Below are 53,248 nucleotides of genomic sequence, written 5' to 3'. Positions count from 1 at the left end.
AGCGTCGGATCAGTCAATGCACTCATTGAATGACACACCGCTTTCGCGAGCAGGCTCGCTCCCACAGGGGATCCATTTTGCATTCAGGATTGGGCAAAAGCGTGCATAGAGTGTTGTTCACTATTGTTCATTGTCAATCACTCCGACTGTTCAAAAGTGTTCAGCTGTGAACGCCGCTTGCCCCCGTGAACACTGCTTCTCAAGACAAATCAAGCACTTGCCATTTCTGGCACGAATGTCGCTCTGTTGCTCCGGTCGCTTGACTCCAAAAATAACAAAGGCCGAGCCATGTCACTCACCCTGGAGCACGTCAGCCGTACCGTCGAGGGCCAGATCTGGATCGACGATGCGTGCCTGAAATTCGAACCCGGATCCTTCAACGTTCTGCTCGGGCGCACCCTGTCCGGCAAGACCAGCCTCATGCGCCTGATGGCCGGCCTCGACAAGCCCGACAGCGGCCGCGTGCTGATGAACGGCGTCGACGTTACCCAGCGCCCGGTGCGGCTGCGCAACGTGTCGATGGTCTATCAGCAGTTCATCAATTACCCGACCATGACCGTGTTCGAGAACATCGCCTCGCCACTGCGCCAGGCCGGTATTTCGAAAGAGATCATCCACAGCAAGGTGCAGGAAACCGCACGCATGCTGCGCATCGAGAAGTTCTTGCAGCGCTATCCGCTGGAGCTGTCCGGCGGGCAGCAACAGCGCACGGCCATGGCCCGCGCGCTGGTCAAGGATGCTGAACTGATCCTCTTCGACGAGCCGCTGGTCAACCTCGACTACAAGCTGCGCGAAGAGCTGCGTCAGGAAATGCGCGAGCTGTTCAAGGCCCGCCACACCATCGCCATCTACGCCACCACCGAGCCCAACGAAGCGCTGGCCCTCGGCGGCACCACCACCATCCTGCACGAAGGTCGGGTGATCCAGAGCGGGCCGTCGACCGAGGTCTATCACCAGCCGCAATCGGTGCTCGCCGCTGAATTGTTCTCCGAGCCGCCGATCAACCTCATGCCGGGACGCATTGCCGGCAACGAAGTCAGCTTTGCCAACTTCGTCCACTTCCCGCTGAACGTCGATCTGCGCCCGGTAGGCGAGGGCGAGTTCCGCTTCGGCGTGCGCCCGAGTCATATCTCGCTGGTGCCGAGCAACGATGATGATCTCGAACTGGCCGTGACCGTCGAGGTCGCCGAAATCAGCGGTTCGGAAACCTTCCTGCATGTGCGCAACGAGCATTTCCTGCTGGTGCTGCACTTGCCCGGGGTTCACGAATACGACGTCGATGCGCCGATCCGCATCTATATCCCGACCCACAAACTGTTCGTTTTCGATGCGCAGGGCCGTCTGGTGCAAGCACCGGGCCGGCGTGTCGCGAGGGTTGCCTGATGGCCGAAATCCGTTTGCAGCACCTCGCCCACAGCTACAGCAAAACCCCGAGCGGCGCGGAGGATTACGCGATCCGCGAGATGGATCACGTCTGGGAGCAGGGCGGCGCCTACGCCTTGCTCGGCCCGTCCGGTTGCGGCAAGTCGACCTTGCTCAACATCATTTCCGGCCTGCTCAGCCCGTCCCAGGGCCACGTGTTGTTTGACGGCAAAGCGGTCAACGACCTCACGCCGGAGAAGCGCAACATCGCCCAGGTTTTCCAGTTTCCGGTGGTCTACGACACCATGACCGTGTTCGACAACCTCGCTTTCCCGCTGCGTAATCAGGGCATGGCCGAGGCGAAAGTGCACAGCAAGGTGCAGGAAATTGCCGAAGTGCTCGATCTGCAGAATCTGCTGAGCAAGAAAGCGCGCAATCTCACCGCCGACGAAAAGCAGAAAGTCTCCATGGGCCGTGGCCTGGTGCGCGACGACGTCTCGGCAATCCTCTTCGATGAGCCGCTGACGGTGATCGACCCGCACCTGAAGTGGAAGCTGCGGCGCAAGCTCAAGCAGATCCACGAGCAGTTCAACATCACCATGGTCTACGTCACCCACGATCAACTGGAAGCCTCGACCTTCGCTGACAAGATCGCGGTGATGTACGGCGGTCAGATCGTCCAGTTCGGTACACCACGGGAATTGTTCGAGCGGCCGAGCCACACCTTTGTCGGCTATTTCATCGGCAGCCCGGGGATGAATCTGATCGAGGTGCAGCCGCAGCCCGGTGGCGTCGGTTTCGCCTCAACGCACCTGCCGTTATCCGACGCCTTGCAGCGCCATATCGAGCACGGCCAGTGGAAAAATCTCAAGGTCGGCATCCGCCCCGAGTTCATTCATGTGTGGGACGAGCCGTTTGACGACGCGATGCAGGCCGAAGTCGTACACGTCGAAGACCTCGGCACCTACAAGATCATGACCCTCAACCTCGACGGCGCACCGTTGAAGGTGCGTCTGGCTGAAGACAAACCGGTGCCTCAGGGCACGGCTTACATCAGCTTCCCGGCGCAATGGCTGATGGTCTATGCCGACGAATTTCTCCTGGAAGTCAGCGACGAGGAGGCGCAGCCATGAACAAAGTGCAGAACAACAAGGCCTGGTGGCTGGTGTTGCCGGTGTTCCTGCTGGTGGCGTTCAGTGCGGTGATCCCGATGATGACCGTGGTCAACTATTCGGTGCAGGACATCTTCGACCAGTCCAGCCGCTACTTCGTTGGTGCTGACTGGTACAAGCAAGTGTTGCTTGATCCGCGTCTGCACGACTCGCTGCTGCGCCAGTTCATCTATTCCGCCTGCGTGCTGCTGATTGAAATCCCGCTGGGCATCGCCGTCGCGCTGACCATGCCGACCAAGGGCCGCTGGTCCTCGGTGGTGCTGATCATTCTGGCGATTCCGCTGCTGATTCCGTGGAACGTGGTCGGCACCATTTGGCAGATCTTCGGCCGCGCCGACATCGGCCTGCTCGGTTCCAGCCTCAACGCGATGGGCATCAGCTACAACTACGCGGCCAACACCATGGACGCCTGGGTGACGGTGCTGGTGATGGACGTCTGGCACTGGACTTCACTGGTCGCGCTGCTGTGTTTCTCCGGTTTGCGAGCAATTCCCGACGTCTATTACCAGGCCGCGCGCATCGACCGCGCCTCGGCCTGGGCGGTGTTCCGCCACATTCAGTTGCCCAAGCTGAAAAGCGTGCTGCTGATCGCGGTGATGCTGCGCTTCATGGACAGTTTCATGATCTACACCGAGCCGTTCGTGCTCACCGGCGGCGGGCCGGGCAATGCCACGACCTTCTTGAGTCAGACGTTGACGCAGATGGCTGTAGGGCAATTCGACCTCGGTCCGGCAGCGGCGTTTTCGCTGGTGTACTTCCTGATCATCCTGTTGGTGTCCTGGCTGTTCTATACCGCCATGACGCACTCCGACGCCAACCGCTGAGGCCCGGCCATGAGCAAGAGAAAGCTTATTCCATTGCTGGTGTACATCCTGTTCCTGCTGGTGCCGATCTACTGGCTGCTGAACATGTCGTTCAAGAGCAACACCGAAATCCTCGGCGGCCTGACGCTTTTCCCACAGGAATTCACGCTGGCGAACTACAAGGTGATCTTCACTGATCCGAGTTGGTACACCGGCTATCTGAACTCGCTGTATTACGTCAGCCTCAACACGGTGATTTCCCTGAGCGTCGCGTTACCGGCGGCTTACGCGTTTTCACGCTATCGTTTCCTCGGCGACAAGCATCTGTTCTTCTGGCTGCTGACCAACCGCATGGCGCCGCCGGCGGTGTTTTTGCTGCCGTTCTTTCAGTTGTATTCGTCGATCGGCCTGTTCGACACGCACATCGCCGTGGCCTTGGCGCACTGCTTGTTCAACGTGCCGCTGGCGGTGTGGATTCTCGAAGGTTTCATGTCCGGCGTGCCCAAGGAGATCGACGAAACGGCCTACATCGACGGCTACAGTTTCCCCAAGTTCTTCGTGAAGATTTTCATCCCGTTGATCGGCTCCGGTATCGGCGTCACGGCGTTTTTCTGCTTCATGTTTTCCTGGGTCGAACTGCTGCTGGCGCGCACGCTGACCTCGGTCAACGCCAAGCCGATTGCGGCTGTGATGACGCGCACGGTGTCGGCATCGGGGATCGATTGGGGCGTGCTGGCAGCAGCGGGGGTGTTGACCATCCTGCCGGGCATGCTGGTGATCTGGTTTGTGCGCAACCACGTGGCCAAGGGCTTTGCCCTCGGTCGAGTCTGAGGAGCTGATGATGGAATGGATGAGCTGGACGACACCGACCGCCGCGTTCTTCATCGGCATCGGTCTGATTCTGGTGGGCATGACCACCTGGGAATTGCGCTCGCCGAGCATTCTGCGGCGCGGGTTTCTGCCGATTGCCACCACCCGTGGCGATCGCTTGTTTATCGGTCTTCTCGGCAGCGCCTACCTGCATTTGCTGGTAATCGGCGTCACCGACTGGAGCATCTGGGTGGCGTCCGCGTTGTCCTTGGTGTGGCTGTTGGCTGTGATGCGTTGGGGCTAGTCGAATCGTTCGGCAACGCGGCTCCACAACTTAAACAGGAGGTCTCTATGTTCGATAAAAACAATAAGCTGCGACATAGCATTTCATTGGCAGCCATGCTGGCACTCAGCGGTTTGAGCGCATCTGCCTGGGCCGACGCCTACGAAGATGCTGCAAAAAAATGGATCGGCAGCGAGTTCAAGCCCTCGACCCTGACGGCCGAACAGCAGCTCGAAGAACTGAAGTGGTTCATCAAGGCCGCCGAGCCGTTTCGCGGCATGGACATCAAGGTCGTTTCCGAGACCCTGACCACCCACGAATACGAGTCCAAGGTGCTGGCCAAGGCCTTCAGCGAAATCACCGGGATCAAACTTACCCACGACCTGCTGCAGGAAGGCGACGTGGTCGAGAAAATGCAGACGGTGATGCAGTCGGACAAGAACATCTACGACGGCTGGGTCAACGACTCTGACCTGATCGGCACGCACTTTCGCTACGGCAAGACCGAATCGATCACCGACCTGATGGCCAACGAAGGCAAGAATTTCACCTCGCCAACTCTCGACATCAAGGACTTCATCGGCATTTCCTTCACTACTGCGCCGGACGGCAAGATCTATCAACTGCCCGACCAGCAATTCGCCAACCTGTACTGGTTCCGTGCCGACTGGTTCGAGCGCGCTGATCTGAAAGCCAAGTTCAAGGAGAAGTACGGTTACGAGTTGGGCGTGCCAGTGAACTGGTCGGCCTATGAAGACATCGCCAAATTCTTCAGCGAAGACGTCAAGGAAATCGACGGCAAACGCGTCTACGGCCACATGGATTACGGCAAAAAAGACCCGTCGCTGGGCTGGCGCTTCACCGACGCCTGGTTCTCCATGGCCGGTGGCGGTGACAAGGGACTGCCCAACGGTTTGCCGGTGGACGAGTGGGGCATCCGCGTCGAGGACTGTCATCCCGTCGGTTCAAGCGTGACCCGTGGCGGCGACACCAACGGCCCGGCGGCCGTGTTTGCCACCACCAAATACGTCGACTGGCTGAAGAAATACGCGCCACCGGAAGCGGCCGGCATGACTTTCTCCGAGTCCGGCCCGGTGCCGTCGCAGGGCAACATTGCCCAGCAGATCTTTTGGTACACCGCGTTCACCGCCGACATGACCAAACCCGGCCTGCCGGTGGTCAACGCCGACGGCACGCCGAAATGGCGCATGGCGCCGTCGCCTAAAGGCCCGTATTGGGAAGAAGGCATGAAGCTCGGCTATCAGGATGTGGGGTCGTGGACGTTCATGAAATCCACGCCTGAGAAACAGAAACTCGCGGCGTGGCTGTACGCGCAGTTCGTCACGTCGAAAACTGTTTCGCTGAAGAAAACCATTGTCGGTCTGACACCTATTCGCGAGTCGGACATCAACTCGCAGGCCATGACCGATCTGGCGCCGAAACTCGGTGGTCTGGTCGAGTTCTATCGCAGCCCGGCCCGTGTGCAATGGTCGCCGACCGGCACCAACGTGCCCGACTATCCACGTCTCGCTCAGCTGTGGTGGAGCCATATCGCCGAAGCGGCCAGCGGCGAGAAAACACCGCAACAAGCGCTTGATGGCCTGGCCAAGGATCAGGACCGCATCATGGAACGCCTCGAGCGCTCCAAGGCCCAGGCCACTTGCGCACCAAAAATGAACCCGGAACGCGATGCGCAATACTGGTTCGATCAACCGGGCGCACCGAAGCCGAAACTGGCCAACGAGAAGCCGAAGGGCGAAACCGTGAGCTATAGCGAACTGCTGAAATCCTGGGCGGATGCGCGCAAGTGATGTTGGAAATGTGAGAAGCGAACGGCACCGGAAGGTGCCGTTTTTTTTGCTGCCTGATCTGCGGCTTTCGCGAGCAGGCTCGCTCTCACAGGACCTAAGGTGTCATCGGATGTTTTGAGCAGACCTATCCATTGTGTGAGCGAGCCTGCTCGCGAAAGCGATGTGCAAAACACAATGATGTCGACTGACTTGCCACCGCCGGGTCAGACCAGAACGGCCAGATCGGTGTACTGAGCCACCAAAGGATCAGCCGTGAGCAGCTTCATCGGCTCGGTCATTGCTGTGGCCACAATAATGCGGTCAAACGGATCCCGGTGATGGTGTTCAAGATCTTTCACCGCAATCGCGTGTTCTGCGCTCACTGGCAATTCAATAAACCCGCTATCAATGCAATATTGACGGATTTCTTCTAGGTCGACATTCAGCTTTCCAAGTCCGACCTTGATCGCCATTTCCCAGAATGTTGCCGCGCTCACGTAGATATCAGCTGCATTTTCAATGATTTTTCTGGCTTTGGTGGTCAGTCTGGCATCATCACTTAGCGTCCAGAGCAGAATATGCGTGTCAAGCAGAAGCCTCATGCCTGCGTGCCTTCAAATGCATCCAATATTTCGTCGGAAAGAGGTGAGTCGAAATCTTGGGGCAGTACGAGTTTGCCCTTCATCGCGCCAATGCGCTGTGCGCTGGATCTCCCTATCGGAACAAGACGAGCCATCGCCCGCCCATGCTTGGCAATCGTGATGACTTGGCCAGCAGCGGCATCATCGACGAGTTTCGATAAATTGTTTTTGGCCTCAGCCAGCGGAACGATGATCATCAGCTCACCTCTGTATTCTGGATAAATATAGCCAGAATATTTCAGCGCTGCAAAGTCGCGCCAATGCTCCGTGCAGCCAAGCGTCCTATCCGTCGACCTGCGCTGATAGTGCAGTTGCGCAACATTGCATTGTCGCTGGGCAGCCAAAGCATCGACACCCTCCATCAACTCACAAAAGATATCTCGTTTCATTACCCGCCTCGATTCAATATCCACCTGCCAGGGCACCTACCTTAGAACTGTTCTCCGGGGTTGGCTGTAGGACGAAACGGAGGTTAAGGAGAGAGCTTTCGGAGTTTGTATAAGGATGCGAGTGGGCCGGTAAAATATCGTACAAAACGCTTTCATGCTGTATCCAGAACCCAGGCAGTACACGAGACTGCAGGAGCGATGCACCCGGATGCTATGAGCCACACACACACCTGTGGGAGCGGGCTTGCCCGCGATGACGCTTGCACAAACGCCGGCGATATCGACTTCTGCTACAAACAAAAAACGGCACCCGAAGGTGCCGTTTTCATTTCCAGCCAGATTAGCCGAGCAATCAGCCCGCCAGACCCGCCTGTTGTACCAGCACCAGCAATGGCTGCGGGTATACGCCCAGGAAGAATGCGACCAGGGCGATGGCCAGCAGCATCACGCCGCCTGCCTTCTGTTCCCAGTGCAGCTGGGCGTCGTGGCGACGCAGGTTAGGCTCGATCAGGTACAGGGTGACCATCACGCGCAGGTAGTAGAAAACGCCGATGGCGCTGCCCAGTACCAGTGCGCCGACCAGCCACCACTGACGCGTTTCGACGCCGCTGGCGATGATGTAGAACTTGCCGATGAAGCCGGCGGTCAGCGGGATGCCGGCCAGGGACAGCATCATCACGGTGAGCACGGCGGTCAGGTACGGACGGCGCCAGAACAGGCCGCGGTACTCGTACAGGGCGTCGGCGTCGCGGCCGTTGTACGGCGACGACATCAGGGTGATCACGCCGAACGCGCCGAGGCTGGTGATGACATAAGTCACCAGATAGACGCCGATGGCTTCCACCGCCAGACCCTTGCTCGCCACCAATGCGATCAGCAGATAGCCGAAGTGCGCAATGGACGAGTAACCGAGCAGACGCTTGAGGTTGCTCTGGGTCAGGGCCAGCAGGTTACCGAACAGGATCGAGGCGACCGCGATAACGCTGAGCACATCGCTCAGCACACCACTGCTGGCAGCAGGGGAGAGCTGGAACAGACGCACCATCACCGCAAACACTGCGACCTTCGAAGCGGTAGCGAGGAACGCCGCCACCGGTGCCGGTGCACCTTCGTAGACGTCCGGCGTCCACAGGTGGAACGGTACCAGCGACAGCTTGAACGCCAGACCGATGAGCATCATGCCCAGGCCCAGTTGCGCCAGCGGGCTTGGCAGGCCAGTCGCGGCCAGGGCCTGACCGATGCCGACGAAGCTCAGCGAACCGGCGTCGGCGTAGAGCAGCGCCATACCGAACAGCAGGAACGCGGAACCGGCGGCCGACAGCACCATGTACTTGATGCCGGCTTCCAGCGAACGCTTGTTGAAGAAGGCGTAAGCCACCAGACCGTAGACCGGTACCGAGAGCAGTTCCAGACCGATAAACAACCCGGCCAGGTGCTGCGCGCTGACCAGGACCAGACCACCGGCGGCGGCCATCAGGATCAGCAGATACAGTTCTTCGCGGTTGCCCGGGTAACCCGAACCGCCATCACCCAGATAGGCGTGGGCAAGGGTGACGCAGGCGAGGGTGGCGACCAGGATCATCGCCATGTACAGGCAGGCGAAGGCATCGATTTGCAGCAATGGGGTCACGGCCAGAGGCGCGACTTTCAACGCAGGCAGGATCGACAGCAGGGCCAGGTTCAGACCCGCCACCGAAATCAGGAAGGTCTGCGAGTGGTTGCGGCGCCAGGCGATTGCCAGCATCACCACGATAATGGTGAGGCTGGTGATCAACAGTGGCGCAAGCGCAATAAAGTGTTGAATCGTGAATTCCATAGCGCTCTTACCGGGCCGAAGCGAGTTGAGAGAAGGCGGTGCCGAGCCACTGCTGCACGCCATGCATGGTGGCGGCAGAGGTGTCGAGGAACGGTTGCGGGTAGACGCCGAGATAAATCAGCAACACCGCCAGACCGAGCACCATGATCAGTTCGCGCGCGTCCATGCCGTGCAGCACCGCGTCGGATTTCGACGGGCCGAAGTAGGCACGGTGGATCATGATCAGCGAGTAGACCGAACCGAACACCAGACCGGACGTGGCAATCGCCGTGACCCATGGAGCGCTGGCGAAGGAGCCAATCAGGATCAGGAATTCGCCGACGAAGTTACCGGTGCCCGGCAAGCCCAGCGACGCCGCAGCGAAGAACAGGCTGATCGCCGGCAGGTAAGCGATACGCGACCACAGACCGCCCATCTCACGCATGTCACGAGTGTGCAGACGCTCGTACAACTGACCGCTGAGGATAAACAGTGCCGCTGCCGACAGACCGTGCGCCAGCATCTGGATCACTGCGCCTTGCAGCGCCAGTTGGCTGCCGGAGTAGATACCGATCAACACGAAGCCCATGTGGGAAACGGAAGAGAAGGCAATCAGACGCTTGATGTCGGTTTGTGCGAACGCGAGGAACGCGCCGTAGAAGATCCCGATCAGACCCAGGGTCATGGCGACCGGCGCGAACTCGGCCGAAGCGTTCGGGAACAGCGGCAGGGCGAAACGCAGCAGACCGTAGGCCGCGGTTTTCAGCAGGATACCGGCGAGGTCGACGGAACCGGCAGTCGGTGCCTGGGCGTGAGCATCAGGCAGCCAGGAGTGGAACGGTACGACGGGCAGCTTGACCGCGAAGGCGATGAAGAAGCCGAGCATCAGAATGTACTCGGTGGTCATCGACATCTTGGTTTTCAACAGGTCGGCGTAGTTGAAGGTGATCACGCCGGTGTTGTTGAAGTTGACCAGCACCAGACCGAGGATCGCCACCAGCATGATCAGGCCGGACGCCTGAGTGAAGATGAAGAACTTGGTCGCTGCATAGATCCGGGTTTTCTTGCCGTCCGAAGAACTGTGACCCCAGAGCGCGATGAGGAAGTACATCGGCACCAGCATCATTTCCCAGAAGAAGAAGAACATGAACAGGTCGAGGGCGAGGAACACGCCGACCACACCGCCCAGGATCCACATCAGGTTGAGGTGGAAGAAGCCAACGTGACGTTGGATTTCTTTCCACGAGCAGAGTACCGAGAGGATACCCAGCAGGCCGGTAAGCAGGATCATCAACAGCGACAGGCCGTCGAGGGCCAGGTGCACGTTGATGCCGAAACGCTGGATCCAGACATGCTTGAACTCAAGCGCCCAGGTCGGATCGGCGCCCGGCGCCGGTGCGAATGAATAGTCACCGTGGGCCCACAGCCAGAGGCCGAGCGCGAGTTCCAGGGTCATGGTCAACAGCGCAATCCAGCGCGGGAGGGTAGCGCCGAAGCGCTCACCCATCCAGCACAGCAGGCCGCCGATGAAGGGGATCAGGATTAGCCAAGGCAGAATCATGACGGGCTCGTTTCCTTTCGCAAATTCGCAAGGTTCATATCAGACCGCTACCAGCACGATGGCGCCGATCACCAGCACGGCACCAGCAGCCATCGAGGCGGCGTACCAACGCAGTTGACCGGTCTCGGTGCGGCTCAGGGCAGTGTGACCACCCTTGGCCATACGCGGGATCAGACCGATGGTCTGGTCGAGCGGGTCTTTGCGCAGTACATGGCTGATCGCAAGGTACGGCTTGACGAACAGTTTGTCGTAGATCCAGTCGAAGCCCCAGGCAGCGAACCACCAGGCCGAAAGGAAACGGCCGATGCCGCTGTTGGCGATCGCCGTGACGAAGCGACGCTTGCCAAGGAACAGCAGCGCTGCCAGCAGGATACCGGCCAGGGCGATGGCGCCCGAGGCGATTTCCAGACTGTGCTTGGCTTCGCCACCGGCATGGCCGACGCTTTGCGGCAGTACGCCGTGCAGCGGTGGCACGATCATCGCGCCGACGAAAGTCGACAGCACGATCAACACCGACAGTGGCAGCCAGTGGGCAATGCCGTGGCCGGCGTGGGCTTCGGTCTTGGCTTCACCGTGGAACGCGATGAAGATCAGGCGGAAGGTGTACAGCGACGTCATGAACGCACCGACCAGACCTGCGTAAAGCAGACCCTGGTTGCCGCTGGCGAACGCTTCCCAGAGGATTTCGTCCTTGGAGTAGAAGCCAGCGGTAACCAGTGGCAGAGCGGCCAGTGCAGCACCGCCGACGATGAAGCTGGCGTAGGCCAGTGGCAATTTCTTCCACAGACCGCCCATCTTGAAGATGTTCTGCTCGTGGTGGCAGGCAACGATCACCGCACCGGAAGCAAGGAACAGCAGGGCCTTGAAGAAGGCGTGGGTCATCAGGTGGAAGATCGCGCCTTCCCAGGCGCCAACGCCCAGCGCCAGGAACATGTAGCCGATCTGGCTCATGGTCGAGTAGGCGAGGATACGTTTGATGTCGGTCTGCACCAGCGCGGCAAAACCGGCCAGTACCAGGGTCACGCCACCGACGATGCCGACGAGGTGCAGGATGTCCGGCGCCAAGGCAAACAGACCATGGGTACGGGCGATCAGGTAGACACCGGCGGTGACCATGGTCGCGGCGTGGATCAGTGCCGAAACCGGGGTAGGGCCGGCCATCGCATCCGCGAGCCAGGTTTGCAGCGGCAGTTGCGCCGATTTACCGACAGCACCACCGAGCAGCATCAGGGTTGCCAGAACGATCCAGAAGTCGCCGACCTTGAAGTGCTCCGGCGCACGTACCAGCAGTTCCTGGACGTTCAGCGTGCCCAGTTGCTGGAACAGGATGAACAGGCCGATGGCCATGAACACGTCGCCGATGCGGGTGACGATGAATGCCTTGAGTGCCGCATTACCGTTGTTGCGGTTGCTGTAGTAGAAACCGATCAACAGGTACGAGCACAGGCCCACGCCTTCCCAGCCGAAGTAGATGAACAGCAGGTTATCGCCGAGGATCAGGAACAGCATGCTGGCGATGAACAGGTTGGTGTACGAGAAGAAGCGCGAGTAACCGTCTTCGCCACGCATGTACCAGGACGCGAACAGGTGGATCAGGAAGCCGACGCCGACGACCACACCGAGCATGGTCACCGACAGGCCATCCAGGTACAGCGCGAAGTTCGGCTGGAAACCTTCCACCGACATCCAGCGCCACAGCACCTGGGTGTACACGCCACCCTCCGGCGGTGCGACGTTGAATTGCCAGATCACGTAAGCGGTGACGATGGCCGACAGGCCGATCGAACCGACACCGATCAGCGCCGAGAGGTTTTCCGAGAAGCGGCCGCGCGAGAACGACAGCAACAGGAACCCGATCAGAGGGAATACGAAAGTCAGAAAGAGTAGGTTCATCCGCGCATCTCACTGGCAGCGTCGATATCGAGCGTGTGGAAGCGGCGATACAGTTGCAGCAGGATCGCCAGGCCAATACTGGCCTCGGCTGCGGCAAGGCTGATCACCAGGATGAACATGATCTGTCCATCCGGCTGCGCCCAGCGGGCGCCCGCAACGATGAAGGCCAGGGCAGAGGCGTTCATCATCACTTCCAGGCTCATCAACACGAACAAAATGTTGCGGCGGACCATCAGGCCGACCAGACCAAGGCAGAACAGGATGCCGGCGACGGCCAGTCCATGTTCGAGAGGGATAGCAGGCATGTCTTACTCCTTCGCCTCGTTACGGCCCAAATGGAACGCCGTGACGGCTGCGGCGAGCAGCAGCATCGAGGCGAGTTCGACCACCAGCAGGTACGGGCCGAACAGGCTGATGCCCACGGCTTTCGCGTCTACGGTGGTGTGGCCGATGGCCTGACCGCTCTGGTGAGCGAACAGCACATACAGCAGTTCGGCCAGCAGCAGTGCGGCAAGAATCACCGGTCCTGCCCAGATGCCGGGCTTGAGCCAGGTGCGTTCCTGCTGCACCGAGGCGGGACCCAGGTTGAGCATCATCACCACGAACACGAACAGCACCATGATGGCGCCGGCGTAGGCGATCACTTCCAGCACACCGGCAAACGGCGCGCCGAGGGCGAAGAAGGTCATGGCCACGGCGATCAACGAGATGATCAGGTAGAGCAGGGCGTGCACAGGGTTGGTGTTGGTGACCACACGCAGCGTGGACACCACAGCAATACCCGATGCGAAATAGAAAGCGAATTCCATCGTTCTTCCTTAAGGCAGCAAGCTCTTCACGTTGATCGGTTCGGCTTCGTTCTGCGCAGCGCCTTTCGGCTTGCCAGCGATTGCCATACCTGCAACACGATAGAAGTTGTAATCAGGGTTTTTGCCGGGGCCGGAGATCAAAAGATCTTCTTTCTCGTACACCAGGTCCTGACGTTTGAACTCGGCCATCTCGAAATCCGGGGTCAGCTGGATCGCGGTGGTCGGGCAGGCTTCCTCGCAGAGACCGCAGAAAATGCAGCGCGAGAAGTTGATCCGGAAGAAGTCCGGGTACCAGCGACCGTCTTCGGTTTCAGCTTTCTGCAGCGAGATGCAACCCACCGGGCAGGCCACGGCGCACAGGTTGCAGGCTACGCAGCGTTCTTCGCCATCGGGGTCGCGGGTCAGGACGATGCGGCCACGGTAACGCGGCGGCAGGTAGACCTGCTCCTCGGGGTATTGCAGGGTGTCGCGCTTGCGAAAGCCATGGCCGAAGACCATGACCAGGCTGCGCAACTGGGTACCGGTACCCTTAACGATGTCGCCAATATATTTGAACATGGGTCAAATCCTCACTGAACCGCAACCGCAGGCGTGTTCATCAACACAACCGCAGCGGTCACCAGCAAATTGATCAGGGTCAGTGGCAGGCAGAATTTCCAGCTGAAATCCATCACCTGGTCATAACGCGGACGCGGGATGGAAGCGCGCAGCAGGATGAACAGCATGATGAAGAACGCGGTCTTCAGTGCGAACCAGACGAAGGACAGTTGCGGCAGGATGCCGAACGGACCGTGCCAGCCACCGAAGAACAGGGTGACCAGCAGCGCCGAGATCAGGATGATGCCGATGTATTCACCGACGAAGAACATGCCCCATTTCATACCGGCGTATTCAATGTGGTAACCGTCGGCCAGTTCCTGTTCCGCTTCCGGCTGGTCGAACGGGTGACGGTGAGTCACGGCGACGCCAGCGATGAAGAAGGTACAGAAGCCGAAGAACTGCGGAATGATGAACCACAGGTTCTGCGCCTGGTACTCAACGATGTCGCGCATGTTGAACGAACCGACCTGCACCACAATGCCCATCAGGGCCAGGCCCATGAACACTTCGTAGGACACGGTCTGTGCCGAGGCACGCAAGCTGCCGAGCAGGGCGAACTTGTTGTTGCTCGACCAGCCGGCGAACAGCACCGCGTACACCGACAGACCGGCCATGGCGAAGAAGAACAGCAGGCCGATGTTCAGATCCGCCACGCCCCAGGTCGGGGTGATCGGGATGATCGCGAAGGCGATCAGCAGGGCGGACATGGCCACCACCGGTGCCAAAGTGAAGATCACCTTGTCGGCAAATGGCGGGGTCCAGTCTTCCTTGAAGAACATCTTCAGCATGTCGGCGGCGATCTGGAACATGCCGAACGGGCCAACGCGGTTCGGACCGTAACGGTCCTGCCACCAGCCCAGCAGGCGACGTTCGACAAAGCTGAGCAAGGCGCCCGCGACCACCACGGCCAGCAGGATCACGATGGCTTTGATGACCGTCAGGATCACATCGATCACTTCAGGGGTGAACCAGGTCATTGCGCTGCCTCCTGCAGACCGTCGACGGACACGCCGGCGAATGCCGGTGGAATGCCGGCGATGCCCGCAGGCAATGCCACCAGACCGGCGCCCAGTTCTTCATTGATGCGCAGCGGCAGACGCAATGTCTGACCGGCCACGTTCAGGCTCAGCAGGGCACCGTCGTTGACGCCGAGGCGATCCGCTTCGGATTTCGCCAGCGCGACGTAAGGTGCCGGAATGCGTTCCTGTACCGGGGCGGCTTTCGAAGAGTTTTCTTCGCTGCCGAACAGGTGGAAGAACGGCACGGCTTGCCATGTACCCGGCGCCGGGTTGAATGCGCGCGGAGCAGCAGCGAACCAGTTCAGCGAGTCGCCAGTGCTTTCGATCAGGCGTGTGCCCGGGTCGCCAGCGCGCAGATGACCACCGACTTCGTCCTGGAACTTGTTCCACGCTTGTGGCGAGTTCCAGCCCGGCGACCATGCGAATGGCACCTGCTGACGCGGTTCGGCGGAGCCCGAGTAACCTTCCATGGAGAAGGCGAACGCGGTGTCCTGGTCTTGCGGGGTGCGTGGTTCGTGAACGCTGATGTCGGCGCGCATGGCGGTGCGACCGGAATAACGCAGTGGCTCACGGGCCAGTTTCAGACCCTTGATGCGGAACGCGGCCGATGGGGCTGCGTCGACGATACGCGCCAGTTGCGCGGTGCTCGAGGCAACGGCAGCGGTGACGTGGTCAAGTTGCGTCCAGTCGATCGGCTGGTTCAGCAGGGTCGAGCGCAGGGCGTGCAGCCAGCGCCAGCCTTCGTGCACCAGAATGCTCGCGTCCAGGTATTGCGGATCGAAAACCTGGAAGAAACGCTGGGCGCGGCCTTCCTGGCTGACCAGCGTGCCGTCGCCCTCGGCGAAGCTTGCCGCTGGCAGAACCAGGTGCGCGCGATCGGTGGTGGCGGTTTTCTGATGGTCGGCAACGATCACTACTTTCGCGGCGTTCAGTGCGGCATCGACCTTGGCTTTGGCGGTGCGGGTGTACAGATCGTTTTCCAGCACGACGATAGCGTCGGCCTTGCCATCGATGACCGCTTGCAGCGCGGCGTCGACCGATTCGCCACCGAGCATGGCCAGACCGAGGCTGTTGGCTTCCGGCACGATCAGGCTGATCGAACCGTTCTTCTCGCGCAGCTTCAGGGCTTTGGCGATGTTCGCGGCAGCTTCGATCAGGGCTTTGGAGCCCAGCGAAGTACCGGCGATGATCAGCGGACGCTTGGCGGCGAGCAGGGCATCGGCGATGCGCTGCGCCAGTTCCAGGGCTTCGGTGTCCAGACCTTCAACGGCCGGGGCACTGGCGTCCAGCGCGTGAGCCACGGCGAAACCGATGCGCGCCAGATCATCCGGAGCTGCGTGTACGCATTCTTCAGCGACGTCGTCGAGCTTGGTTTCGGCGAGGCTGGCGATGAACAGCGGGTTCAGCGCGTGCTGGCCGATGTTCTTCACCGCCGCGTCGAGCCAAGGCTGGACGCGCATGGCTTCGGCCATGTCTTCAGCCTTGCCCTTGACCGACTGACGCAGAGCCAGCGCCATGCGCGCGGCGGTCTGGGTCAGGTCTTCGCCGAGGACGAAGATCGCGTCGTGATCTTCGATCTCGCGCATGTTCGGCACTGGCAGCGGGCTGTCGTTCAGCACCTGCAGGACCAGACGGATGCGCTCCAGCTCGGAGGCTTCGATACCCGAATAGAAGTGCTCGGCACCAACCAGTTCGCGCAACGCGTAGTTGCTTTCGAGGCTGGCACGCGGCGAACCGATGCCGACGATGTTGCGTCCGCGCAGCAGGTCGGCGGCTTTGTCCAGCGCAGCGTCGAGGCTGAGCTTGGTGCCATCGGCCAGCAGCGGCTGACGTGGACGGTCGGTGCGGTTCACGTAGCCATAACCGAAACGGCCACGGTCGCAGAGGAAGTACTGGTTAACCGAACCGTTGAAACGGTTTTCGATGCGACGCAGTTCACCGTAACGCTCGCCCGGGGAAATGTTGCAACCGCTCGAGCAGCCATGGCAGATGCTCGGCGCGAACTGCATGTCCCACTTGCGGTTGTAGCGCTCGGAGTGAGTCTTGTCGGTGAACACACCGGTCGGGCAGACCTCGGTGAGGTTGCCGGAGAACTCGCTTTCGAGGGTGCCGTCCTCAACGCGACCGAAGTACACGTTGTCGTGGGCGCCGAATACACCGAGGTCAGTGCCGCCGGCGTAGTCCTTGTAGAAACGCACGCAGCGGTAGCAAGCAATGCAGCGGTTCATTTCGTGGGAAATGAACGGGCCGAGTTGCTGGTTCTGGTGGGTGCGTTTGCTGAAGCGATAACGGCGCTCGTTGTGGCCGGTCATCACTGTCATGTCTTGCAGGTGGCAGTGACCGCCTTCCTCGCACACCGGGCAGTCGTGCGGGTGGTTGGTCATCAGCCATTCGACAACGCTGGCGCGGAACGCCTTGGATTCTTCATCGTCGATGGAGATCCAGGTGTTGTCGGTGGCGGGGGTCATGCAGGACATGACGATACGACCACGGGTGTCGTTCTCGTCGGTGTACTGCTTGACCGCGCACTGGCGGCAGGCTCCGACGCTACCGAGCGCGGGGTGCCAGCAGAAATATGGAATGTCGAGGCCCAGCGACAGACATGCCTGTAACAGGTTGTCTGCCCCGTCGACTTCGAGCGCTTTGCCGTCTACGTGGATAGTGGCCATGGTTCAAAGGTCTTCGTTGGCCCGGTGTCAGCGGGCGTGGCTAATGGAATCTTGTTATGCGTCCGAATCCAAACAGCCCCGGAGGGCGTCATCGGACGAAAGGCGAAGGGCACGGACCCTTCGCCTTTTTAAGCGTTTACGCGCCGACTACGATCGGCCTTGCCAGAGGCGGGACGGCGGCGCTGACAGGCGCGATACCGGCTTCGAACTCTGGACGGAAGTATTTGATCGCGCTGCCCAGCGGCTCCACGGCACCCGGTGCGTGAGCACAGAAGGTCTTGCCCGGGCCGAGGAAACCGACCAGACCCAGCAGGGTCTCGATGTCGCCCGGCTGGCCCTTGCCCTGTTCGATGGCCATCAGCAGCTTGACGCTCCACGGCAAACCATCGCGGCACGGGGTGCAGAAACCGCAGGATTCGCGAGCGAAGAACTGCTCCATGTTGCGCAGCAGCGAGACCATGTTGACGCTGTCGTCCACCGCCATCGCCAGACCGGTACCCATCCGGGTGCCGACCTTGGCGATACCGCCGGCGTACATTTGTGCGTCGAGGTGCTCAGGCAGAAGGAAACCGGTACCGGCACCCCCTGGTTGCCAGGCCTTGAGCTTGAAGCCGTCGCGCATGCCGCCGGCGTAATCTTCGAACAGTTCACGACCGGTGACGCCGAATGGCAGTTCCCACAGGCCCGGGTTCTTGACCTTGCCGGAGAAGCCCATGAGCTTGGTGCCCATGTCTTCGGAGCCTTCGCGGGCCAACGATTTGTACCAGTCAACGCCGTCGGCAATGATCGCCGGCACGTTGCACAGGGTTTCGACGTTGTTCACGCAGGTCGGCTTGCCCCACACGCCGACGGCGGCAGGGAAGGGCGGCTTGGAGCGCGGGTTGGCGCGGCGGCCTTCGAGGGAGTTGATCAGTGCGGTTTCTTCACCGCAGATGTAACGCCCGGCGCCGGTGTGGACGAACAGCTCGAAATCGAAACCCGAACCGAGAATGTTCTTGCCCAGCAGGCCGGCCGCCTTGGCTTCTTCCACGGCACGGTTGAGGTGCTTGGCGGCGGTGGTGTATTCGCCGCGCAGGAAGATGTAGCCACGGTAGGTTTTCAGCGCGCGGGCACTGATCAGCATGCCTTCGATCAGCAGATGGGGCAGTTGCTCCATCAGCATGCGGTCTTTCCAGGTGTTCGGCTCCATTTCATCCGCGTTGCACAGCAGGTAGCGGATGTTGATGGATTCGTCCTTGGGCATCAGGCCCCACTTCACGCCAGTGGGGAAGCCGGCACCGCCGCGACCTTTGAGGCCAGCGTCTTTGACGGTCTGGACGATGGCGTCCTGATCCATCTCGGCGAAGGCTTTGCGCGCAGCGGCGTAACCGTTCTTGGCCTGGTACTCGTCAAGCCACACGGCTTCGCCGTCATCGCGCAGACGCCAGGTCAGCGGGTGCGTCTCGGCCGAGCGCTGGATGCGGTTGGCTGGACCAAAAGATGTCAGGGTCATACGTAGCCCTCGAGCAGTTTGGCCACGCCAGCAGGCTGCACGTCGCCAAAGGTGTCGTCGTCGATCATCAGCGCCGGTGCCTTGTCGCAGTTGCCGAGGCAGCAGACAGGCAGCAGGGTGAAACGACCGTCGGCGGTGGTCTGACCCAGGCCGATGCCCAGATTGTTCTGGATTTCGCTGACCACCGACTCGTGGCCGCCGATGTAGCAGACCATGCTGTCGCAGACGCGAATGATGTGGCGGCCGACCGGCTGACGGAAGATCTGGCTGTAGAACGTCGCCACGCCTTCAACGTCGCTGGCCGGGATGCCGAGGATCTCGCCGATCGCGTAGAGGGCGCCATCCGGCACCCAGCCGCGTTCCTTCTGCACGATCTTCAGGGCTTCGATCGACGCCGCGCGCGGGTCTTCGTAGTGATGCAGCTCGTGCTCGATGGCCGAGCGCTCGGTTTCACTCAAGGTGAAACGGTCTGTCTGGATAAGCGTGCTGTTCATGCTTAGCGGTCCACGTCGGCCATAACGAAGTCAATACTACCCAGGTACGCAATCAAGTCCGCGACCATGCTGCCTTTGATCACCGAAGGGATCTGTTGCAGATGCGGGAAGCTCGGAGTACGGATCCGGGTACGGTAGCTCATGGTGCCGCCGTCGCTCGTCAGGTAATAACTGTTGATGCCCTTGGTCGCTTCGATCATCTGGAAGGATTCGTTGGCCGGCATGACCGGGCCCCACGAAACCTGGAGGAAGTGCGTGATCAGGGTTTCGATGTGCTGCAGCGTGCGCTCTTTCGGCGGCGGCGTGGTCAGCGGGTGATCCGCCTTGTACGGGCCTTCCGGCATGTTGCGCATGCATTGATCGATGATCTTGATGCTCTGGCGCATCTCTTCGACGCGGACCATGCAGCGGTCATAGGCATCGCCGTTGACGGCCAGCGGCACTTCGAATTCGAAGTTCTCGTAGCCCGAGTACGGACGCGCTTTACGCAGGTCGAAATCGCAACCGGTCGAACGCAGGCCGGCACCGGTGACGCCCCATTCCAGGGCCTCTTTGGTGTTGTAGGCAGCGACGCCGACGGTACGACCCTTGAGGATGCTGTTCTGCAGGGCGGCCTTGGTGTATTCGTCCAGACGCTTGGGCATCCACTCGACGAAATCCTTGACCAGTTTTTCCCAGCCGCGCGGCAGGTCGTGGGCAACGCCGCCGATGCGGTACCAGGCCGGGTGCAGACGGAAACCGGTGATGGCTTCGATCACCGTGTACGCCTTCTGGCGGTCGGTGAAGGTGAAGAACACCGGGGTCATGGCGCCGACATCCTGGATGTAGGTACCGAGGAACAGCAGGTGGCTGGTGATCCGGAAGAACTCGGCCATCATGATGCGGATGACATCGACCTTCTGCGGCACCTTGATACCGGCGAGCTTCTCGACCGAGAGCACGTACGGCAGGTTGTTCATCACGCCGCCGAGGTAGTCGATACGGTCGGTGTACGGAATGTAGCTGTGCCAGGACTGGCGCTCGCCCATCTTCTCGGCGCCACGGTGGTGGTAACCGATGTCCGGGACGCAATCGACGATCTCTTCGCCGTCCAGCTGCAGGATGATGCGGAACGCACCGTGCGCCGAAGGGTGGTTCGGGCCGAGGTTGAGGAACATGTAGTCCTCGTTGGCACCGGAACGCTTCATGCCCCAGTCTTCCGGACGGAAGCGCGCGGCTTCCTCTTCCAGCTGCTGCTTGGCGAGGTTGAGGCTGTATGGGTCGAATTCGGTGGCGCGCGCCGGGAAGTCCTTGCGCAGCGGGTGACCTTCCCAGGTCGGCGGCATCATGATGCGCGACAGGTGCGGGTGGCCTTTGAAGTCGATGCCGAACATGTCCCAGACTTCGCGCTCGTACCAGTTGGCGTTGGGCCAGATGCTGGTGACGGAAGGCATGCTGAGGTCGCCTTCGGACAAGGCCACCTTGATCATCACGTCACTATTACGCTCCAGCGACATGAGGTGATAGAACACGGTGAAATCGGCGCCGGTCGGCAGCCCTTGACGCTTGGTGCGCAGACGCTCGTCCACGCCGTGCAGGTCATAGAGCATGACGTACGGCTTGGGCAGGTTGCGCAGGAAAGTCAGGACTTCGACGAGTCTGGCGCGTGCGACCCACAGCACCGGCATGCCGGTGCGGGTCGACTGAGCGGTGAACGCTTCGGCGCCAAAACGGTTGTTCAATTCAACGACCACATCCTGGTCGTCTGCCTTGTAAGGCGGGATGTACAGAGCACTGCCTGTAGTCATGGTTATTTTTTCGCTTTCGGTCAACGTAAAGAATGAAGCCAGCTTCTCGTTACTTGGAACAGAACTGGATCAGACTTCGTCAGGGCTGCGCAGATTGGTGACTGCGATTCGCTGTTCGCGGCGCTGTTCCTTCTGCGATGGCATGTCGGCGCGATAGACGCCTTGATCACCAACGACCCAGGAAAGCGGACGACGCTCCTGTCCAATCGATTCCTGCAACAGCATCAAGCCTTGCAGAAATGCTTCCGGACGGGGCGGGCAGCCAGGTACGTAGACGTCCACGGGCAGGAACTTGTCCACCCCTTGAACCACGGAGTAGATGTCGTACATGCCGCCGGAGTTGGCGCACGAACCCATGGAGATAACCCATTTCGGCTCGAGCATTTGCTCGTAGAGACGCTGGATGATCGGCGCCATCTTGATGAAGCAGGTGCCGGCGATAACCATGAAGTCGGCTTGACGCGGCGAGGCCCGGATCACTTCGGCGCCAAAGCGCGCGATGTCGTGGGGCGCCGTGAAGGCGGTGGTCATTTCCACGTAGCAGCATGACAGGCCGAAGTTGTACGGCCACAGGGAGTTCTTACGTCCCCAGTTGACCGCGCCACTCAGCACGTCTTCCAGCTTGCCCATGAAAATGTTTTTGTGGACTTGATCTTCTAACGGATCGGCAACGGTTTCCCGCTGGCCAATCGGATACTGCTCGTTAGGAGCATCGGGGTCGATCCTGGTGAGATTGTATTGCATTGCCAAAGCCTCATTGTTTCAGCTTCGCCTGCCGCTTGCGACGAGCTTCCGGAGCCCAGTCAAGGGCGCCCACTCGGAACAGGTAGACAAGACCTGCCAACAGAATTGCTATGAAAACGAGAGCTTCGACGAATCCGGTCCAGCCGCTTTCGCGGACGGACACAGACCATGCAAAGAGAAAGAGGGCTTCGATATCGAAGATCACGAAGAGCATCGCGACCAGATAGAATTTGGCTGAGAGCCGCAAGCGGGCGCCACCGGTAGGTAGCATGCCCGACTCGAACGGTTCGTTTTTGCTGCGACCCCAGGCTTTTGACCCGAGGAGGCTGGAGACGCCAAGCATGAAGGCACACAGGCCGACGACACCCAGAAGGAAAATGGCAAAGCCCCAGTTGTGGGCCATGAGTCCTGTCGCTTCGGGCATGCTGGTAATCCTTAACAGAGAGCAAAGGTCTCTGAGCTTGATAAAGAAATAAGGCAGTGACGATATGTCGCAGCAATCAATCGGGCTGATTTTATGGCTAAACACCCGGCAAGTAAAATTCCAAAGGCGAAATTATTTACCGGATTAAGGACATAGCGCCTCCTGAAGGCGCTGCGGCCCATGCGTTGCGGGCATTAGCCGGGTTTCCATCAATTATGTTTTGTAGAGTTTGTAACGAACATAGTTGCTGCTAAATGATAATTGATATCGTTTGGCGTGGTTTTGTAACTGTTTAACGAGTGAGTGGCTGGGAAGTTGTCTTACTTGCGCGTTACTGCAAGTAGCGAAGCCTACCGTTTTAGCGGAAATTTCTGACGCTTGTAGCGCTTCAGATCAATGTTTCGTCTCGCGGCTGACGGTAGCCCTGTGGGAGCGAGCCTGCTCGCGAAAGCGGTGGATCAGCCTCCAGATGTGCAAGCTGACTTATCGCCTTCGCGAGCAGGCTCGCTCCCACAGGGGATTTGTAGTGTCTTTGAGATTCCAACAGGCAAAAAAACGCCCCGATCCAGTCGGGGCGTCAGTCTTGCGGCTTTGCGGTTAGCTTTTTATTCGATCCGCAAAGGCCGTTTGCTCAGGTGAAGCCGAATCAGTGGAACTGTTCTTCTTCGGTCGAACCGGTCAGCGCGGTTACCGACGACGAGCCACCCTGGATCACGGTGGTCATGTCGTCGAAGTAGCCGGTGCCCACTTCCTGCTGGTGCGCAACGAAGGTGTAACCCTTGGCGGCGTCAGCGAATTCCTGCTCTTGCAGCTTCACGTAGGCAGTCATGTCGTTGCGGGCGTAGTCGTGCGCCAGGTTGAACATGCTGTGCCACATGTTGTGAATGCCGGCCAGGGTGATGAACTGGTGCTTGTAGCCCATGGCGGACAGTTCGCGCTGGAACTTGGCGATGGTTGCGTCGTCCAGGTTCTTCTTCCAGTTGAAGGAAGGCGAGCAGTTGTACGACAGCAGCTGGTCCGGGTATTCCTTCTTGATCGCTTCAGCGAAGCGACGGGCTTCTTCCAGATCCGGCTTGGCGGTTTCGCACCAGATCAGGTCGGCGTACGGTGCGTAAGCCAGGCCACGGGCGATCGCTTGATCCAGGCCGGCACGTACCTTGTAGAAACCTTCCTGAGTACGCTCGCCGGTCACGAATGGCTGATCGTACGGGTCGCAATCGGAGGTCAGCAGGTCGGCCGCGTTGGCGTCGGTGCGGGCCAGAATGATGGTCGGCGTGCCGGCAACGTCAGCGGCCAGACGGGCAGCGGTCAGCTTCTGCACGGCTTCCTGGGTTGGCACCAGAACCTTGCCGCCCATGTGGCCGCATTTCTTCACCGAGGCCAGTTGGTCTTCGAAGTGAACGCCAGCGGCGCCGGCTTCGATCATGCTTTTCATCAGCTCGTAGGCGTTGAGTACACCGCCGAAACCGGCTTCAGCGTCAGCCACAATCGGCGCGAAGTAGTCGATGTAGCCGTCGTCGCCCGGGTTCTTGCCGGCTTTCCACTGGATCTGGTCAGCACGACGGAACGAGTTGTTGATGCGCTTGACCACGGTTGGTACGGAGTCCACCGGGTACAGCGACTGGTCCGGGTACATGGACTCTGCGGAGTTGTTGTCCGCAGCCACCTGCCAGCCGGACAGGTAGATCGCCTGGATACCGGCCTTGACCTGCTGAACAGCCTGGCCGCCGGTCAGGGCGCCCATGCAGTTGACGAAATCTTTCTCTGGACGGAAGGACGGCTTGGCACCCTGGGTGACCAGGTTCCACAGCTTCTCGGCGCCCATCTTCGCGAAGGTGTGCTCTGGCTGAACCGAGCCACGCAGGCGGACCACGTCGGCAGCGGAGTAAGTGCGAGTCACGCCTTTCCAGCGCGGGTTCTCGGCCCAGTCTTTTTCGAGGGCTGCAATTTGCTGTTCGCGTGTCAGTGCCATGGAGATAAACCTCGTCGCGTCTTTTATGAAAAGTTGTTCTGCGGTGGAAAATTCCTGCGCTCGCTGACCAGAAGCTTAGGTGGTCAAGTCGGATTCGGCGGGGTAGGCGACGGGATGAACGATGGGCTCGAGGGGAAGTGAGCAGGTAGTGGCGGACTGCGGGGCGCATGCGGGCGTCGTGGGCCTTTATACGGTCAGCAGCGTGAAGCCGGGTTACCTAAATACGCTTCCGTCCCTCGGGACAACTTCGTTCCAGTCGGCAACCTCGTCAAACACACCTTGTGGGCGGTACAGACACGAAGCGGTTCGCGGGGTAGGAGCGAACGGCGCTTCGAAGGCCCTTGCCAGGGCCTCTGATTAGCGGGAGCGAGGCCATCATGCCTTCGCTTTTTTTTCGCGTCAAACGTTTTGTAGTGCTTTTTTTCAAGCACTACATCTTTCGTCTAATACGACTAATCAGTCAGTTTTCGGTGCTTTAGTCCAGTGTGTCGACTTTCACCCGCAAGGTCATGTCATCACGGCCTTGAGTCGAGTAGCTGCGGGTCAGGCCCTGTTTATCGGCCTGAGTCTGGCTGTTGACGCCCGCCAGAGTGATCCACTCACCGAGGCGCCCGGTGACGGTTGTGTCGGTGCTTTGCACGTTCACTACATCGGGACGTTCCTGGCTCATGCGGTCACGGTTGGTACTGATCGCCAGATGAACGGTCTCGCCGGTGACGCTGGCGGTGACGTAGAAACCCTGGGTGACGTTGCGGTATTGGGTCTCGCTGCTGTAACCGCCGTAGGAATCGCTCTGGGTGTTGGTGATCGGCACGCTCTGGCCGACCTGGATCAGCGCCGGAGTGCCTTCGCTGGTCTGCACTTGCTGAACGCCGCCGTTGCGGCTGGTGGTGCTGCGGCTGATGATCCGGGTCTGGCTCGGCTGGGCGCCATTGACCGCATAACCTTCGTCGCCACGGCCGTTGTTTTCGTTGGTGTCGACGGTGATCAGCAAGCGCTTCGGTGCGGTATCGAGTTGCGCCAGCAGATCCTTCAACTCCTGAATCTTGCCCGGCTCGGCCTTGACGATCAGCTGATTGCCGTAAGCGCTGACCTGACCGTCCTGGCCGATGAAATCCTGCGCCACTGGCAACATGTCAGCGCTGGTGTGGTATTTGAGGGGGACGATTTCTGTGGCTGCCAGCACCGAAAAACTGCAGCCGAGCAGCAGGGTGGTGAGCAGGGTGCGTAGGGACATGTCCGTTATCTCCGCGTTCGAAAGGCTTGATATTGCCAGTTTGTCGGCCCGGGGTGGGGCAAGTTGAATCGTAGACAGCAAAACGCCCCGGCATCCGAAAATGGCGGGGCGTTTTGTGGTGTTCTTGCGGCCTTTTGTGGTGAGGGGATTTATCCCCGCTCGGCTGCGCAGCAGTCGCCGACCCAGCGCGCTCGATTTAACTGACTCACCGAGTTTTCTGGATCTGGGGCTGCTTCGCACCGCAGCGGGGATAAATCCCCTCGCCACAGGGATCTAGAGATCTCGGAGTCAGGCCGAATGCCGAACCATGTCGACATGCGGAATCCCGGCCTCAAGAAACTCTTCGCTGACCAGGCTGAAGCCCAGGCGTTCATAGAACGCCGTGGCTTGCACCTGAGCGCTGAGCTTCTGTTGCTTCAAACCGCGCGCTTCAGCTTCGGCGATGACCGCTTGCATCAGCGCGTCACCGACCTTCATTCCGCGCCAGTCTTTGAGTACCGAAACCCGACCGATATGCCCATCGGGCAACAGTCGCGCCGTGCCGATCGGGAAGTCGCCTTCGAACGCCAGAAAATGCACGGCGGTCGCGTCGTCGGCGTCCCACTCAAGCTCGGGTGGCACCGATTGTTCGGCGATGAACACCGTTTCACGAATGCGCCGGATCTCGGCGATATCCTTCTGCCAGTCTGCGACACGAACGCGAATTTTATTCATCGGCGAACCCCAGGCTTCCTTGCTTGACCAGTTCGCAGAGCAGGCTGCGGCCGTCTTCGTCGCTCAGCCACTCGCCGAGGTTATCGGCGTGCAGGGCGTCAGCGGCGCAGATCAGCTTCAGCAGTTCACGCAGCTTGCCCGGCAGGTAGCGGCTCTGGCCACTGGCGAACAGCAGCAGATCGTCGTCGACTTCCGACCAGGCCAGGCGCGCGCTCGGGTTGCGGATCAGCACGGCGCCGTCCTGCAGGGCGGCGAGGAAGTCTTCTTCTTCGACGTCTTCCGGGCCGACCACCAATTCGGGGTAGCGCGGCTCGGTCATGTACTGGCCGAACCAAGTCAGCAGCAGACGCTCGTCGCTCATGTGTTCGGCGAGCAGGCTTTTCAGACGATCCAGTGCATCGTGTTGAATCTGGTGCGGATCGACCGCCGGCTTGGCGTCGGCATCGGTGTAGCGCTCTTCGTCAGTCAGGAACTGGCTGAGGAAGTCGGTGAAGTGGGTCAGCACTTCAGCGGCGCTCGGCGCGCGGAAACCGACCGAGTAAGTCATGCAGTTGTCGACCGCGACGCCGCAATGGGCCAGACGCGGCGGCAGGTAGAGCATGTCGCCTGGCTCCAGCACCCATTCTTCGGTCTCGTGGAATTCAGCGAGGATGCGCAGGTCGGCGTGTTGCAGCAGCGGGCTCTCGGAATCGCACATCTGGCCGATTTTCCAGTTGCGCTTGCCGTGGCCCTGCAGCAGGAACACATCGTAGTTGTCGAAATGCGGGCCGACGCTGCCACCCGGGGCGGCGAAGCTGATCATAACGTCGTCGACGCGCCAGCTCGGCAGGAAGCGGAAGTTTTCCAGCAGTTCGCTGACTTCCGGCACGAACTGGTCAACCGCCTGCACCAGCAGCGTCCACTCTTTTTCTGGCAATTTGCTGAACTCGTCTTCGGCGAACGGGCCGCGACGCAGTTCCCATGGACGCTCGCCATGTTCGATCACCAGGCGCGATTCGACTTCTTCTTCCAGGGCCAGGCCGGCCAGTTCGTCGGCGTCGATCGGGCTTTCGAAGTCAGGAATCGCCTGACGGATCAGCAGCGGTTTTTTCTGCCAGTAGTCACGCAGGAATTCGCGTGCTGTGAGGCCGCCCAGAAGTTGAAGAGGAATATCGGAATTCATATGTAACCTATTGAAAAAAAGCACTTTTCAGACGGGAATAAAAACGCCCGGCGCGGCCGGGCGTCTCAAACGGGGCAAACGGTCGATCAGATGCGTTTGGCTTGTGCCACTGCGTTGCCGATGTAGTTGGCCGGAGTCAGTTGCTTGAGCTCGGCTTTGGCTTCGGCTGGCATGTCCAGGCCATCGATGAAAGTCTGCAGCGCTTCAGGGCTGATGCCCTTGCCACGGGTCAGTTCTTTCAGCTTTTCGTACGGGTTTTCGATGTTGTAGCGACGCATCACGGTCTGGATCGGCTCGGCCAGGACTTCCCAGCAAGCGTCGAGGTCAGCGGCAATCTTCTGCTCGTTGAGCTCCAGTTTGCTGATGCCTTTGAGGCTGGCTTCGTATGCGATCACGCTGTGGGCGAAGCCGACACCGAGGTTGCGCAGGACGGTGGAGTCGGTCAGGTCACGCTGCCAGCGGGAGATCGGCAGTTTGCTCGCCAGATGCTGGAACAGTGCGTTGGCGATACCCAGGTTGCCTTCGGAGTTTTCGAAGTCGATCGGGTTGACCTTGTGCGGCATGGTCGACGAACCGATTTCGCCAGCGATGGTGCGCTGCTTGAAATAACCCAGGGAAATGTAGCCCCAGATGTCGCGGTCGAAGTCGATCAGGATGGTGTTGAAGCGCGCAATGGCATCGAACAGCTCGGCGATGTAGTCGTGCGGTTCGATCTGCGTGGTGTACGGGTTGAAGCCCAGACCCAGCTCGTCTTCGATGAAGGCGCGGGCATTGGCTTCCCAGTCGATCTGCGGGTAGGCCGACAGGTGCGCGTTGTAGTTGCCGACGGCGCCGTTGATCTTGCCCAGCAGCGGTACGGCAGCGACCTGAGCGATCTGGCGCTCGAGACGGTAAACCACGTTGGCCAGTTCTTTACCCAGAGTAGTCGGCGAAGCCGGCTGGCCGTGGGTGCGCGACAGCATCGGCACGTCGGCGAAACGGATGGCCAGTTCGCGGATGGCGTTGGCGGTCTGGCGCATCAGCGGCAGCATCACGTCGTCACGGCCTTCGCGCAGCATCAGGGCGTGGGACAGGTTGTTGATGTCTTCGCTGGTGCAGGCAAAGTGGATGAATTCGCTGACCTTGGCCAGCTCCGGCAGCTTGGCCGCCTGCTCTTTGAGCAGGTATTCGATAGCTTTGACGTCGTGGTTGGTGGTGCGCTCGATCTCTTTGACGCGCTCGGCGTGCTCCAGCGAGAAGTTTTCAGCCAGTTCGTTGAGAACGGCGTTGGCCTCGGCGGAGAAGGCTGGCACTTCAGGGATGCCAGCGTGGGCGGCCAGGCGCTGGAGCCAGCGCACTTCAACCAGAACGCGGGCACGGATCAGGCCGTACTCGCTGAAAATCGGGCGCAGGGCCTGGGTTTTGCCGGCGTAGCGGCCGTCAACAGGGGAAACCGCAGTGAGCGAAGAGAGCTGCATGGGGTGTTCTCGGACAGTCGGGCAACGAAATGGGGCGCGTATCATACATGAAAAAATCCGCCGGTCCGTCGCCAACTGACCGGCGTATTACGCGTTACAGACTACAAAGCCTTCATGACGCGGCGTTTACTCGCTGCGCATCAACGGATAAAGCTCTTTGAGCAACTTGCGGCGGCTGATCACCAACTGCCAGCGATGACCACCGAGCTGACGCCACAGGCGCGCCGAGCGGATACCCGCGAGGAGCAGGGCGCGGATCTTCGAGGCATTGCTCGGCTGTTGCAGGTTGCGCATGTCGCCGTGCACCTGAATGCGCTGGCGCAGAGTGCTCAAAGTGTCCTGGTACAACGCACCGCAAGCGGCCACGACGTTTTCGTGGGCCGGGCCGAAATGCTCGACCTGCGACTGAATCTGCGGCAGGCGCTTGGCAATCGTCTCAAGCATGTCGTCACGCTTGGCCAGTTGCCGCTCCAGACCAAGCATCGACAGGGCATAGCGCAGCGGCTCGCGCTGCAAGGTGCTCGGATCGCGCTCCAAAGCGCCGATCAACGCGCGATAACCCTCACGAAGATTGATGTCGTCGCCGCCGTACACATCCAGCGTATCTTTCGGATCCCGTACCAACAGGCTGCCGAGCATGCAGCTCAGGCCCGCTTCGTTGGTCTGGCCGGTCTTGGCGATGCGATCGACCAGTACGGCGGCGAGAAACACACCGCCCAGCGCTGTCAGTTGTTCCTGAGTCGGGCTCATGCCTGGCCGCTCCACGGCTCGGCCACTTCGATCACGCCGCCGCCGAGGCAGATTTCACCGTCATAGAAAACCACCGACTGGCCCGGCGTCACCGCGCGTTGCGGTTCGTCGAACACGGCGCGATAGCCGCTGGCGGTTTTTTCCAGGGTGCAGGCCTGATCGCTCTGGCGATAGCGCACTTTCGCCGTCAGGCGCAGCGGCTGGCTCAGATCGATCGGATTGACCCAGTAGATTTCCGAAGCGAGCAGGGCGCTGGAGAACAGCCATGGATGGTTGTTGCCCTGACCGACGATCAGCTCGTTGGTCTGCAGATCCTTGCGCAGCACGTACCACGGCTCATCGCCAGCATCCTTCAAGCCGCCGATGCCGAGGCCCTGACGCTGGCCGATGGTGTGGTACATCAAGCCGTGGTGACGGCCGATGACTTCGCCTTCGGTGGTCTTGATCTCACCCGGTTGTGCCGGCAGGTACTGCTTGAGGAAATCGCTGAAACGGCGCTCGCCGATGAAGCAGATCCCGGTGGAATCCTTCTTCTTGGCGGTGGCCAGTTCGTATTTCTCGGCAATCGCGCGGACTTCAGGCTTTTCCAGTTCGCCGACCGGGAACAGGGTCTTGGCGATTTGTTCGCCGCCGACGGCGTGCAGGAAATAGCTCTGATCCTTGTTCGGATCGAGGCCCTTGAGCAGTTCGGTGCGATCATCGATATCACGGCGGCGCACGTAGTGGCCGGTGGCGATCAGGTCGGCGCCGAGCATCATCGCGTAGTCGAGGAACGCTTTGAACTTGATCTCGCGGTTGCACAGGATGTCCGGGTTCGGCGTGCGCCCGGCCTTGTATTCGGCGAGGAAGTGCTCGAATACGTTGTCCCAGTACTCGGCGGCGAAGTTGGCGGTGTGCAGCTTGATGCCGATCTTGTCGCAGACAGCCTGAGCATCCGCCAGGTCGTCCATGGCGGTGCAGTATTCCGTTCCGTCGTCTTCTTCCCAGTTCTTCATGAACAGGCCTTCCACTTCGTAACCCTGCTCGATCAGCAGAAGGGCAGAAACGGAAGAGTCCACGCCGCCGGACATGCCGACAATGACGCGCTTCTTGGATGTGTCAGAAGGGGCTGGATCACGCATAGGGATTCAATGAGTGTCTTGGAAAAGGGCGCGATTCTATCAGGCTCGCGGCCGCAAGGCTAAAGAGAAGGGCGGATCAGTTCGAGGCTGAAGTGATGACCGGCCAGATAATCGTCGATGCAACGGATGATCAGTTCACTGCGCCAGTTATCGCGCTGGGCGATTAATTCGTCGCGGGTCAGCCACTTGGCGTCGACGATGCCGTCGTCGAGTTGGTAATCCGGGTGATGCTGCACGGCTTTGGCGCTGAAGCATATGCGCTGGTAAGTCACGCCGTTGCTCGGCGCGGTGTACAGATAAATGCCGATCACGCCTGTCGGTTCGACGTCCCAGCCGGTTTCTTCAAGGGTTTCGCGAATGGCCGCATCGATCAGGGTTTCATCCGGATCGAGATGGCCGGCGGGCTGGTTGAGCACATTACGCCCACCTTTGTGCTCTTCGACCATCAGGAAGCGGCCGTTGTCCTCGACGATGGTGGCGACGGTGATGTGGGGGAGCCATTCCATAAAACCTTCCTCAATCTATTGGTTAAACCCCAATCCCTGTGGGAGCTGGCTTGCCAGCGATAGCGGTGGTTGAGTCACCATCCATGCTGGATGATAAACCGCCATCGCTGGCAAGCCAGCTCCCACAAAGTTTTGTGGTGATCACAAAACCCGGAAACACAAACCCCGGCACAAGGCCGGGGTCTGTTCACCGCATTACAACCTTAAACCAGCGCAGCAATCGCCGCGTTGAAGGTTGCGCTTGGACGCATGGCCTTGCTGATCAGCTCGGCGTCGGCGTGGTAGTAACCGCCGATGTCGACTGGCTTGCCCTGCACGGCGTTGAGCTCGGCGACGATGGTTGCCTCGTTCTCGGTCAGGGTTTTGGCCAGAGTCGCGAACTGCGCTTGCAGTGCAGCGTCTTCGGTCTGGGCAGCCAGGGCCTGAGCCCAGTACATCGCCAGGTAGAAGTGGCTGCCGCGGTTGTCGATGTTGCCGACTTTGCGCGATGGCGACTTGTTGTTGTCGAGGAACTGGCCGGTGGCCTGGTCCAGGGTTTTCGACAGCACCAGTGCTTTCGGGTTGTTGTAGTTCACGCCCAAGTGCTCAAGGGAGGCGGCCAGGGCGAGGAACTCACCCAGCGAATCCCAGCGCAGGAAGTTCTCTTCAACCAGTTGCTGCACGTGCTTCGGCGCCGAACCGCCGGCGCCGGTTTCGAACAGACCACCGCCGTTCATCAGCGGCACGATCGACAGCATCTTGGCGCTGGTGCCCAGTTCCATGATCGGGAACAGGTCGGTCAGGTAGTCGCGCAGTACGTTGCCGGTCACCGAAATGGTGTCCTTGCCTTCGCGGGTGCGCTGCAGGGTGTACTTCATCGCATCGACCGGCGCCATGATCTGGATGTCCAGACCGCTGGTGTCGTGATCCTTCAGGTAAGCCTGAACCTTCTCGATCACTACGCCATCGTGAGCGCGCATCGGGTCGAGCCAGAAGATCGCCGGCGTGCTGCTCGCGCGGGCACGGTTGACGGCCAGTTTGACCCAGTCCTGGATCGGCGCGTCTTTGGTCTGGCACATGCGGAAGATGTCGCCGGTTTCGACAGCCTGTTCCATCAGCAGCTTGCCTTTGCTGTCGGTGACGCGAACAACGCCGTCAGCCTTGATCTGGAAGGTCTTGTCGTGGGAGCCGTACTCTTCGGCTTTCTTCGCCATCAGGCCGACGTTCGGCACGCTGCCCATGGTGGTCGGGTCGAAAGCGCCGTTGGCTTTGCAGTCTTCGATCACAGCCTGGTAGATGGTCGCGTAGCAACGATCCGGGATCACAGCCTTGGTGTCGTGCAGCTGACCGTCGGTGCCCCACATCTTGCCGGAGTCACGGATCATCGCTGGCATCGAGGCGTCGACGATGACGTCGCTCGGCACGTGCAGGTTGGTGATGCCTTTGTCGGAGTTGACCATCGCCAGCGACGGACGAACGGCATAGACCGCTGCGATATCGGCTTCGATCTGTGCTTGCTGCTCGGCCGGCAGGGCCTTGATGCGTGCGTACAGATCGCCGATGCCGTTGTTCAGGTTGAAGCCGATCTGGTTCAGCACGTCAGCGTGCTTGGTCAGTGCGTCTTTATAGAACTCGGCAACGATCTGGCCGAACATGATCGGGTCCGAGACCTTCATCATGGTCGCTTTCAGGTGCACCGAGAGCAGCACGCCCTGGGCCTTGGCGCTTTCGATCTCGGCAGCGATGAACGCACGCAGGGCGTTTTTGCTCATCACGGCGCAGTCGAGGATCTCGCCAGCCTGAACGGTGGTTTTTTCTTTCAGAACGGTGGCAGCACCGTCCTTGGCGATCAGTTCGATCTTCACAGCGTCAGCGGCGTCGATCAGGACAGCTTTTTCGCTGCCGTAGAAATCGCCGGTGCTCATGTGTGCGACGTGGGACTTGGAGTCCTTGGCCCAGGCGCCCATTTTGTGCGGGTGCTTGCGCGCGTAGTTCTTCACCGACAGCGGAGCGCGGCGGTCGGAGTTGCCTTCACGCAGAACCGGGTTCACGGCGCTGCCCTTGACCTTGTCGTAGCGCGCCTTGGCGTCTTTGTCGGCGTCGCTGGTCACGGTTTCCGGGTAGTCCGGCAGGTTGTAGCCCTGCGCCTGCAGCTCTTTGATCGCGGCTTGCAGCTGTGGCACCGAAGCACTGATGTTCGGCAGCTTGATGATGTTGGCTTCAGGCGTAACGGCCAGGTCGCCCAGTTCGGCGAGGTGGTCGGCTACGGCTTTGTCGCCCAGTTGCTCGGGGAAGCTTGCCAGGATGCGCGCTGCAAGAGAGATATCGCGGGTTTCCACGGCGATATCGGCCGAGGCGGTGTAAGCCTCGATGATCGGCAGCAGGGAATAGGTGGCGAGGGCAGGAGCTTCGTCGGTGAAGGTATAGATGATCTTCGAGCGGGTGGGCATATTCGGATTAACTCTCTCTTCTTTGCTAAAGCGTGCGCAGAAACTCGAGGGGCGCCGGGTAAGCGCGTTCGTTCAAAGTCATCCATGAACCGAATGTCGAGATTCTTCGCGGTGATGTTGGGTGCATCAGTAGAGCGTCAAGCAGTCAGGCTGCGGTAACAACCCGACCAATCAGGCGGAAAGTCTCGTGCTAGAGAGGCCAGCCGTCGTGACCCTGTGGTCAGCGGGCGGCATTATACATAGGTAGCTGGCAATCTGCCGATGGTTCATATGCAACGATTCTCGTCCATTGGTCTAAAGGTCGCAGGGCGCGACCGGGCAAAGACTCGTTACGAATGCTGGAGTTTGGCGCTTTTCCCTTTGCATTCAGGCTTGTAGGAAGCGAGATGTGCGCGGCGCGGGAACATAGGGTTTGCGTGTTGATTCAACTGGGTTACGCTCGAAGCAAGCCAGGTGTTCAATCCAAACAATGGAGTTCAGCATGGGTTACAAGAAGATTCAGGTTCCAGCCGTCGGTGACAAAATCACTGTCAATGCAGACCATTCTCTCAATGTTCCTGATAACCCGATCATCCCCTTCATCGAAGGTGACGGTATTGGTGTCGACATCAGTCCGGTGATGATCAAGGTTGTCGATGCTGCTGTTGAAAAGGCCTACGGCGGCAAGCGCAAGATTTCCTGGATGGAAGTCTACGCCGGCGAAAAGGCCACTCAGGTTTATGACCAGGACACCTGGCTGCCGCAGGAAACCCTCGACGCGGTCAAGGATTACGTGGTCTCCATCAAAGGCCCGCTGACCACTCCGGTCGGTGGCGGCATCCGCTCGCTGAACGTGGCCCTGCGTCAGCAGCTCGACCTGTACGTCTGCCTGCGCCCGGTGCGCTGGTTCGAGGGTGTGCCAAGCCCGGTGAAAAAGCCCGGCGACGTCGACATGACCATCTTCCGCGAGAACTCCGAAGACATCTACGCGGGTATCGAATGGAAGGCCGGTTCGCCGGAAGCCACCAAGGTCATCAAATTCCTTAAAGAAGAAATGGGCGTCACCAAGATCCGTTTCGATGAAAACTGCGGCATCGGCGTCAAGCCGGTATCGCGTGAAGGCACCAAGCGTCTGGCGCGCAAGGCCCTGCAATACGTGGTCGACAATGACCGCGATTCGCTGACCATCGTGCACAAAGGCAACATCATGAAGTTCACCGAAGGTGCCTTCAAGGAATGGGCCTACGAAGTGGCGGCCGAAGAGTTCGGTGCGACCCTGCTCGACGGCGGTCCGTGGATGCAGTTCAAGAATCCGAAAACCGGCAAGAATGTTGTGGTCAAGGACGCCATCGCCGATGCCATGCTCCAGCAGATCCTGCTGCGCCCGGCCGAATACGATGTGATCGCTACGCTTAACCTCAACGGTGACTACCTGTCTGACGCGCTGGCGGCGGAAGTGGGTGGTATCGGTATTGCGCCGGGCGCCAACCTGTCCGACACCGTGGCGATGTTCGAAGCGACCCACGGCACCGCGCCGAAATATGCCGGCAAGGACCAGGTCAACCCGGGCTCGCTGATTCTCTCGGCCGAGATGATGTTGCGTCATATGGGCTGGACCGAAGCGGCGGACCTGATCATCAAGGGCACCAACGGTGCGATCGGCGCCAAGACTGTTACTTATGATTTCGAGCGCTTGATGGATGGCGCGAAGCTGGTGTCGTCTTCCGGGTTCGGGGATGCGTTGATTTCGCATATGTAAAAGTTGCAGGTACGCAAAAACCGCCTGACTCGATGGGTTGAGTCAGGCGGTTTTTTATGACCGAATGTTTTGAGGCTTCAACTGGTTGCCGTTTGTTTTTTCGTGGCAATCGAGCTTGGCGTCGAAGCTGCTTCGACCGGAGTTATCTTCACGGCATGCAAGCCTTTGGGGCCTTGAACGATCTCGAAGTTCACCGCCTGACCCGCTTTCAGGGTTTTGTACCCTTCCATTTCAATGGCCGAGTAGTGGGCAAAGAAATCAATGTCTTTGCCATCCTCATCGCGACCTTCCCGGGCGTCGGTATTGATAAAGCCGAATCCCTTGGCATTGTTGAACCATTTCACCTTGCCGACAGCCATGCTCAAATCCCTCTGCAACAGACTCCATCGCTGGAGTATCATCCACGACATCCGCAATCGAATTCGATAAAAGAATTGACTCCGCGGATCTTTTTTACCCACTGTGGGCTCTATTGGTTGTAACACCGTTTTCCCGATAGTCAAGGTGACCGGGCAGTCGTAGTTGAAAACGTGTGCAACCGCCCCCACCACTGTATTCGCACAACTGACGAACCTTTTTTTCCATGCATGCAATCAGCCAGATTCGACTAACATTCAATCAGGATCGCCCGCTTCTCCAAAAGGATCTTCCACAGGAGCACGACGACGATTCGGCAGGCGTTGCTGTTCAGGAAGCAAAGCCCGCGTTACAGGCGCCGCCGATGTACAAGGTGGTTTTGTTCAACGATGACTACACACCGATGGATTTCGTCGTCGAAGTGCTCGAGGTGTTTTTTAACCTGAATCGCGAGCTGGCGACCAAGGTCATGCTGGCCGTCCATACAGAAGGACGGGCAGTATGTGGAGTGTTTACCCGCGACATCGCCGAGACAAAGGCCATGCAGGTCAACCAGTACGCCAGGGAAAGCCAGCATCCGCTACTCTGTGAAATCGAGAAGGACGGTTAATCGCCGACCACTTGGGTATGAGGTGAAGCTATGTTAAACCGCGAGCTCGAAGTCACCCTCAATCTTGCCTTCAAGGAGGCTCGTTCGAAGCGTCATGAGTTCATGACCGTCGAGCATCTCCTGCTGGCCCTATTGGATAATGAGGCTGCCGCCACCGTTTTGCGTGCCTGCGGCGCAAACCTCGACAAACTCAAGCATGATCTGCAGGAGTTCATCGACTCCACCACGCCATTGATCCCCGTCCATGACGAGGATCGCGAGACCCAGCCAACCCTGGGTTTCCAGCGTGTCCTGCAGCGTGCTGTTTTTCACGTACAGAGCTCGGGCAAACGCGAAGTGACCGGCGCCAACGTGCTGGTCGCCATCTTCAGTGAGCAAGAGAGTCAGGCAGTGTTCCTGCTGAAACAGCAGAGCGTTGCGCGCATCGATGTCGTTAACTACATCGCTCACGGCATTTCGAAAGTGCCGGGGCACGGCGATCACTCTGAAGGTGAACAAGATATGCAGGACGACGAGGGCGGTGAGTCTTCTTCTTCAGGCAATCCTCTGGATGCTTATGCCAGCAACCTCAACGAACTCGCACGCCAGGGTCGCATCGATCCGCTGGTCGGTCGGGAATCGGAGGTCGAGCGTGTCGCGCAGATCCTCGCGCGCCGGCGCAAGAACAACCCGCTGCTGGTGGGTGAGGCAGGCGTGGGTAAAACCGCGATTGCCGAAGGCCTGGCCAAGCGCATCGTCGACAATCAGGTGCCGGATCTTCTGGCCAATGCGGTTGTTTATTCGCTCGACCTCGGCGCTCTGCTCGCGGGTACCAAGTATCGCGGTGATTTCGAGAAACGCTTCAAGGCTCTGCTCAATGAACTGAAGAAACGTCCGCAGGCGATTCTGTTCATCGACGAGATCCACACCATCATCGGTGCGGGTGCTGCGTCCGGTGGCGTGATGGATGCGTCCAACCTGCTCAAGCCGCTGCTGTCGTCTGGCGACATTCGCTGCATCGGTTCGACCACATTCCAGGAATTTCGCGGCATCTTCGAGAAGGATCGTGCCTTGGCGCGTCGCTTCCAGAAGGTCGATGTCGTCGAGCCATCGGTGGAAGACACCATTGGCATCCTGCGTGGCCTGAAAGGACGTTTCGAGCAGCATCACAATATCGAATACAGCGATGAGTCGTTGCGTGCCGCTGCCGAACTGGCGTCGCGCTACATCAATGACCGGCACATGCCGGACAAGGCCATCGACGTGATCGACGAGGCGGGGGCTTACCAGCGTCTGCAACCGGTGGAGATGCGCGTCAAGCGTATCGAAGTGCCGCAGGTCGAGGACATCGTCGCGAAGATCGCACGGATTCCGCCAAAGCACGTCACCAGTTCCGACAAAGAGTTGCTGCGTAACCTGGAGCGTGACCTGAAGCTGACGGTGTTTGGTCAGGACGCGGCGATCGATTCGCTGTCCACTGCGATCAAATTGTCCCGCGCCGGCCTCAAATCGCCGGACAAGCCGGTCGGTTCGTTCCTGTTTGCCGGGCCTACCGGTGTCGGTAAAACCGAGGCCGCGCGACAACTGGCCAAGGCCTTGGGCATTGAACTGGTGCGTTTCGACATGTCCGAGTACATGGAGCGGCACACCGTATCGCGTCTGATCGGTGCGCCTCCTGGCTATGTCGGTTTCGATCAGGGCGGTCTTTTGACCGAAGCCATTACCAAGCAGCCACATTGCGTATTGCTCCTTGATGAAATCGAGAAGGCGCATCCGGAAGTCTTCAACCTGCTGTTGCAGGTCATGGACCACGGCACGCTGACCGACAACAACGGGCGCAAGGCGGATTTCCGCAACGTGATCGTGATCATGACTACCAACGCCGGTGCCGAAACGGCCGCGCGGGCTTCGATCGGTTTCACTCATCAGGACCACTCGTCTGATGCGATGGAAGTGATCAAGAAGAGCTTCACGCCGGAATTCCGTAACCGTCTGGACACCATTATCCAGTTTGGTCGCCTCAGCCATGAGGTCATTAAAAGTGTGGTGGACAAGTTCCTCACCGAGCTTCAGGCGCAGCTGGAAGACAAGCGTGTGTTGCTTGAGGTTACTGATACTGCGCGTAGTTGGCTGGCGGCGGGTGGTTATGACTCGGCAATGGGCGCACGTCCGATGGCGCGTCTGATCCAGGACAAAATCAAGCGTCCGCTGGCGGAGGAGATTCTGTTTGGCGAACTGGCCGAGCATGGCGGTGTGGTGCACATCGACATCAAGGACGGGGAGTTGACGTTCGACTTCGAGACCACTGCAGAAATGGCCTGACGGCTGTGGATCAAGAGGGCGCCTTCGGGCGCCTTTTTGTTGCTCGTTGTTTGATGGTTTTGGGTGTATATCCGTTGCTGCGGTTACGGCTGCTTAGGGTTTCGCCCTTACGGCGACTCACTTTTTTTACAAACGCCTAAAAAAGTAAGCAAAAAAACGCTTGCTCCTACGTTCGGCCCTCGCAGGCTCGGGTTCCTTCGCTGCGGGACTGATCCGGGCGCAGCGGCTACGGTTTGCTTCGCTGCACCTCCTTCCGCTGTGTCTGGCTGCGCCAGACGGTCGCTGCGCTCCCACGCCCGGATCAATCCCTCCACTCAGCCTTCCGACGTCGCCGGTGGATCAAGATCAAGAGCACTCGAGCTTGCGCTCATTGTGTAGGAGCTGCCGAAGGCTGCGATCTTTTGCTTTTGCCTTTCTGTGGGAGCGAGCCTGCTCGCGAAGGCGGCCCGCAGGTCAACCCGTTTCTGTCTAATACGCGCGATCCAAGCGCAGGAGCTGCCGGAGGCTGCGATCTTTTGATTTGCATGCTGTAAGCGCGAAACCGCCAGCCCCAAAACCTCAAAACGCAGATACAAAAACGCCCGGCATTACCCGGGCGTTCTGTATTGACTTGATTAACGAGCGCGGTAAGTGATCCGCCCTTTGCTCAAGTCATAGGGCGTCAGCTCGACGCGCACTTTGTCACCGGTAAGAATACGAATGTAGTTCTTGCGCATCTTGCCGGAAATATGCGCGGTTACGACGTGCCCATTTTCCAACTCCACACGAAACATGGTGTTGGGCAGGGTGTCGACGACAGTGCCTTCCATTTCGAAGCTGTCTTCTTTCGACATGCAGTAAAGCCCTCGGTATCCAATGAATGGCCCGGTGCAACTGCGCCAGGCAAAAGCGGCGTGCATTGTGCCCGAAAAATGGTGTTTACGCCAAGGGGTTTAGGCCGCAGGTTCAGTTCAGGATGACCCAGCGCTGATTGATCAGCAATTCGATGGGCCGATATTGCGTCTTGTAATTCATCTTTTTGCAGTTCTTGATCCAATAACCCAGGTACACGGCCTCAAGGCCCAGACGCTGGCTCTCGGCGATTTGCCAGAGGATTGCGTAACGGCCGAGGCTGCGGCGTTCTTCGTTCGGTTCGTAGAAGGTGTACACCGCCGACAGGCCGTTGGGCAGCAGATCGGTGACTGCTACCGCGAGCAACCGTCCGTCGAGTCGAAACTCGTAGAAACGCGAGAAGGGCAGGTCACGCACCAGGAACGTCGAGAACTGATCGCGGCTTGGCGGGTACATGTCGCCGTCGGCATGGCGCTGTTCGATGTAGCGCTGGTAGAGGTCGAAATATTCTTCGCTGAAGTGCGGTTTGACCGGTTGCACTTGCAGGTCGGTGTTGCGTTTGTAGATACGCTTCTGCTGGCGATTGGCGATGAACTGGGCGGAAGGAATGCGCGCAGGCACGCACGCATTGCAATTCTGGCAATGCGGCCGGTACAGATGATCGCCGCTGCGACGAAAGCCCATTTCCGACAGGTCTGCGTAGACATGCACATCCATGGGCTGACTCGGGTCGAGAAACAGCGTCGTGGCCTGCTCCTCGGGCAGATAACTGCAAGAGTGGGGCTGAGTGGCATAAAACTTCAAACGCGCCAACTCGGTCATGAATCAACCCTCGGGATAAGCTGGTGGATTAAGTGTAAGCCACCTGCGCAAAAGTCGCTCAGCAAACCCAGGTCGCCGAATTCGGTTGGTCGAGATGGCGCTGCAGATAGTCGGCGAATTCGCCGCGCGGAATGGACCGTGCACCGAGGCTGTGCAGGTGATCGGTCGGCATCTGGCAATCGATCAGCACAAACCCGGCGGCTTTCAAATGCTTCACCAGCGTGGCAAAGCCGTATTTGGACGCGTTGTCAGCGCGGCTGAACATCGACTCGCCAAAAAACAGTTGGCCCATTGCCAGGCCATACAGGCCGCCGACCAGCTGTCCCTCGTCCCGGACCTCAACCGAATGAGCGAAACCGCGCCGATGCAATTCTACGTAAGCATCCTGCATGGCCTCGGTGATCCAGGTGCCGTCGGCGTAGTCACGCGGGGCAGCGCAGGCGCGGATGACAGCGTCGAAATCCTGATCGAAAGTCACTTGATAGCGTTGCTTGCGCAGCAGCTTGCCGAGACTGCGCGAGACGTGCAGTTCGTCGGGAAACAGCACGGTGCGAGGGTCTGGCGACCACCAGAGAATGGGTTGGCCTTCGGAGAACCAGGGAAAGCAGCCATGGCGATAGGCCTGGATCAGGCGGTCGGCGGACAGATCGCCGCCGGCGGCGAGCAATCCGTTCGGCTCGCGCATGGCTTTTTCCAGTGGCGGAAAGGTCAGGGAATTACGTTGTAACCAAGTCAGCATGGCATCCAGGCTTGCAGAAGGGGAGGGCGGTCAGGGGGCGTGCAGGCCCCGCGAAAGAGTTTGCCGCGAAACGGCGCCGCTGTCCTGCACAGTTGTCTGGTGCAGCGAGCATTGAGCTGCAACTTGATGTGTCGCCCGTGGTCGTAAGCGTCGCCGTGTCGATGCTGTCGAGCATTCCTGTGAGCCCGATCCGGCCAGGTTCGCTACGTTCATCAAATACAGCTCATAAGCCTTTGTCACAAAAGGCAATGCATGCTCCAATTGCAAGGCACTGCGTGTGCGATTGGCTATGCTCAAGGCTGGGGTCTGAAACATGGCGTCGGGCGCACAAACCCGTACAATGCCGGGTTGTGACGGGCTTTTCGCTGCGCACAGTGTTTATGGCTGTGTTTATAAAACCAGTGGCACAGTGTTAAAAGTAGTCCCAGTTGAGCTTTTCACCTTTTCTACCTGCCTGGATTGGGCAGTTTTTTATCGTCATTCAATAGATGGACGCGCCTCGGGCGCAGGAAAAGAAGCGTTTTGAAGAAGACCACCGAAGCACCCAAAACAGTCGTTCCGCTCTGGCGCCAGCAACTGCACTACCGGCTCAAGGAAGGTGCATTGATCGCCATCGGCGCCTTGTGCCTGTTCCTGATGATGGCTTTGCTGACTTACGGCAAGGACGACCCGGGTTGGAGCCATAACAGCAAGATCGACGATGTGCAGAACTTCGGCGGCCCGGCCGGCTCGTACAGCGCCGATATCCTGTTCATGGTGCTCGGTTACTTCGCCTATATTTTTCCGTTGCTGCTGGCGGTCAAGGCGTACCAGATCTTCCGTCAACGTCACGAGCCATGGCAGTGGAGCGGCTGGCTGTTTTCCTGGCGCCTGATCGGTCTGGTGTTCCTCGTGCTCTCCGGTGCTGCGCTGGCGCACATTCATTTCCATGCCGCGACCGGTCTGCCGGCCGGCGCTGGCGGTGCCCTGGGCGAAAGCCTTGGCGATCTGGCGAAGAATGCGCTGAACATTCAAGGCAGCACGCTGCTGTTCATCGCGCTGTTCCTGTTCGGCCTGACCGTATTCACCGACCTGTCGTGGTTCAAGGTGATGGACGTCACCGGCAAGATCACCCTCGATCTGTTCGAACTGTTCCAGGGCGCGCTCAACCGCTGGTGGTCGGCGCGCACCGAGCGCAAGCAACTGGTCGCGCAACTGCGTGAGGTTGATGACCGCGTCCACGATGTGGTCGCACCGACTGTCACCGACAAGCGTGAACAGGCCAAGGTCAAGGAACGCCTGATCGAGCGTGAGCAAGCGCTGAGCAAGCACATGTCCGACCGCGAGAAGCAGGTGCCACCGGTGATCGCGCCGGCACCGGCCAAGGCCCCAGAGCCGAGCAAGCGCGTACAGAAAGAGAAGCAGGCGCCGTTGTTCGTCGACAGCGCGGTCGAAGGCACCTTGCCGCCGATCTCCATTCTTGATCCTGCGGAAAAGAAACAGCTCAACTATTCGCCTGAGTCCTTGGCAGCGGTCGGCCACTTGCTGGAAATCAAGCTCAAGGAATTCGGCGTCGAAGTCACCGTTGACTCGATCCACCCGGGCCCGGTGATTACCCGTTACGAAATCCAGCCTGCCGCCGGGGTAAAAGTCAGCCGTATCGCCAACCTGGCGAAAGACCTGGCGCGTTCGCTGGCGGTGACCAGTGTGCGGGTCGTCGAGGTGATTCCGGGCAAGACCACCGTCGGTATCGAGATTCCCAACGAAGACCGCCAGATCGTGCGTTTCTCCGAGGTGCTGTCGACCCCCGAGTACGACAACTTCAAATCGCCGGTCACCCTGGCGCTCGGTCATGACATCGGCGGCAAGCCGGTCATCACCGACCTGGCGAAGATGCCGCACTTGTTGGTGGCCGGCACCACCGGTTCCGGTAAGTCCGTGGGCGTGAACGCGATGATCCTGTCGATCCTGTTCAAGTCCGGCCCGGACGATGCGAAGCTGATCATGATCGACCCGAAAATGCTTGAACTGTCCATCTACGAAGGCATTCCGCACCTGCTCTGCCCGGTTGTGACCGACATGAAGGACGCCGCCAACGCCTTGCGCTGGAGCGTTGCCGAGATGGAGCGTCGCTACAAGCTGATGGCGAAAATGGGCGTGCGTAACCTCTCCGGCTTCAACGCCAAGGTCAAGGAAGCCCAGGATGCCGGCGAGCCGTTGAGCGATCCGCTGTACAAGCGCGAAAGCATTCACGACGAAGCGCCGCTGCTGCAGAAACTGCCGACCATCGTCGTAGTGGTGGACGAATTCGCCGACATGATGATGATCGTCGGCAAGAAGGTTGAAGAACTGATTGCCCGTATTGCGCAAAAAGCGCGTGCGGCGGGGATTCACTTGATTCTTGCGACCCAGCGCCCGTCGGTGGACGTGATCACCGGTCTGATCAAGGCCAACATCCCGACACGTATGGCGTTTCAGGTATCGAGCAAGATCGACTCGCGAACCATCATCGACCAGGGTGGCGCCGAGCAACTGCTCGGTCACGGTGACATGCTCTACATGCCGCCGGGCACCAGTCTGCCGATCCGCGTCCACGGCGCATTCGTCTCCGACGATGAGGTTCACCGCGTGGTCGAAGCGTGGAAGCTGCGCGGCGCGCCGGAATACAACGACGATATCCTCAACGGTGTCGAAGAGGCAGGCAGCGGCTTTGAAGGCAGTAGCGGTGGTGGTGACGGTGATGATCCGGAAGCCGACGCGCTGTATGACGAAGCGGTGCAGTTCGTCCTCGAAAGCCGTCGCGCGTCGATTTCCGCTGTGCAGCGCAAGCTGAAGATCGGCTACAACCGCGCCGCGCGGATGATCGAGGCGATGGAGATGGCCGGCGTTGTTACCTCAATGAACACCAACGGTTCGCGTGAAGTCCTGGCCCCGGGCCCGGTACGCGACTGAAACGCAACGACGCGGGTGGCGCAATGACGCACCACCCGCTCTCCCACGATTATTCAAGAGGACTCTCATGCGCCTTATCCGCATGCTGTTGCCAGTACTGGCGCTGACCACACTCACGGCCCACGCCGATGAAAAGGACGTGGCGCGTCTGACCCAATTGCTCGAAACATCGAAAACCCTGTCGGCGAACTTCTCGCAGTTGACCCTCGACGGCACCGGCACCCAGTTGCAGGAAACCACCGGCAACATGACCCTGCAGCGTCCGGGCCTGTTCTACTGGCACACCAACGCGCCGGCCGAGCAGACCATGGTTTCCGATGGCAAGAAAGTCACCTTATGGGACCCGGACCTGGAACAGGCAACCATCAAGAAGCTCGACGAGCGTCTGACCCAGACGCCAGCGCTGTTGCTGTCCGGTGATGTCTCGAAGATCAGCCAGAGCTTCGATATCAGCGCGAAAGAGGCGGGCGGCGTGATCGACTTCACTCTCAAGCCGAAAACCAAGGACACCCTGTTCGACAACCTGCGCCTGTCGTTCCGCAACGGCCTGCTCAATGACATGCAACTGATTGACAGCGTCGGCCAGCGCACCAATATCCTGTTTACCATGGTCAAGGCCAACGAAGCGGTGCCTGCGTCCAAGTTCAAATTCGACATTCCCAAGGGTGCCGACGTTATCCAGGAATAAACACCGGCCCTTTGTGTCAGGGCCTTTGTGGTGAGGGCCTGCTATTGAGGGGCTATTGTGGCGAGGGGATTTATCCCCGTCCGGCTGCGCAGCAGTCGTCGCTTTTGGGGGCGCTTCGCAGCCCAACGGAGATAAATCCCCTCACCACAGGTTCTTCAGCAGATTTCATAAAATCAGAGGTTTCAACGCTACGTGATGGATCTGTTTCGCAGTGCACCGATTGCCCAACCCTTGGCCGCCCGTCTGCGTGCGGCCAATCTGGATGAGTACGTCGGTCAGGAACACGTGCTCGCTCGCGGCAAGCCTCTGCGTGAGGCGCTGGAGCAGGGCGCGCTGCATTCGATGATCTTCTGGGGGCCGCCGGGCGTGGGCAAGACCACCCTGGCGCGCTTGCTCGCAGAAGTCTCCGATGCGCACTTCGAAACGGTCTCGGCGGTGCTCGCCGGGGTCAAGGAAATCCGCCAGGCCGTTGACATCGCCAAGCAGCAGGCCGGCCAGTACGGCAAGCGCACGATCCTGTTTGTCGATGAAGTGCACCGCTTCAACAAGTCGCAGCAGGACGCGTTTCTACCCTACGTTGAAGACGGCACGCTGATCTTCATCGGCGCCACCACTGAAAACCCTTCGTTCGAACTCAACAACGCCCTGTTGTCGCGTGCCCGCGTCTACGTGCTCAAAAGCCTCGACGAAGCGGCGCTGCGTAAGCTGGTACATCGCGCGCTGACCGAGGAGCGAGGGCTGGGCAAGCGCAACCTGACCCTGAGCGATGAAGGCTTCCAGATGCTGCTGTCGGCCGCCGATGGCGATGGCCGGCGTCTGCTCAATCTGTTGGAAAACGCCTCTGATCTGGCCGAAGACAACAGCGAAATCGGCACCGAGCTGCTGCAAAGTTTGCTCGGCGATACGCGCCGGCGATTCGACAAGGGCGGTGAAGCGTTCTACGACCAGATCTCGGCGCTGCACAAATCCGTGCGCGGCTCCAACCCTGACGGCGCGTTGTACTGGTTTGCGCGGATGATCGACGGCGGCTGCGATCCGCTGTACCTGGCGCGGCGCGTGGTGCGCATGGCCAGCGAAGACATCGGCAACGCCGACCCGCGTGCGCTGAGCCTGTGCCTGGCGGCGTGGGAAGTGCAGGAGCGTCTCGGCAGCCCCGAGGGCGAATTGGCAGTCGCTCAGGCCATTACTTATCTGGCCTGCGCACCGAAAAGCAATGCGGTGTACATGGGCTTCAAAACTGCACTGCGCGCTGCGGCTGAGAACGGCTCGCTGGAAGTGCCGCTGCATTTGCGCAATGCCCCGACCAAGCTGATGAAGCAATTGGGTTATGGCGACGAATACCGCTACGCCCACGACGAGCCGGACGCCTATGCCGCCGGTGAAGACTATTTTCCGGAAGAACTCGAGCCGATTCCGTTCTATCAGCCAGTGCCCCGTGGCCTGGAGTTGAAGATCGGCGAAAAGCTCAATCACCTCGCTCAACTCGATCGTCTGAGCCCTCGGCAGCGGAGAAAATAGTGGTTCCATTGATCCTTGCAGTGTCGGTCGGCGGTGTTGCCGGCACCTTGTTGCGCTTCGCCACCGGTAATTGGGTCAGCGCCAATTGGCCGCGGCACTTCTATACCGCGACGCTGGCCGTTAATATCGTGGGCTGCCTGCTGATTGGCGTGTTGTACGGCCTGTTTCTGATACGCCCGGAGGTGCCGATCGAGGTGCGCGCCGGGTTGATGGTCGGCTTCCTCGGGGGGCTGACGACTTTTTCATCCTTTTCACTGGATACGGTGCGCCTGCTGGAAAGCGGGCAAGTGTTGCTGGCCCTGGGCTATGCCGCACTCAGCGTATTCGGCGGGCTGCTCGCGACGTGGGCCGGCCTGTCCCTGACCAAACTTTGATAACGAGAAACCGACATGCTCGATTCCAAACTGTTACGTAGCAACCTTCAGGACGTAGCGGACCGCCTGGCTTCCCGTGGCTTTGCCCTGGACACCGCGCGCATCGAAGCGCTGGAAGAACAGCGCAAGACCGTCCAGACCCGCACTGAAGCACTGCAGGCTGAGCGTAACGCGCGTTCCAAATCCATCGGGCAGGCCAAGCAGCGTGGCGAAGACATCGCGCCGCTGATGGCGGACGTCGAGCGCATGGCGGGCGAGCTGAGCGCGGGCAAGGTCGAGCTGGACGCGATCCAGACCGAACTCGATTCGATCCTGCTCGGTATCCCCAACCTGCCGCACGAGTCGGTTCCGGTCGGCAAGGACGAAGACGACAACGTCGAAGTGCGCCGCTGGGGCACGCCGACTCAGTTCGATTTCGAAGTCAAAGACCACGTTGCCCTCGGCGAAAAGTTCGGCTGGCTGGACTTCGAAACCGCCGCCAAGCTGTCCGGCGCGCGGTTCGCCTTGCTGCGTGGCCCGATCGCGCGGCTGCATCGCGCACTGGCGCAGTTCATGATCAATCTGCATGTCACCGAACATGGCTACGAAGAGGCTTACACGCCTTATCTGGTTCAGGCTCCGGCGCTGCAAGGCACCGGCCAGTTGCCGAAGTTCGAAGAGGATCTGTTCAAGATTGCCCGCGAAGGCGAAGCCGATCTGTACCTGATCCCGACCGCCGAAGTGTCGCTGACCAACATCGTTGCCGGCGAAATCGTCGATTCGAAACTGCTGCCGATCAAATTCGTCGCCCATACCCCATGCTTCCGCAGCGAAGCCGGTGCGTCAGGTCGCGACACGCGTGGCATGATACGCCAGCACCAGTTCGACAAAGTCGAAATGGTCCAGATTGTCGAGCCATCGCAATCGATGGAAGCGCTGGAAGGCCTGACCGCCAACGCTGAAAAAGTCCTGCAGCTGCTCGGTCTGCCTTACCGCACCCTGGCGCTGTGCACCGGCGACATGGGCTTCAGCGCGGTCAAGACCTATGACCTGGAAGTGTGGATTCCGAGCCAGGACAAATACCGCGAAATCTCCTCGTGCTCCAACTGCGGCGACTTCCAGGCGCGGCGCATGCAGGCGCGTTTCCGCAACCCGGAAACTGGCAAGCCCGAGCTGGTGCACACCTTGAACGGTTCCGCCCTGGCGGTCGGTCGTACTCTGGTTGCCGTGCTGGAAAACTACCAGCAGGCCGACGGTTCGATCCGCGTACCGGACGTGCTCAAGCCGTACATGGGTGGCCTTGAGGTCATCGGCTAAATGAAATATCTGCCGCTGTTTCACAACCTGCGCGGCAGTCGTGTGTTGGTTGTCGGTGGGGGGGAAATTGCCTTGCGCAAATCCCGCCTGCTGGCCGATGCCGGTGCGCTGCTGCGGGTGGTCGCACCTGAAATCGAAACGCAACTGGCTGAACTGGTCGCTGCCAGCGGCGGTGAATGCCTGTTACGCGGTTACGCCGAAACGGATCTGGACGGTTGCGGGCTGATCATTGCCGCTACCGACGACGAAACGCTCAACGCGCAAGTCTCCACCGACGCCCACCGCCGTTGCGTGCCGGTCAACGTGGTCGATGCGCCGGCCTTGTGCAGCGTGATCTTCCCGGCGATCGTCGATCGCTCGCCGTTGATCATCGCCGTATCCAGCGGCGGTGATGCGCCGGTACTGGCGCGCCTGATCCGGGCAAAAATCGAAACCTGGATTCCTTCCACTTACGGTCAGTTGGCTGGATTGGCTGCGCGTTTTCGCAATCAGGTGAAAAACCTGTTTCCGGATGTGCAGCAGCGTCGCGGCTTTTGGGAAGACGTTTTCCAGGGCCCGATCGCCGATCGTCAACTGGCCGGGCAGGGCGCTGAAGCCGAGCGCCTGTTGCAGGCCAAGGTCGATGGCGAGCCAATGGTCACCACTGGCGAGGTTTATCTGGTCGGTGCCGGCCCGGGTGATCCGGATCTGTTGACCTTCCGCGCGCTGCGTCTGATGCAGCAAGCCGATGTGGTGCTCTATGACCGCCTGGTGGCGCCGGCAATTCTTGAGTTGTGCCGTCGCGATGCCGAGCGGGTGTATGTCGGCAAGCGTCGCTCCGAACACGCCGTGCCGCAGGATCAGATCAACCAGCAACTGGTCGATCTGGCCAAGGCCGGCAAGCGTGTGGTGCGGTTGAAGGGCGGCGATCCGTTTATCTTTGGGCGCGGTGGCGAAGAGATCGAAGAGCTGGCGGCCCACGGCATCCCGTTCCAGGTGGTGCCGGGCATTACCGCGGCCAGCGGTTGCGCTGCTTATGCGGGGATTCCGCTGACCCATCGAGATCATGCGCAGTCCGTGCGGTTTGTCACTGGCCACTTGAAGGATGGTTCCACCGATCTACCATGGGCCGATCTTGTCGCCCCGGCGCAGACGCTGGTGTTCTACATGGGCCTGGTGGGTTTGCCGATCATCTGCGAGCAGTTGATCAAGCATGGTCGCGCGGCGGATACCCCGGCGGCGTTGATCCAGCAGGGCACCACGGTCAATCAGCGGGTTTTCACCGGCACACTGGCGGATCTGCCGCGAATGGTGGCGGAGCATGAAGTGCATGCGCCGACCCTGGTGATCGTCGGCGAAGTGGTGCAACTGCGCGAGAAGCTGGCATGGTTCGAAGGGGCGCAGGCGCAGGTCTAAACACCGCGTCGCCCCAATCGCTGGCAAGCCAGCTCCCACAGGTATTGTGTCAAAGCTGCAATCTTCAGCATTACACAAGACTTTGTGGGAGCTGGCTTGCCAGCGATGGCGCCCTTAAGAGCTGCTCGAATTTCAACCCCGGCGCCAAACCCCTTTCCCGCTCAGCCGCGCCCGGTCATGGGCCACAGTGAAATCCTGCTCCGGCCCCTTCGGCACAACCCCTGTCGGGTTAATCGTCTTGTGGCTGCCATAGTAGTGATGCTTGATGTGCTGAAAATCCACCGTCTCGGCAATCCCCGGCCACTGATACATCTCGCGCAGCCAGTTCGACAGATTCGGGTAATCGGCAATCCGCCGCAGGTTGCACTTGAAGTGCCCGTGATACACCGCGTCAAAGCGAATCATCGTGGTAAACAGGCGCACGTCGGCCTCAGTCAGGTATTCCCCGCTCAGGTAGCGATTGGCACCCAGCAGTTGCTCCAGATGATCCAGTTCGGCGAATACTTCATCGAATGCCTGTTCGTAGGCCTGCTGCGAAGTGGCGAATCCGGCACGATAGACACCGTTGTTCACCGCCGGGTAGATCCGCTCGTTCAGCGCATCGATCTCGTTGCGTAGCGGCGCCGGGTAGAAGTCCAGATCGTTGCCAGTGATCCCGTCGAAGGCGCTGTTGAACATGCGGATGATTTCCGCCGATTCATTGCTGACGATGCGCTTGAGTTTCTTGTCCCACAACACTGGCACCGTCACGCGCCCGGTGTAGTCAGGCGTATCAGCCGTATACCGCTGGTGCATGAAGTCGAAGCCATCGAGTTTGTCGCCGGTCGAGCCGAGCGCTTTGTCGAAAGTCCAGCCGTTTTCCAGCATCAGCCAGCTGACCACCGACACGTCGATCAGACTTTCCAGGCCTTTCAGTTTGCGCAGAATCAGCGTGCGATGCGCCCAAGGGCAGGCGAGGGAAACGTAGAGGTGATAGCGTCCGGCTTCGGCGGCGAAACCGCCTTCACCGCTGGGGCCTGGCTGACCATCGGCGGTCACCCAGTTGCGGCGTTGCGCTTGTTCGCGCTGGAACGCGCCGTCCTTGCTGCTTTCGTACCACTTGTCCTGCCAGTGGCCGTCGACGAGTAAACCCATGATCAAGACTCCCAAAACCAATATTCGTTGGAGTCGAGTCTATTCCGATGAGTTCGAACAAAAAGCGCAAAGATCGGGCGCTAATAATCGGTTAGATCGATGTGTTGCGCGCCGCCCAATACTGCTCGGCAGTTGCGAAGGCCTGTTCGCGATTCTGACCGAGACCGCGCAGGGCGAGGGCCATGGTCGCAATCAAGGCCATTTGCGGGTAACTGTCGACCACATCGCCACGCCACACGGCTTTCAAGTGCTCGATGTCCAGCGAGGCGGGTTTGACGTGACGCTGCGCTGACAGCTGCGGCCATTCTTCATCCCAGCTCTGACCGCCGCTGGTGCCGTAAAGGTGGCTGGTGGCGTCGGGGTTGATCTCGATTTCACCGCCATCGCCCTTGACCACAATTGCCGTGTCGCCGAGCAAGCCGCTGGCATCGCGATGCACCGCCTGGTAACCCGGGTGAAAAATGCTTTGCAGGCCGCAGCGTGCGCCCAACGGATTGAGAATCCGCGCCAGCGAGTGGATCGGCGACCGCAGGCCCAAGGTATTGCGCAGGTCGATCATCTTTTGCAACTGCGGCGCCCAGTCCACCAGCGGCATAAACGCCAGGCCGCCGTTGTCCAGTGCCGCGCCGACCTGCTGCCAATTGCGGCACAGGGGAATGTTCAGTTCGCCCAGCAGTTGTTCGCTGTACAGCCGCCCGGCCGTGTGTGCGCCGCCGCCATGCATGAAGATGCGCACGCCGTTTTGCGCCAGGCACTTGGCCGCCAGCAGATACCACGGCAGGTGGCGTTTTTTGCCGGCGTAGGTCGGCCAGTCCAGGTCGACATTCAATGCGGGCGCGTGCAAGCGTGCGCGCAGGGCTTCGGTGAAACCGGCCATTTCCTCGGCACTTTCTTCCTTGTGCCGCAGCAACATCAGGAAGGCACCCAGTTGCGTATCTTCGACCTTGTCATCGAGCACCATGCCCATGGCCGCGCGGGCTTCCTCGCGCGTCAGGTCGCGAGCGCCGCGCTTGCCCTTGCCGAGAATGCGCACGAATTGCGCGAACGGATGCTCGGCAGGCGTTTCGAGGGTCAAAGCTGGAAAGTCGTTCATAGGCAATTCGTCGGTTTGGGCAGGCCCGCCAATTTCGCGGCGAGTTTGGCAGGGGTGCCTTTGAACAGTCGGTTCAGGTGCAGGCTGTTGCCTTTGTCCGCGCCGAGTTTCAACGCGGTGTACTTGATCAGCGGACGCGTGGCCGGCGATAGCTGGAATTCGGCGTAGAAGCTACGCAGAAGCTCAAGGACTTCCCAGTGTTCGGGCGTCAACTCGATGTCCTCGGCGGCGGCGAGGGCGCTGGCGACTTCAGCCGACCAGTCGCTGAGGTCAACGAGAAAGCCATCCTTGTCCAGTTCGATGGCGCGGGCGCCGACGGTCATTGAATTCATAGCCAGCTGTTGACCTTGGCGTGATGGATCGACAGTTCGACAAACGCCGGGTAGTCGATGGCCTCGGCCCAGTCTGGAATCTCGATCGCACGCGCCTGTGCGTCCTCAATCAATACAAACAGTCTGATTGCTCGCTCTTGAAGGGTTGAGAACGGCACAGTGTCCGGTTGCAGCGCATACACCGCATCGCCGGACAACAATACCGCATCGGCGCTGCCGAGCAGGCGCAGGCAACTGCTCAGACGATCGTCGGCGAACGGGGAATGAGACAACACATGCAAAGTCGACATCAGAGGGTGATCACCTGATCGTAACGGTCAATAAGGGCGGTGATGTGGTCAGCAGCAAGCGGCTGCGCCTCGTCCAGCGACAGGTTGCCAAGACCGCGAGCATTGGCGCTTTCGGCGCAATAGAACAGCTCTTCGATACCAAACATCGGCAGCGCCTGCAGATTGGCGCTGAGGTCCTTCTGCTGCACGGCCCTGGCGTTCTGCCCGGCGGCCAATTGCAGCACGCCGTCATCGAGAAACAGCAAACCGATCGGCAGATCGAAGGCGCCACCGGCGAGCACGATATCCAGCGCTTCCCGCGCACCGGGGCCGGACCACGGCGATTGGCGGCTGATGATCAACAGCGATTTGGCCATGTTCAAGCGCCTCCGAAACAGATGAGCCGATCAGCGTCCTGCACGGCGTCGTGCAACTGACCCAGACCGGACAATTCCCACGGCGCGCTGAGCGAAATCGCTTCACGCTGGTAACGCTTGGCTTCTTCTTCGTTCAACACACCACGGCGCAGAGCGGCGGCGATGCAGACCACCCCATCCAGTTGCTTTTCGTTGATGAAGGCGCGCCATTGCTTGGGCAAATCCTGTTCATCCTGCGGCGTCACCACAGCATCGGAGGCGTTGAACACGCCGTCCTGATAGAAGAACAGCCGGACAATCTCATGGCCGCCGGCCAGCGCGGCCTGGGCAAACAGCAAGGCACGGCGCGAGGAGGGCGCATGGGCGGCGGAAAACAGCGCGATGGCGAACTTCATGATGGACTCGATCAGCGAAACTGCGGCCATGATAAAGCTTTATTGCGACAGCCGCGAAATCTGGTAATACGCGGTCACTGTGGGAGCGAGCCTGCTCGCGAAAGCGTCGTCTCGTTCGAGATCAGTTTCGGCAGTCACACCGCCTTCGCGAGCAGGCTCGCTC

The 53,248-nt window shown here is 59.8% G+C and carries 49 protein-coding genes; 15 read left to right on the top strand and 34 right to left on the bottom strand.

The genetic code is table 11. From position 1 onward, the window contains the following. Nucleotides 1-288 precede the first annotated feature (288 nt). Genes QMX86_RS10520 through QMX86_RS10495 form a run of 6 tightly spaced genes read left to right on the top strand, consistent with a single transcriptional unit; the run spans nucleotide 289 to nucleotide 6,241 of the window. Nucleotides 289-1,383, top strand: a complete 1,095-nt coding sequence (locus QMX86_RS10520; protein WP_016775291.1) for an ABC transporter ATP-binding protein — start codon at nucleotides 289-291, stop codon at nucleotides 1,381-1,383. After that, on the top strand, nucleotides 1,383-2,495 hold the full coding sequence (locus QMX86_RS10515) for an ABC transporter ATP-binding protein (protein WP_073471307.1): 1,113 nt from the start codon (nucleotides 1,383-1,385) through the stop codon (nucleotides 2,493-2,495). The genes QMX86_RS10520 and QMX86_RS10515 overlap by 1 nt, the downstream gene beginning before the upstream one ends. Next, complete coding sequence (locus QMX86_RS10510) at nucleotides 2,492-3,358, top strand: sugar ABC transporter permease (protein WP_007912484.1); 867 nt, start codon at nucleotides 2,492-2,494, stop codon at nucleotides 3,356-3,358. The genes QMX86_RS10515 and QMX86_RS10510 overlap by 4 nt, the downstream gene beginning before the upstream one ends. A gap of 9 nt (nucleotides 3,359-3,367) precedes the next feature. Continuing rightward, on the top strand, nucleotides 3,368-4,168 hold the full coding sequence (locus QMX86_RS10505) for a carbohydrate ABC transporter permease (RefSeq protein ID WP_041477086.1): 801 nt from the start codon (nucleotides 3,368-3,370) through the stop codon (nucleotides 4,166-4,168). A 10-nt stretch (nucleotides 4,169-4,178) separates the two neighbouring features. Next, on the top strand, nucleotides 4,179-4,451 hold the full coding sequence (locus QMX86_RS10500; RefSeq protein WP_038861868.1) for a DUF2160 domain-containing protein: 273 nt from the start codon (nucleotides 4,179-4,181) through the stop codon (nucleotides 4,449-4,451). A 47-nt stretch (nucleotides 4,452-4,498) separates the two neighbouring features. Further along, nucleotides 4,499-6,241 carry an ABC transporter substrate-binding protein gene (locus QMX86_RS10495; RefSeq protein ID WP_016775286.1) on the top strand — a complete coding sequence of 581 codons (1,743 nt, stop codon included), beginning with the start codon at nucleotides 4,499-4,501 and terminating at the stop codon, nucleotides 6,239-6,241. Between the two features lie 203 nt (nucleotides 6,242-6,444). Here the strand turns inward: QMX86_RS10495 and QMX86_RS10490 are convergent, their stop codons facing one another. The 24 genes from QMX86_RS10490 to QMX86_RS10375 form a co-directional block, all read right to left on the bottom strand. Further along, complete coding sequence (locus QMX86_RS10490; RefSeq protein WP_110645494.1) at nucleotides 6,445-6,822, bottom strand: type II toxin-antitoxin system VapC family toxin; 378 nt, start codon at nucleotides 6,820-6,822, stop codon at nucleotides 6,445-6,447. Beyond that, the gene (locus tag QMX86_RS10485; RefSeq protein ID WP_163032913.1) at nucleotides 6,819-7,250 is read right to left on the bottom strand and encodes a type II toxin-antitoxin system prevent-host-death family antitoxin; all 432 of its coding nucleotides are present in this window, start codon (nucleotides 7,248-7,250) and stop codon (nucleotides 6,819-6,821) included. The genes QMX86_RS10490 and QMX86_RS10485 overlap by 4 nt, the downstream gene beginning before the upstream one ends. 352 nt (nucleotides 7,251-7,602) lie before the next feature. After that, on the bottom strand, nucleotides 7,603-9,066 hold the full coding sequence (nuoN, locus tag QMX86_RS10480; protein ID WP_024013420.1) for an NADH-quinone oxidoreductase subunit NuoN: 1,464 nt from the start codon (nucleotides 9,064-9,066) through the stop codon (nucleotides 7,603-7,605). A 7-nt stretch (nucleotides 9,067-9,073) separates the two neighbouring features. Then, nucleotides 9,074-10,606 (bottom strand): NADH-quinone oxidoreductase subunit M, encoded by a 1,533-nt coding sequence (nuoM, locus tag QMX86_RS10475; protein WP_282385868.1) that lies wholly within the window; start codon nucleotides 10,604-10,606, stop codon nucleotides 9,074-9,076. A gap of 39 nt (nucleotides 10,607-10,645) precedes the next feature. Further along, complete coding sequence (gene nuoL / locus QMX86_RS10470; protein ID WP_024013419.1) at nucleotides 10,646-12,499, bottom strand: NADH-quinone oxidoreductase subunit L; 1,854 nt, start codon at nucleotides 12,497-12,499, stop codon at nucleotides 10,646-10,648. Further along, nucleotides 12,496-12,804, bottom strand: a complete 309-nt coding sequence (gene nuoK / locus QMX86_RS10465; RefSeq protein ID WP_003180046.1) for an NADH-quinone oxidoreductase subunit NuoK — start codon at nucleotides 12,802-12,804, stop codon at nucleotides 12,496-12,498. The genes nuoL and nuoK overlap by 4 nt, the downstream gene beginning before the upstream one ends. 3 nt (nucleotides 12,805-12,807) lie before the next feature. Then, nucleotides 12,808-13,308 (bottom strand): NADH-quinone oxidoreductase subunit J, encoded by a 501-nt coding sequence (gene nuoJ, locus QMX86_RS10460; protein ID WP_007951462.1) that lies wholly within the window; start codon nucleotides 13,306-13,308, stop codon nucleotides 12,808-12,810. A 9-nt stretch (nucleotides 13,309-13,317) separates the two neighbouring features. Beyond that, nucleotides 13,318-13,866, bottom strand: coding sequence for an NADH-quinone oxidoreductase subunit NuoI (gene nuoI, locus QMX86_RS10455; protein ID WP_016775283.1), 549 nt, complete (start codon nucleotides 13,864-13,866; stop codon nucleotides 13,318-13,320). A gap of 11 nt (nucleotides 13,867-13,877) precedes the next feature. After that, nucleotides 13,878-14,885: an NADH-quinone oxidoreductase subunit NuoH gene (gene nuoH, locus QMX86_RS10450; protein ID WP_016775282.1), complete on the bottom strand. Its 1,008-nt coding sequence runs from the start codon at nucleotides 14,883-14,885 to the stop codon at nucleotides 13,878-13,880. Further along, nucleotides 14,882-17,596 carry an NADH-quinone oxidoreductase subunit NuoG gene (gene nuoG, locus QMX86_RS10445; protein ID WP_282385866.1) on the bottom strand — a complete coding sequence of 905 codons (2,715 nt, stop codon included), beginning with the start codon at nucleotides 17,594-17,596 and terminating at the stop codon, nucleotides 14,882-14,884. Before nuoG ends, nuoH begins: the two co-directional genes overlap by 4 nt. 136 nt (nucleotides 17,597-17,732) lie before the next feature. Continuing rightward, nucleotides 17,733-19,088 (bottom strand): NADH-quinone oxidoreductase subunit NuoF, encoded by a 1,356-nt coding sequence (nuoF, locus tag QMX86_RS10440; RefSeq protein WP_024013417.1) that lies wholly within the window; start codon nucleotides 19,086-19,088, stop codon nucleotides 17,733-17,735. Further along, complete coding sequence (gene nuoE / locus QMX86_RS10435) at nucleotides 19,085-19,582, bottom strand: NADH-quinone oxidoreductase subunit NuoE (RefSeq protein ID WP_003223804.1); 498 nt, start codon at nucleotides 19,580-19,582, stop codon at nucleotides 19,085-19,087. Before nuoE ends, nuoF begins: the two co-directional genes overlap by 4 nt. Nucleotides 19,583-19,584: 2 nt before the next feature. Next, nucleotides 19,585-21,369 carry an NADH-quinone oxidoreductase subunit C/D gene (nuoC, locus tag QMX86_RS10430; protein ID WP_282385865.1) on the bottom strand — a complete coding sequence of 595 codons (1,785 nt, stop codon included), beginning with the start codon at nucleotides 21,367-21,369 and terminating at the stop codon, nucleotides 19,585-19,587. 69 nt (nucleotides 21,370-21,438) lie between these two features. After that, entirely contained in the window at nucleotides 21,439-22,113 is a 675-nt protein-coding gene (locus QMX86_RS10425; RefSeq protein WP_016775278.1) for an NADH-quinone oxidoreductase subunit B, read from the bottom strand. 10 nt (nucleotides 22,114-22,123) lie between these two features. Next, nucleotides 22,124-22,537, bottom strand: a complete 414-nt coding sequence (locus tag QMX86_RS10420; RefSeq protein ID WP_003223812.1) for an NADH-quinone oxidoreductase subunit A — start codon at nucleotides 22,535-22,537, stop codon at nucleotides 22,124-22,126. A 646-nt stretch (nucleotides 22,538-23,183) separates the two neighbouring features. Next, entirely contained in the window at nucleotides 23,184-24,509 is a 1,326-nt protein-coding gene (gene aceA, locus QMX86_RS10415) for an isocitrate lyase (protein ID WP_016775277.1), read from the bottom strand. A gap of 475 nt (nucleotides 24,510-24,984) precedes the next feature. Continuing rightward, complete coding sequence (locus QMX86_RS10410; protein WP_073471299.1) at nucleotides 24,985-25,746, bottom strand: secretin N-terminal domain-containing protein; 762 nt, start codon at nucleotides 25,744-25,746, stop codon at nucleotides 24,985-24,987. Between the two features lie 288 nt (nucleotides 25,747-26,034). Further along, nucleotides 26,035-26,460 (bottom strand): GNAT family N-acetyltransferase, encoded by a 426-nt coding sequence (locus tag QMX86_RS10405; RefSeq protein ID WP_016775275.1) that lies wholly within the window; start codon nucleotides 26,458-26,460, stop codon nucleotides 26,035-26,037. Further along, nucleotides 26,453-27,622 carry a cupin domain-containing protein gene (locus tag QMX86_RS10400; RefSeq protein WP_016775274.1) on the bottom strand — a complete coding sequence of 390 codons (1,170 nt, stop codon included), beginning with the start codon at nucleotides 27,620-27,622 and terminating at the stop codon, nucleotides 26,453-26,455. Before QMX86_RS10400 ends, QMX86_RS10405 begins: the two co-directional genes overlap by 8 nt. Before the next feature lie 86 nt (nucleotides 27,623-27,708). Further along, entirely contained in the window at nucleotides 27,709-29,079 is a 1,371-nt protein-coding gene (gene purB / locus QMX86_RS10395; RefSeq protein ID WP_003223822.1) for an adenylosuccinate lyase, read from the bottom strand. A 126-nt stretch (nucleotides 29,080-29,205) separates the two neighbouring features. Continuing rightward, a complete protein-coding gene (hflD, locus tag QMX86_RS10390; RefSeq protein WP_039763308.1) occupies nucleotides 29,206-29,829 on the bottom strand; it encodes a high frequency lysogenization protein HflD in 624 nt (207 codons plus the stop codon). Beyond that, nucleotides 29,826-30,950, bottom strand: coding sequence for a tRNA 2-thiouridine(34) synthase MnmA (gene mnmA, locus QMX86_RS10385; RefSeq protein WP_282387087.1), 1,125 nt, complete (start codon nucleotides 30,948-30,950; stop codon nucleotides 29,826-29,828). Before mnmA ends, hflD begins: the two co-directional genes overlap by 4 nt. Before the next feature lie 59 nt (nucleotides 30,951-31,009). Continuing rightward, nucleotides 31,010-31,456, bottom strand: a complete 447-nt coding sequence (locus QMX86_RS10380; RefSeq protein ID WP_122703760.1) for an NUDIX hydrolase — start codon at nucleotides 31,454-31,456, stop codon at nucleotides 31,010-31,012. A gap of 203 nt (nucleotides 31,457-31,659) precedes the next feature. Beyond that, on the bottom strand, nucleotides 31,660-33,885 hold the full coding sequence (locus QMX86_RS10375) for an NADP-dependent isocitrate dehydrogenase (protein ID WP_073471298.1): 2,226 nt from the start codon (nucleotides 33,883-33,885) through the stop codon (nucleotides 31,660-31,662). A 481-nt stretch (nucleotides 33,886-34,366) separates the two neighbouring features. Here QMX86_RS10375 and icd point away from each other — a divergent pair, with 481 nt between their 5' ends. Next, nucleotides 34,367-35,623 (top strand): NADP-dependent isocitrate dehydrogenase, encoded by a 1,257-nt coding sequence (icd, locus tag QMX86_RS10370; protein ID WP_024013414.1) that lies wholly within the window; start codon nucleotides 34,367-34,369, stop codon nucleotides 35,621-35,623. A 77-nt stretch (nucleotides 35,624-35,700) separates the two neighbouring features. Here the strand turns inward: icd and QMX86_RS10365 are convergent, their stop codons facing one another. Then, complete coding sequence (locus QMX86_RS10365) at nucleotides 35,701-35,982, bottom strand: cold shock domain-containing protein (RefSeq protein WP_110645497.1); 282 nt, start codon at nucleotides 35,980-35,982, stop codon at nucleotides 35,701-35,703. Nucleotides 35,983-36,206: 224 nt separating this feature from the next. Between QMX86_RS10365 and clpS the strand changes: the two genes are divergently transcribed. Then, the gene (clpS, locus tag QMX86_RS10360) at nucleotides 36,207-36,590 is read left to right on the top strand and encodes an ATP-dependent Clp protease adapter ClpS (protein WP_011334948.1); all 384 of its coding nucleotides are present in this window, start codon (nucleotides 36,207-36,209) and stop codon (nucleotides 36,588-36,590) included. A gap of 30 nt (nucleotides 36,591-36,620) precedes the next feature. After that, entirely contained in the window at nucleotides 36,621-38,891 is a 2,271-nt protein-coding gene (clpA, locus tag QMX86_RS10355) for an ATP-dependent Clp protease ATP-binding subunit ClpA (RefSeq protein WP_282385153.1), read from the top strand. A 614-nt stretch (nucleotides 38,892-39,505) separates the two neighbouring features. Here clpA and infA read toward each other — a convergent pair. From infA to aat, 3 genes are all read right to left on the bottom strand, one after another. Further along, a complete protein-coding gene (infA, locus tag QMX86_RS10350; protein ID WP_002553999.1) occupies nucleotides 39,506-39,724 on the bottom strand; it encodes a translation initiation factor IF-1 in 219 nt (72 codons plus the stop codon). 112 nt (nucleotides 39,725-39,836) lie between these two features. Then, complete coding sequence (locus QMX86_RS10345) at nucleotides 39,837-40,544, bottom strand: arginyltransferase (protein WP_110600808.1); 708 nt, start codon at nucleotides 40,542-40,544, stop codon at nucleotides 39,837-39,839. Nucleotides 40,545-40,602: 58 nt separating this feature from the next. After that, on the bottom strand, nucleotides 40,603-41,283 hold the full coding sequence (aat, locus tag QMX86_RS10340) for a leucyl/phenylalanyl-tRNA--protein transferase (protein WP_123442125.1): 681 nt from the start codon (nucleotides 41,281-41,283) through the stop codon (nucleotides 40,603-40,605). A gap of 522 nt (nucleotides 41,284-41,805) precedes the next feature. Here aat and ftsK point away from each other — a divergent pair. From ftsK to cysG, 6 genes are all read left to right on the top strand, one after another. Beyond that, the gene (ftsK, locus tag QMX86_RS10335; protein ID WP_041477069.1) at nucleotides 41,806-44,214 is read left to right on the top strand and encodes a DNA translocase FtsK; all 2,409 of its coding nucleotides are present in this window, start codon (nucleotides 41,806-41,808) and stop codon (nucleotides 44,212-44,214) included. Nucleotides 44,215-44,281: 67 nt separating this feature from the next. After that, the gene (gene lolA / locus QMX86_RS10330) at nucleotides 44,282-44,902 is read left to right on the top strand and encodes an outer membrane lipoprotein chaperone LolA (RefSeq protein ID WP_073471296.1); all 621 of its coding nucleotides are present in this window, start codon (nucleotides 44,282-44,284) and stop codon (nucleotides 44,900-44,902) included. 195 nt (nucleotides 44,903-45,097) lie between these two features. After that, the gene (locus tag QMX86_RS10325; protein WP_282385158.1) at nucleotides 45,098-46,420 is read left to right on the top strand and encodes a replication-associated recombination protein A; all 1,323 of its coding nucleotides are present in this window, start codon (nucleotides 45,098-45,100) and stop codon (nucleotides 46,418-46,420) included. Beyond that, the gene (crcB, locus tag QMX86_RS10320) at nucleotides 46,420-46,794 is read left to right on the top strand and encodes a fluoride efflux transporter CrcB (protein WP_016775261.1); all 375 of its coding nucleotides are present in this window, start codon (nucleotides 46,420-46,422) and stop codon (nucleotides 46,792-46,794) included. Before QMX86_RS10325 ends, crcB begins: the two co-directional genes overlap by 1 nt. A gap of 15 nt (nucleotides 46,795-46,809) precedes the next feature. Continuing rightward, the gene (gene serS, locus QMX86_RS10315; protein ID WP_282385160.1) at nucleotides 46,810-48,090 is read left to right on the top strand and encodes a serine--tRNA ligase; all 1,281 of its coding nucleotides are present in this window, start codon (nucleotides 46,810-46,812) and stop codon (nucleotides 48,088-48,090) included. Beyond that, nucleotides 48,091-49,485 (top strand): siroheme synthase CysG, encoded by a 1,395-nt coding sequence (cysG, locus tag QMX86_RS10310; RefSeq protein WP_041477064.1) that lies wholly within the window; start codon nucleotides 48,091-48,093, stop codon nucleotides 49,483-49,485. A gap of 132 nt (nucleotides 49,486-49,617) precedes the next feature. On the opposite strand, the gene QMX86_RS10305 is transcribed toward cysG, so the two are convergent. The 6 genes from QMX86_RS10305 to tusD form a co-directional block, all read right to left on the bottom strand. After that, nucleotides 49,618-50,619 carry a glutathione S-transferase family protein gene (locus tag QMX86_RS10305; protein WP_282385162.1) on the bottom strand — a complete coding sequence of 334 codons (1,002 nt, stop codon included), beginning with the start codon at nucleotides 50,617-50,619 and terminating at the stop codon, nucleotides 49,618-49,620. A gap of 91 nt (nucleotides 50,620-50,710) precedes the next feature. Beyond that, a complete protein-coding gene (locus QMX86_RS10300; protein WP_282385164.1) occupies nucleotides 50,711-51,712 on the bottom strand; it encodes a glycosyl transferase family protein in 1,002 nt (333 codons plus the stop codon). After that, nucleotides 51,709-52,044, bottom strand: a complete 336-nt coding sequence (locus tag QMX86_RS10295; RefSeq protein ID WP_016770652.1) for a TusE/DsrC/DsvC family sulfur relay protein — start codon at nucleotides 52,042-52,044, stop codon at nucleotides 51,709-51,711. Before QMX86_RS10295 ends, QMX86_RS10300 begins: the two co-directional genes overlap by 4 nt. Then, nucleotides 52,041-52,334 carry a sulfurtransferase complex subunit TusB gene (gene tusB, locus QMX86_RS10290; protein ID WP_041477059.1) on the bottom strand — a complete coding sequence of 98 codons (294 nt, stop codon included), beginning with the start codon at nucleotides 52,332-52,334 and terminating at the stop codon, nucleotides 52,041-52,043. The genes QMX86_RS10295 and tusB overlap by 4 nt, the downstream gene beginning before the upstream one ends. Next, nucleotides 52,334-52,690: a sulfurtransferase complex subunit TusC gene (gene tusC, locus QMX86_RS10285; RefSeq protein ID WP_073471291.1), complete on the bottom strand. Its 357-nt coding sequence runs from the start codon at nucleotides 52,688-52,690 to the stop codon at nucleotides 52,334-52,336. Before tusC ends, tusB begins: the two co-directional genes overlap by 1 nt. A gap of 2 nt (nucleotides 52,691-52,692) precedes the next feature. Then, entirely contained in the window at nucleotides 52,693-53,085 is a 393-nt protein-coding gene (gene tusD, locus QMX86_RS10280; protein ID WP_041477377.1) for a sulfurtransferase complex subunit TusD, read from the bottom strand. Between the last annotated feature and the right edge of the window lie 163 nt (nucleotides 53,086-53,248).

It is taken from the genome of Pseudomonas sp. PS01270 (assembly GCF_029959775.1).
Taxonomy (GTDB): Bacteria; Pseudomonadota; Gammaproteobacteria; order Pseudomonadales; family Pseudomonadaceae; genus Aquipseudomonas; species Aquipseudomonas atacamensis.
Note: the sequence above shows the minus strand (reverse complement) of the source record. Positions and strands in the feature narration are given on the sequence as shown.

Bases quoted from the DNA above. Each gene is read 5' to 3' on its own strand.
- tusB (WP_041477059.1), bottom strand. From the start codon at position 52,334: ATGTCGACTTTGCATGTGTTGTCTCATTCCCCGTTCGCCGACGATCGT.
- nuoL (WP_024013419.1), bottom strand. From the start codon at position 12,499: ATGAACCTACTCTTTCTGACTTTCGTATTCCCTCTGATCGGGTTCCTG.
- QMX86_RS10495 (WP_016775286.1), top strand. From the start codon at position 4,499: ATGTTCGATAAAAACAATAAGCTGCGACATAGCATTTCATTGGCAGCC.
- QMX86_RS10345 (WP_110600808.1), bottom strand. From the start codon at position 40,544: ATGACCGAGTTGGCGCGTTTGAAGTTTTATGCCACTCAGCCCCACTCT.
- nuoF (WP_024013417.1), bottom strand. From the start codon at position 19,088: ATGACCCTGACATCTTTTGGTCCAGCCAACCGCATCCAGCGCTCGGCC.
- QMX86_RS10300 (WP_282385164.1), bottom strand. From the start codon at position 51,712: ATGAACGACTTTCCAGCTTTGACCCTCGAAACGCCTGCCGAGCATCCG.
- nuoJ (WP_007951462.1), bottom strand. From the start codon at position 13,308: ATGGAATTCGCTTTCTATTTCGCATCGGGTATTGCTGTGGTGTCCACG.
- tusD (WP_041477377.1), bottom strand. From the start codon at position 53,085: ATGAAGTTCGCCATCGCGCTGTTTTCCGCCGCCCATGCGCCCTCCTCG.
- hflD (WP_039763308.1), bottom strand. From the start codon at position 29,829: ATGAGCCCGACTCAGGAACAACTGACAGCGCTGGGCGGTGTGTTTCTC.
- serS (WP_282385160.1), top strand. From the start codon at position 46,810: ATGCTCGATTCCAAACTGTTACGTAGCAACCTTCAGGACGTAGCGGAC.
- QMX86_RS10380 (WP_122703760.1), bottom strand. From the start codon at position 31,456: ATGGAATGGCTCCCCCACATCACCGTCGCCACCATCGTCGAGGACAAC.
- QMX86_RS10295 (WP_016770652.1), bottom strand. From the start codon at position 52,044: ATGAATTCAATGACCGTCGGCGCCCGCGCCATCGAACTGGACAAGGAT.
- QMX86_RS10500 (WP_038861868.1), top strand. From the start codon at position 4,179: ATGGAATGGATGAGCTGGACGACACCGACCGCCGCGTTCTTCATCGGC.
- tusC (WP_073471291.1), bottom strand. From the start codon at position 52,690: ATGGCCAAATCGCTGTTGATCATCAGCCGCCAATCGCCGTGGTCCGGC.
- mnmA (WP_282387087.1), bottom strand. From the start codon at position 30,950: ATGCGTGATCCAGCCCCTTCTGACACATCCAAGAAGCGCGTCATTGTC.
- clpS (WP_011334948.1), top strand. From the start codon at position 36,207: ATGCATGCAATCAGCCAGATTCGACTAACATTCAATCAGGATCGCCCG.
- aat (WP_123442125.1), bottom strand. From the start codon at position 41,283: ATGCTGACTTGGTTACAACGTAATTCCCTGACCTTTCCGCCACTGGAA.
- nuoM (WP_282385868.1), bottom strand. From the start codon at position 10,606: ATGATTCTGCCTTGGCTAATCCTGATCCCCTTCATCGGCGGCCTGCTG.
- QMX86_RS10425 (WP_016775278.1), bottom strand. From the start codon at position 22,113: ATGCAATACAATCTCACCAGGATCGACCCCGATGCTCCTAACGAGCAG.
- QMX86_RS10485 (WP_163032913.1), bottom strand. From the start codon at position 7,250: ATGAAACGAGATATCTTTTGTGAGTTGATGGAGGGTGTCGATGCTTTG.
- nuoC (WP_282385865.1), bottom strand. From the start codon at position 21,369: ATGACTACAGGCAGTGCTCTGTACATCCCGCCTTACAAGGCAGACGAC.
- clpA (WP_282385153.1), top strand. From the start codon at position 36,621: ATGTTAAACCGCGAGCTCGAAGTCACCCTCAATCTTGCCTTCAAGGAG.
- nuoK (WP_003180046.1), bottom strand. From the start codon at position 12,804: ATGCCTGCTATCCCTCTCGAACATGGACTGGCCGTCGCCGGCATCCTG.
- nuoI (WP_016775283.1), bottom strand. From the start codon at position 13,866: ATGTTCAAATATATTGGCGACATCGTTAAGGGTACCGGTACCCAGTTG.
- QMX86_RS10420 (WP_003223812.1), bottom strand. From the start codon at position 22,537: ATGCCCGAAGCGACAGGACTCATGGCCCACAACTGGGGCTTTGCCATT.
- QMX86_RS10365 (WP_110645497.1), bottom strand. From the start codon at position 35,982: ATGGCTGTCGGCAAGGTGAAATGGTTCAACAATGCCAAGGGATTCGGC.
- QMX86_RS10505 (WP_041477086.1), top strand. From the start codon at position 3,368: ATGAGCAAGAGAAAGCTTATTCCATTGCTGGTGTACATCCTGTTCCTG.
- aceA (WP_016775277.1), bottom strand. From the start codon at position 24,509: ATGGCACTGACACGCGAACAGCAAATTGCAGCCCTCGAAAAAGACTGG.
- infA (WP_002553999.1), bottom strand. From the start codon at position 39,724: ATGTCGAAAGAAGACAGCTTCGAAATGGAAGGCACTGTCGTCGACACC.
- QMX86_RS10405 (WP_016775275.1), bottom strand. From the start codon at position 26,460: ATGAATAAAATTCGCGTTCGTGTCGCAGACTGGCAGAAGGATATCGCC.
- nuoG (WP_282385866.1), bottom strand. From the start codon at position 17,596: ATGGCCACTATCCACGTAGACGGCAAAGCGCTCGAAGTCGACGGGGCA.
- nuoE (WP_003223804.1), bottom strand. From the start codon at position 19,582: ATGAACAGCACGCTTATCCAGACAGACCGTTTCACCTTGAGTGAAACC.
- icd (WP_024013414.1), top strand. From the start codon at position 34,367: ATGGGTTACAAGAAGATTCAGGTTCCAGCCGTCGGTGACAAAATCACT.
- QMX86_RS10490 (WP_110645494.1), bottom strand. From the start codon at position 6,822: ATGAGGCTTCTGCTTGACACGCATATTCTGCTCTGGACGCTAAGTGAT.
- cysG (WP_041477064.1), top strand. From the start codon at position 48,091: ATGAAATATCTGCCGCTGTTTCACAACCTGCGCGGCAGTCGTGTGTTG.
- nuoN (WP_024013420.1), bottom strand. From the start codon at position 9,066: ATGGAATTCACGATTCAACACTTTATTGCGCTTGCGCCACTGTTGATC.
- QMX86_RS10515 (WP_073471307.1), top strand. From the start codon at position 1,383: ATGGCCGAAATCCGTTTGCAGCACCTCGCCCACAGCTACAGCAAAACC.
- lolA (WP_073471296.1), top strand. From the start codon at position 44,282: ATGCGCCTTATCCGCATGCTGTTGCCAGTACTGGCGCTGACCACACTC.
- QMX86_RS10305 (WP_282385162.1), bottom strand. From the start codon at position 50,619: ATGGGTTTACTCGTCGACGGCCACTGGCAGGACAAGTGGTACGAAAGC.
- purB (WP_003223822.1), bottom strand. From the start codon at position 29,079: ATGCAGCTCTCTTCGCTCACTGCGGTTTCCCCTGTTGACGGCCGCTAC.
- QMX86_RS10400 (WP_016775274.1), bottom strand. From the start codon at position 27,622: ATGAATTCCGATATTCCTCTTCAACTTCTGGGCGGCCTCACAGCACGC.
- QMX86_RS10520 (WP_016775291.1), top strand. From the start codon at position 289: ATGTCACTCACCCTGGAGCACGTCAGCCGTACCGTCGAGGGCCAGATC.
- QMX86_RS10510 (WP_007912484.1), top strand. From the start codon at position 2,492: ATGAACAAAGTGCAGAACAACAAGGCCTGGTGGCTGGTGTTGCCGGTG.
- QMX86_RS10410 (WP_073471299.1), bottom strand. From the start codon at position 25,746: ATGTCCCTACGCACCCTGCTCACCACCCTGCTGCTCGGCTGCAGTTTT.
- QMX86_RS10325 (WP_282385158.1), top strand. From the start codon at position 45,098: ATGGATCTGTTTCGCAGTGCACCGATTGCCCAACCCTTGGCCGCCCGT.
- nuoH (WP_016775282.1), bottom strand. From the start codon at position 14,885: ATGACCTGGTTCACCCCTGAAGTGATCGATGTGATCCTGACGGTCATC.
- QMX86_RS10375 (WP_073471298.1), bottom strand. From the start codon at position 33,885: ATGCCCACCCGCTCGAAGATCATCTATACCTTCACCGACGAAGCTCCT.